The sequence below is a fragment of the Streptomyces sp. SLBN-8D4 genome, assembly GCF_049739545.1.
Taxonomy (GTDB): Bacteria; Actinomycetota; Actinomycetes; order Streptomycetales; family Streptomycetaceae; genus Streptomyces; species Streptomyces canus_C.
Genome location: NZ_JBMGQC010000001.1, coordinates 6,896,899 through 6,954,569, shown reverse-complemented (window position 1 = coordinate 6,954,569; position 57,671 = coordinate 6,896,899). Strand labels below are relative to the sequence as shown.

At 70.9% G+C, this 57,671-nt stretch carries 49 protein-coding genes and 1 pseudogene (1 of these 50 running past the window's edge); 25 read left to right on the top strand and 25 right to left on the bottom strand.

Going from position 1 to position 57,671, the window contains the following annotated elements:
• Positions 1–127, top strand: the final stretch of a protein-coding gene (locus RKD20_RS31570) for a MarR family winged helix-turn-helix transcriptional regulator (RefSeq protein WP_424880670.1). Its footprint begins 362 nt before the window's first position; the window shows 127 of its 489 coding nt (coding positions 363–489); its start codon lies beyond the left edge, outside the window; the stop codon is at positions 125–127.
• 60 nt (positions 128–187) lie between these two features.
• Here RKD20_RS31570 and RKD20_RS31565 read toward each other — a convergent pair whose 3' ends face one another.
• From RKD20_RS31565 to RKD20_RS31535, 7 genes and pseudogenes are all read right to left on the bottom strand, one after another.
• The gene (locus tag RKD20_RS31565) at positions 188–1,312 is read right to left on the bottom strand and encodes an alpha/beta hydrolase family protein (protein ID WP_424880669.1); all 1,125 of its coding nucleotides are present in this window, start codon (positions 1,310–1,312) and stop codon (positions 188–190) included.
• A gap of 22 nt (positions 1,313–1,334) precedes the next feature.
• Complete coding sequence (locus tag RKD20_RS31560) at positions 1,335–2,882, bottom strand: class I adenylate-forming enzyme family protein (RefSeq protein ID WP_424880668.1); 1,548 nt, start codon at positions 2,880–2,882, stop codon at positions 1,335–1,337.
• The gene (locus tag RKD20_RS31555) at positions 2,879–3,832 is read right to left on the bottom strand and encodes an aromatase/cyclase (protein WP_424880667.1); all 954 of its coding nucleotides are present in this window, start codon (positions 3,830–3,832) and stop codon (positions 2,879–2,881) included. Before RKD20_RS31555 ends, RKD20_RS31560 begins: the two co-directional genes overlap by 4 nt.
• Positions 3,829–4,086, bottom strand: a complete 258-nt coding sequence (locus RKD20_RS31550; RefSeq protein ID WP_020115976.1) for an acyl carrier protein — start codon at positions 4,084–4,086, stop codon at positions 3,829–3,831. The genes RKD20_RS31555 and RKD20_RS31550 overlap by 4 nt, the downstream gene beginning before the upstream one ends.
• A 10-nt stretch (positions 4,087–4,096) precedes the next feature.
• On the bottom strand, positions 4,097–5,338 hold the full coding sequence (locus RKD20_RS31545) for a ketosynthase chain-length factor (protein WP_424880666.1): 1,242 nt from the start codon (positions 5,336–5,338) through the stop codon (positions 4,097–4,099).
• Positions 5,335–6,607, bottom strand: a pseudogene (locus RKD20_RS31540) (beta-ketoacyl-[acyl-carrier-protein] synthase family protein). The gene RKD20_RS31545 and the pseudogene RKD20_RS31540 overlap by 4 nt, the downstream one beginning before the upstream one ends.
• A gap of 16 nt (positions 6,608–6,623) precedes the next feature.
• Positions 6,624–7,094: a nuclear transport factor 2 family protein gene (locus RKD20_RS31535; RefSeq protein WP_424880665.1), complete on the bottom strand. Its 471-nt coding sequence runs from the start codon at positions 7,092–7,094 to the stop codon at positions 6,624–6,626.
• Positions 7,095–7,864: 770 nt separating this feature from the next.
• On the opposite strand from RKD20_RS31535, the gene fabG reads away from it, so the two are divergent.
• On the top strand, positions 7,865–8,665 hold the full coding sequence (gene fabG / locus RKD20_RS31530; protein WP_359432976.1) for a 3-oxoacyl-ACP reductase FabG: 801 nt from the start codon (positions 7,865–7,867) through the stop codon (positions 8,663–8,665).
• Positions 8,666–8,746: 81 nt separating this feature from the next.
• On the opposite strand, the gene RKD20_RS31525 is transcribed toward fabG, so the two are convergent.
• The 11 genes from RKD20_RS31525 to RKD20_RS31475 form a co-directional block, all read right to left on the bottom strand.
• The gene (locus RKD20_RS31525) at positions 8,747–9,946 is read right to left on the bottom strand and encodes a hydrolase (protein ID WP_424880664.1); all 1,200 of its coding nucleotides are present in this window, start codon (positions 9,944–9,946) and stop codon (positions 8,747–8,749) included.
• 25 nt (positions 9,947–9,971) lie between these two features.
• Positions 9,972–10,496 carry a flavin reductase family protein gene (locus RKD20_RS31520; RefSeq protein WP_424880663.1) on the bottom strand — a complete coding sequence of 175 codons (525 nt, stop codon included), beginning with the start codon at positions 10,494–10,496 and terminating at the stop codon, positions 9,972–9,974.
• The gene (locus RKD20_RS31515) at positions 10,493–12,202 is read right to left on the bottom strand and encodes an NAD(P)/FAD-dependent oxidoreductase (protein WP_424880662.1); all 1,710 of its coding nucleotides are present in this window, start codon (positions 12,200–12,202) and stop codon (positions 10,493–10,495) included. The genes RKD20_RS31520 and RKD20_RS31515 overlap by 4 nt, the downstream gene beginning before the upstream one ends.
• Positions 12,203–12,293: 91 nt before the next feature.
• Positions 12,294–12,935, bottom strand: coding sequence for an antibiotic biosynthesis monooxygenase family protein (locus RKD20_RS31510; protein WP_424880661.1), 642 nt, complete (start codon positions 12,933–12,935; stop codon positions 12,294–12,296).
• A 64-nt stretch (positions 12,936–12,999) separates the two neighbouring features.
• Entirely contained in the window at positions 13,000–13,911 is a 912-nt protein-coding gene (locus RKD20_RS31505; RefSeq protein ID WP_424880660.1) for an MBL fold metallo-hydrolase, read from the bottom strand.
• Positions 13,912–14,284: 373 nt separating this feature from the next.
• Positions 14,285–14,476, bottom strand: a complete 192-nt coding sequence (locus RKD20_RS31500; RefSeq protein ID WP_424883371.1) for an acyl-CoA carboxylase epsilon subunit — start codon at positions 14,474–14,476, stop codon at positions 14,285–14,287.
• 41 nt (positions 14,477–14,517) lie between these two features.
• Positions 14,518–16,062, bottom strand: coding sequence for an acyl-CoA carboxylase subunit beta (locus RKD20_RS31495; RefSeq protein WP_424880659.1), 1,545 nt, complete (start codon positions 16,060–16,062; stop codon positions 14,518–14,520).
• Between the two features lie 91 nt (positions 16,063–16,153).
• Positions 16,154–17,647 carry a cation:proton antiporter gene (locus RKD20_RS31490; RefSeq protein ID WP_424880658.1) on the bottom strand — a complete coding sequence of 498 codons (1,494 nt, stop codon included), beginning with the start codon at positions 17,645–17,647 and terminating at the stop codon, positions 16,154–16,156.
• Between the two features lie 185 nt (positions 17,648–17,832).
• On the bottom strand, positions 17,833–18,615 hold the full coding sequence (locus tag RKD20_RS31485) for an AfsR/SARP family transcriptional regulator (RefSeq protein ID WP_028807432.1): 783 nt from the start codon (positions 18,613–18,615) through the stop codon (positions 17,833–17,835).
• A gap of 1,156 nt (positions 18,616–19,771) precedes the next feature.
• Positions 19,772–20,359 (bottom strand): hypothetical protein, encoded by a 588-nt coding sequence (locus tag RKD20_RS31480; protein ID WP_424880657.1) that lies wholly within the window; start codon positions 20,357–20,359, stop codon positions 19,772–19,774.
• Positions 20,360–20,361: 2 nt separating this feature from the next.
• Positions 20,362–20,988 (bottom strand): hypothetical protein, encoded by a 627-nt coding sequence (locus RKD20_RS31475; protein WP_424880656.1) that lies wholly within the window; start codon positions 20,986–20,988, stop codon positions 20,362–20,364.
• A gap of 400 nt (positions 20,989–21,388) precedes the next feature.
• Here RKD20_RS31475 and RKD20_RS31470 point away from each other — a divergent pair, with 400 nt between their 5' ends.
• The 13 genes from RKD20_RS31470 to RKD20_RS31410 all read left to right on the top strand — a co-directional run bounded on the left by RKD20_RS31470 (position 21,389) and on the right by RKD20_RS31410 (position 35,748).
• Positions 21,389–25,033, top strand: a complete 3,645-nt coding sequence (locus RKD20_RS31470; protein WP_424880655.1) for a SpoIIE family protein phosphatase — start codon at positions 21,389–21,391, stop codon at positions 25,031–25,033.
• Between the two features lie 9 nt (positions 25,034–25,042).
• Positions 25,043–25,381, top strand: a complete 339-nt coding sequence (locus RKD20_RS31465) for a GmrSD restriction endonuclease domain-containing protein (protein WP_424880654.1) — start codon at positions 25,043–25,045, stop codon at positions 25,379–25,381.
• Positions 25,369–25,515 carry a hypothetical protein gene (locus tag RKD20_RS31460; RefSeq protein WP_424880653.1) on the top strand — a complete coding sequence of 49 codons (147 nt, stop codon included), beginning with the start codon at positions 25,369–25,371 and terminating at the stop codon, positions 25,513–25,515. Before RKD20_RS31465 ends, RKD20_RS31460 begins: the two co-directional genes overlap by 13 nt.
• Before the next feature lie 226 nt (positions 25,516–25,741).
• On the top strand, positions 25,742–26,725 hold the full coding sequence (locus tag RKD20_RS31455) for a 4-(cytidine 5'-diphospho)-2-C-methyl-D-erythritol kinase (RefSeq protein ID WP_424880652.1): 984 nt from the start codon (positions 25,742–25,744) through the stop codon (positions 26,723–26,725).
• On the top strand, positions 26,722–27,900 hold the full coding sequence (locus RKD20_RS31450) for a sensor histidine kinase (RefSeq protein ID WP_424880651.1): 1,179 nt from the start codon (positions 26,722–26,724) through the stop codon (positions 27,898–27,900). The genes RKD20_RS31455 and RKD20_RS31450 overlap by 4 nt, the downstream gene beginning before the upstream one ends.
• Entirely contained in the window at positions 27,897–28,583 is a 687-nt protein-coding gene (locus tag RKD20_RS31445) for a response regulator (RefSeq protein ID WP_424880650.1), read from the top strand. Before RKD20_RS31450 ends, RKD20_RS31445 begins: the two co-directional genes overlap by 4 nt.
• Before the next feature lie 183 nt (positions 28,584–28,766).
• A complete protein-coding gene (locus tag RKD20_RS31440) occupies positions 28,767–29,312 on the top strand; it encodes a hypothetical protein (RefSeq protein WP_424880649.1) in 546 nt (181 codons plus the stop codon).
• A gap of 155 nt (positions 29,313–29,467) precedes the next feature.
• On the top strand, positions 29,468–31,147 hold the full coding sequence (locus RKD20_RS31435; protein WP_424880648.1) for a prenyltransferase/squalene oxidase repeat-containing protein: 1,680 nt from the start codon (positions 29,468–29,470) through the stop codon (positions 31,145–31,147).
• Complete coding sequence (locus RKD20_RS31430; protein ID WP_424880647.1) at positions 31,144–32,370, top strand: cytochrome P450; 1,227 nt, start codon at positions 31,144–31,146, stop codon at positions 32,368–32,370. The genes RKD20_RS31435 and RKD20_RS31430 overlap by 4 nt, the downstream gene beginning before the upstream one ends.
• A gap of 40 nt (positions 32,371–32,410) precedes the next feature.
• The gene (locus tag RKD20_RS31425) at positions 32,411–33,709 is read left to right on the top strand and encodes a cytochrome P450 (RefSeq protein ID WP_424880646.1); all 1,299 of its coding nucleotides are present in this window, start codon (positions 32,411–32,413) and stop codon (positions 33,707–33,709) included.
• 30 nt (positions 33,710–33,739) lie between these two features.
• The gene (locus RKD20_RS31420; RefSeq protein WP_424880645.1) at positions 33,740–33,934 is read left to right on the top strand and encodes a ferredoxin; all 195 of its coding nucleotides are present in this window, start codon (positions 33,740–33,742) and stop codon (positions 33,932–33,934) included.
• 57 nt (positions 33,935–33,991) lie between these two features.
• On the top strand, positions 33,992–34,798 hold the full coding sequence (locus RKD20_RS31415) for an SDR family oxidoreductase (RefSeq protein WP_424880644.1): 807 nt from the start codon (positions 33,992–33,994) through the stop codon (positions 34,796–34,798).
• A 443-nt stretch (positions 34,799–35,241) separates the two neighbouring features.
• Complete coding sequence (locus RKD20_RS31410) at positions 35,242–35,748, top strand: response regulator transcription factor (protein ID WP_424880643.1); 507 nt, start codon at positions 35,242–35,244, stop codon at positions 35,746–35,748.
• Positions 35,749–36,060: 312 nt separating this feature from the next.
• Here RKD20_RS31410 and RKD20_RS31405 read toward each other — a convergent pair whose 3' ends face one another.
• The 5 genes from RKD20_RS31405 to RKD20_RS31385 form a co-directional block, all read right to left on the bottom strand.
• Positions 36,061–37,056, bottom strand: a complete 996-nt coding sequence (locus RKD20_RS31405; RefSeq protein WP_424880642.1) for a 4-hydroxy-3-methylbut-2-enyl diphosphate reductase — start codon at positions 37,054–37,056, stop codon at positions 36,061–36,063.
• A complete protein-coding gene (gene ispG / locus RKD20_RS31400; protein ID WP_424880641.1) occupies positions 37,053–38,189 on the bottom strand; it encodes a flavodoxin-dependent (E)-4-hydroxy-3-methylbut-2-enyl-diphosphate synthase in 1,137 nt (378 codons plus the stop codon). Before ispG ends, RKD20_RS31405 begins: the two co-directional genes overlap by 4 nt.
• Entirely contained in the window at positions 38,186–40,033 is a 1,848-nt protein-coding gene (locus RKD20_RS31395) for a 1-deoxy-D-xylulose-5-phosphate synthase (RefSeq protein WP_424880640.1), read from the bottom strand. Before RKD20_RS31395 ends, ispG begins: the two co-directional genes overlap by 4 nt.
• 23 nt (positions 40,034–40,056) lie before the next feature.
• Positions 40,057–41,376, bottom strand: a complete 1,320-nt coding sequence (locus tag RKD20_RS31390; protein WP_424880639.1) for an FAD-dependent oxidoreductase — start codon at positions 41,374–41,376, stop codon at positions 40,057–40,059.
• 84 nt (positions 41,377–41,460) lie between these two features.
• Complete coding sequence (locus RKD20_RS31385; RefSeq protein ID WP_424880638.1) at positions 41,461–42,507, bottom strand: polyprenyl synthetase family protein; 1,047 nt, start codon at positions 42,505–42,507, stop codon at positions 41,461–41,463.
• A gap of 292 nt (positions 42,508–42,799) precedes the next feature.
• Here RKD20_RS31385 and RKD20_RS31380 point away from each other — a divergent pair, with 292 nt between their 5' ends.
• From RKD20_RS31380 to dxr, 10 genes are read left to right on the top strand one after another with little or no spacing between them, the layout of a single operon-like run.
• A complete protein-coding gene (locus RKD20_RS31380; RefSeq protein ID WP_424880637.1) occupies positions 42,800–43,816 on the top strand; it encodes a UbiA family prenyltransferase in 1,017 nt (338 codons plus the stop codon).
• Positions 43,813–44,838, top strand: a complete 1,026-nt coding sequence (locus tag RKD20_RS31375) for a sulfotransferase (RefSeq protein ID WP_424880636.1) — start codon at positions 43,813–43,815, stop codon at positions 44,836–44,838. Before RKD20_RS31380 ends, RKD20_RS31375 begins: the two co-directional genes overlap by 4 nt.
• Positions 44,839–44,866: 28 nt before the next feature.
• Positions 44,867–45,478 (top strand): adenylyl-sulfate kinase, encoded by a 612-nt coding sequence (cysC, locus tag RKD20_RS31370; protein ID WP_424880635.1) that lies wholly within the window; start codon positions 44,867–44,869, stop codon positions 45,476–45,478.
• Complete coding sequence (cysD, locus tag RKD20_RS31365) at positions 45,475–46,395, top strand: sulfate adenylyltransferase subunit CysD (RefSeq protein ID WP_424880634.1); 921 nt, start codon at positions 45,475–45,477, stop codon at positions 46,393–46,395. The genes cysC and cysD overlap by 4 nt, the downstream gene beginning before the upstream one ends.
• Complete coding sequence (locus RKD20_RS31360) at positions 46,395–47,666, top strand: sulfate adenylyltransferase subunit 1 (RefSeq protein WP_424880633.1); 1,272 nt, start codon at positions 46,395–46,397, stop codon at positions 47,664–47,666. Before cysD ends, RKD20_RS31360 begins: the two co-directional genes overlap by 1 nt.
• Positions 47,663–50,359 (top strand): FAD/NAD(P)-binding protein, encoded by a 2,697-nt coding sequence (locus tag RKD20_RS31355; RefSeq protein WP_424880632.1) that lies wholly within the window; start codon positions 47,663–47,665, stop codon positions 50,357–50,359. Before RKD20_RS31360 ends, RKD20_RS31355 begins: the two co-directional genes overlap by 4 nt.
• Positions 50,346–52,265 carry a 2-oxoacid:acceptor oxidoreductase subunit alpha gene (locus tag RKD20_RS31350; RefSeq protein ID WP_424880631.1) on the top strand — a complete coding sequence of 640 codons (1,920 nt, stop codon included), beginning with the start codon at positions 50,346–50,348 and terminating at the stop codon, positions 52,263–52,265. The genes RKD20_RS31355 and RKD20_RS31350 overlap by 14 nt, the downstream gene beginning before the upstream one ends.
• Positions 52,255–53,337: a 2-oxoacid:ferredoxin oxidoreductase subunit beta gene (locus RKD20_RS31345; RefSeq protein WP_424880630.1), complete on the top strand. Its 1,083-nt coding sequence runs from the start codon at positions 52,255–52,257 to the stop codon at positions 53,335–53,337. The genes RKD20_RS31350 and RKD20_RS31345 overlap by 11 nt, the downstream gene beginning before the upstream one ends.
• Positions 53,334–53,654, top strand: a complete 321-nt coding sequence (fdxA, locus tag RKD20_RS31340; RefSeq protein WP_381332315.1) for a ferredoxin — start codon at positions 53,334–53,336, stop codon at positions 53,652–53,654. Before RKD20_RS31345 ends, fdxA begins: the two co-directional genes overlap by 4 nt.
• Positions 53,651–54,913 carry a 1-deoxy-D-xylulose-5-phosphate reductoisomerase gene (gene dxr, locus RKD20_RS31335; protein WP_424880629.1) on the top strand — a complete coding sequence of 421 codons (1,263 nt, stop codon included), beginning with the start codon at positions 53,651–53,653 and terminating at the stop codon, positions 54,911–54,913. Before fdxA ends, dxr begins: the two co-directional genes overlap by 4 nt.
• A gap of 30 nt (positions 54,914–54,943) precedes the next feature.
• Here dxr and RKD20_RS31330 read toward each other — a convergent pair whose 3' ends face one another.
• Positions 54,944–56,149 carry a cytochrome P450 gene (locus tag RKD20_RS31330; RefSeq protein WP_424880628.1) on the bottom strand — a complete coding sequence of 402 codons (1,206 nt, stop codon included), beginning with the start codon at positions 56,147–56,149 and terminating at the stop codon, positions 54,944–54,946.
• A 786-nt stretch (positions 56,150–56,935) separates the two neighbouring features.
• The gene (locus RKD20_RS31325; protein ID WP_424880627.1) at positions 56,936–57,595 is read right to left on the bottom strand and encodes a hypothetical protein; all 660 of its coding nucleotides are present in this window, start codon (positions 57,593–57,595) and stop codon (positions 56,936–56,938) included.
• Positions 57,596–57,671 lie beyond the last annotated feature (76 nt).

Here is a 57,671-nt window from a genome sequence, read left to right as displayed (position 1 = left end):
GCTGGAGCCGGAGGAGGCGCGGCTCTTCGTCACCCTGCTCAAGCGGGTCTTCGCACACGCCGGACTCGCCGGGGATCTGCACCCCGGGCTCCTCACGTCCGAGGGTGCGCTCGCGGAGAGCCGCTGACCGACGCCGAGGGCCCGTCCGCCGGTGCCTCCGGCGGACGGGCCCCTGGTGAGCGGCCGGTCAGGCGCGGTCGGCCAGCCGCTCGGTGACCAGGTCCGCGGTGCGCAGGGTGTAGGAGTTGATCAGGTTGAGGCTGGTGTGCGCCTCCCTGGGGTGCACCTCGAGCGAGTGCCGGCCCGACCACGCCCGGTCGAGGTCGTACAGCCCCTCGATCGGGAAGATGTCGTCCAGCGCGCCGCAGATGCTCAGCACCTCGGTGGCCGGCGCCTGGCCGGGCTCGATCGCCAGCTCGTCGAAGCGCGGTTGCAGGTCGGCGCCCGGCCCGGCACCGAAGGCGAACCGGAAGTTGTCCTTGAGCCGGCGCGGCAGGCCGTCGAACTTGGCGATCACCGGCCCGCCGCCGAAGTTGACGACGCATCGGAAGTGCTCCCCGAGCCCCCGGGCCACCCGCAGCGCCAGGTAGCCGCCGAAGCTGATGCCCGCGAAGGCCAGCCGGTCGGCGTCGATGCCCGGCTCGGTGCGCAGCGCGTCCAGCAGCTCGGCGACCACGGGCTCCATCTCCGCCAGTACCGGGGTGCGGCCCAGCCGCAGCCCCTGGCCCGGTCCCTCGAAGAGCACCGCGGCGATCCCACGCTCCAGGTAGGCCTCGGCCAGCGCCACCACCTCGACCTCGGTGGCGGAGTCCAAGCCGTTGGAGAGCACCACCGCGGGCAGCGGCTCGCCCGACGAGCGCATCGCCTGGGTGCGCAGCACCCAGTAGCCCGCACCGGTGCCGGGCAGCGATCCCTCGGTGACGTCGAGGTCGGTGCCCGCCAGACTGCCCAGGAAGCAGTCCCGGATGCGCTGCCGCAGCCGCTGTTTGACGGTCCGGTCGTCGAAGTACTGGAACTCCGCCCAGTGGTAGGCCGCCGCGGCACCGCGCAGCGCGCGGCTGCGCCCGGCCACCGTGCCGGACGCCTCGGCGAGGGCGGTGTAGCTCTCCGCCCGGTCGGTCCAGCGCTCGCGCCAGTGGTTCCAGAACCCGGCGGAGGCGAGGTCCAGGTCGTCGGTGGGGAAGCCGTCCAGGGCCGCCGCGATGTCGCCCCAGTGCACCTGCGGGGCGTAGCGCGCGTTGAGGAACATCAGCCGCGGGAAGAGGTAGCCGAGCGCGCGGTACATGTGCTCGGGGACCCGAAGGCGTTCCATGGGCTCACTCATCTCCGTGTGTTCATTCATCGGAGCCGCCCTTCAGCAGTACGACCCGGGCCGGGTCGACGGCCGCGGCCACCTCGCCGCGCATGATCTTCCCGTTGGCGCTGCGGGCGAACGGCTGCGGGGTGGCCCAGGTCCGGTCGGGCCACTTCTCCGGAGCCAGCGCGCGGCGCAGTTCGGCGGTGACGAGCTCGCGCAGCTCCTCCTCGCCGCGCTCGCCGACCGGGCCGCACAGGCAGGCGACCGGCAGTTCGTGCGGGCCGTCGGGGTTCGGGAGGCCGACGAGCACCACCTCGTCCGCGCCCGGGGTGTCCGCGAGCACCGCCTCGATCTCCTCGGGGTAGATGCGGTGGCCGTTCTCACTGAGCAGCACCCCGGCGAGCCGCCCCTTGAGGACCAGGTCGCCGTCGGGGCTCCACTCGGCGAGATCGCCGGTGCGCAGCCACTCGCCGACCGGCTGGAGCACACCGGTGCCGACGTCCACGTAACCCTCCATCACCGAGTCGCCCCGGACGCAGATCTCGCCGACGCCGTCCGGGTGGCCGGGCACCGGCTCCAGGCGCACCTTCAGGGAGTCGTCCGGCCGGCCGATGCAGTAGACGTGCTTGAGGTAGCGGGCCTCGGCGTGGCCCTGCTCGACCAGGAAGCAGAACGGGCCGTAGGTCTCGGTCAGCCCGTAACCCTGGATCCAGTCGCAGCGCAGCAGTGCGCGGCCCTGCTCCAGCACCGCCCGGGGGACGGCGGCGCCGCCGTAGGAGACCACCCGCAGGCAGGACAGGTCGTCCTCGCCGGTGGCCGCGGCGGTCACGAACTGCTTGAGCGCCACCGGGCGAAGCGCCAGGTGGGTGGCCCGGTGGCGGGCCACCTGGGCCGGCCACTGCGCGGGGTCCGGGGTCTCCGGGAAGACCACGGTGGCGTCGTGCAGCAGCGCGCCGAAGGAGTTGATCACACCGGTGGTGTTGTTCATCAGGCCGGTCATGAAGATCCGGGCGGTCGGGCCGTAGCCCATGGTCCGGGTGACCCAGCCCACCCTGGTGACGATGTGCGCCTCGTTGATGCTGATCGCCTTCGGCTTGCCGGTGGTGCCGCTGGTGAACAGCATCAGGAAGTGCTCCACCGGCTCGGGGTGAAGCACCTCCACCTCCGCCTCGGGTGCCTCGCCGGTGGGGAACGGCAGCTCCACCACGGTGGCGCAGCGCTCGCGCAGTACGTCCAGACCGGCCCGGTCGCGCTTGAAGTGCAGCACCACGTCGGGTTCGGCGGCGTCCGCGATGGCCAGCCACTCGGGCAGCGCCGCCGCCTGCAGGCCGTAGGGCATCAGCAGCCGCAGGCCGAGCGAGCTGGCCGCGGCGAGGAAGAACACCGCCTCCGGGCCGTGGTCGAGCAGTGCCAGCACCCGCCGGCCCGGGGTCAGGCCAAGGTCGAGGAGGGCCGCCTGGGTGCGGGCCACCTCGTTGCGGACCTGGCGCCGGGTCAGCGAGCGTTCGCCCGCGACCATGCACACCCGGTCGGCCCCGTCGTCCGGTGACAGCGCGAGTCCGACCAGCTTCGGCGTCGAGGTCATGGGCGCCGCACCACCGATGCCGCGTACGCGCAGGCCGCCCCCATGGTGGCGCGGCTGTTGGCACCCAGGGTGTCGCGGACGTGGGCGCACGCCTGGTCGAGGGTGGTGCCCGCGCCGAGCACCCGCTCCACGGCGGCCGGGTCGACCGCCACGGTGTGGTGCGAGACGATCGAGGTGCCGCCCGCCGACTTCTCGAACTCCCACAGGCCGCTGTGCCCGGACAACAGGGCGGGCAGCACGGTCTGCTTGTAGGAGATCCGCTCGCCCGGCACGCACAGCCGGACCGAGGCGGTGGTGTGGGTGTGGCCGTCGGAGGTGACGGTGTCCATCTCCATCCGCTGCACTCCCGCCGGGTCCTCGGTGAGGTCGACCCGGCCGACATGCGGCAGCCGCTCGGGCCACAGGTCCGACCGGTGCACGAAGTCGTAGACGTCGGCCGGGTCCACCCCCGGCTCCTCCATCCGGTCGCTGAAGGACAGGACCAACCGCTCCGGCGGGTACGGGCGTTCGGCGAACTCGCCGATGGCGGCCAGCTCCTCGACGCTGTTGCGGTCCACCGCCTGCGCGATCCACTCCAGCGCCTGGGGGTTGTCGTCGACGGCGGTGAAGGTGTGGGTCAGCACGATCCGGGTCCGGCCGTCGTCGGCCGGGTGGAAGGACCAGTCGCCGGACATCGAGGCGACGGGCGCGGTGGAGCCGTCCTGCCGGAAGGAGATGCGCAGGGTCCGCGGGTCCAGGGTGCGGCGGGAGGTCCAGGTCGCCACCTTGCCGTTGGTCTGCGCCCACAGCTCGATCCGCTCGTCGGCGCCCTGCTGCTCGATCTGCCGGGCCCGGATGCACGGCCCGAGCAGCACCGGCCAGCGGCTCACGTCCGCGACCAGCGCGTACAGCCGGTCGGCGGGGGCGCGCACCACCCGGCTGTGCTCCATCTCTCGGGTGAGCGGACTCATGCGGCCGCGGCCTCCTTCGCGGAGCGGACCAGCTCGGCCAGATCGCGCGGCGTGCGGGCTTCGAAGAGCAGCTCGTCCGGCACCGACACACCGAACTCGCGCTCGATCGCGGAGGCGGTCTCCATCAGGGCCAGCGACTCGTAGCCGAGCTCGTCGAAGGAGGTGTCGGCGAAGTCGGCCTCGGCGGAGGCGGACTCGGGGGCGCCCGCGCTGGCGATGATGATACGGCGGATCTCGTCCACGGTGATGTTCACAACTGTCTCCTCAGGAAAGGTCGTTGGTGGCGTCGGCGTCCCAGGCACGGATGACGACGGCCGAGTTGAAGCCCCACAGACCGCGGGCGACCACGAGCGCGGTGCGCACGTTCGCCTCCCGGGCCCGGTCGCGGACCAGGTCGATGCCGTACTCGGCGGGTACCTCGCGGGTGCCGGCGGTCGGCGGGATCACGCCGTCGCGGATCGAAAGCAGCGCGGTGGCGACGTCCAGCGAGCCGCCGCCCGCGTAGGTGCGGCCGGAAGCGGCCTTCGGTGCGGTCACCGGCACCGCGCCCGGGCCGAACACCTCGCCCAGCGCGGCCGCCTCCGCCCGGTCGAGTTCGGGCACCCCGACCGCGTCGGCGAAGACGACGTCGACCTGGCCTGCCGTCACCCCGGCGTCGGCGAGTGCCGCCTCGATGGTGCGGCGCAGCGCCGGGGGCCGGCCGGAGCCCGGCGCGGGGTCGAAGCCGCTGGCGTAGCCGGCGATCTCGCCGAGGATGTCCGGGGCGCCGCGGCGCAGTGCCGCCTCGGCGTCCTCCAGGACCAGCAGCGCGCCGCCCTCGCCGGGGACGTAACCGCCGGCGTCCCGGTCGAAGGGCAGGTAGGCGCGGTCCGGGTCGGTGCCTGTGGCCAGCCGGCCGCCCGCGATCTGCGAGGCCCAGCCCCACGGGTCCAGCGCGGAGTCCACGCCTCCCGCGACCACCAGAGGGGTGCCGCGGCGCACGGTGCGCCGGGCGTGGCCGAGGGCGTCCAGGCCGCCGGCCTGCTCGGTGACCAGGGCGCTGGAGGGGCCGCGCATGCCGTGCCGGATGGAGATCTGACCGGCGTTCACCGCGTAGAACCAGGCGAAGGACTCGTAGACGCTGACCGTCTGCGGGCCTTCGGTCCACAGTTTGTGGAACTCCCGGTGGGTGAACTCGAAGCCGCCGAGCGCGTTGGCGGTGACCACGCCCATGTCGTAGTCGACCAGACTGGCCGGGTCTACCTTGGCGTCCTCCAGCGCCCAGCCGGCCGCGACCAGCGCGTACCGGGTGGAGACGTCGGTCTGCGGGAGCAGCCGGTCCGGCAGGTGGTCGGCGGCCTCGAAGCCGCGGATCTCGCCCGCCAGTGTGGCCGGGTACTTCGCCACGTCGAAGCGGGTGAGCTCCCCGAGCCCGTGCCGGCCCTCGCGGGTGGCGGCCCAGTACGCCTGGGTGCCGAGACCGTTGGCGGCGAGCGCCCCGATCCCGGTGACTACGGTCCTGGTCATTCCCTCTCCCCCGTCGGGCGCTGCAACACCATCGCGGTCTGGAAGCCGCCGAAGCCGCTGCCGACCGTCAGCACGGTCCGTACGTCCCGTTCGCGCGCGGTCAGCGGTACGTAGTCGAGGTCGCACTCGGGGTCGGCCTCGTGCAGGTTGGCGGTGGGCGGCACCACGCCGTTCTTGATGGCGAGCGCGCAGGCGGCGATCTCCACCGAGCCGATGGCGCCCAGCGAGTGGCCGACCATGGACTTGATCGAGCTGACCGGGGTGCGGTACGCGTGGTCGCCGAGGGCGCGCTTGACCGCGGCGGTCTCGTGCCGGTCGTTCTGCTTGGTGCCGGAGCCGTGGGCGTTGATGTAGTCCACGGCGGTCGGGTCGATACGGGCCTGGTCCATGGCGACCCGGATCGCCTCGGCCATCTCCCGGCCGTCCTGCTTGAGGCCGGTCATGTGGTACGCGTTGCAGCGGGTGCCGTAGCCGGTGACCTCCGCGTAGACCGGAGCGCCGCGGCGCCGGGCCGACTCCAGCGTCTCCAGGACGAACACCGCGGCGCCCTCGGCGAGCACGAACCCGGTGCGGGACCGGTCGAACGGGCGGGAGGCGGTCTCCGGCTCGTCGTTGCGGGCGGTGGTCGCCTTGATCGCGTCGAAGCAGGCCACCACGATCGGGGTGATCGGGGTGTCGGTGGCGCCCGCCACGATGACGTCGGCGGAGCCCTCCTGGATCAGCTGCAGGGCGTGCCCCACGGCGTCCAGGCCGGAGGTGCAGCCGTTGGAGACCAGCGACACCGGCCCCTCCGCGCCCACCTTCCACGCCACCTCGGCCGGCATCACGCTCGGCGCCAGGTAGTCGAACATGTGCGGCGACAGCCACTCCTCGCTGTCCACCAGCCAGTTGCGGCCGGAGTCGGACAGCACCAGGTACTCGCGCTCCAGGCTGGTCGCGGCGGCCACCGCGCTGCCCAGGGTGACGCCGATGCGTGCCGGGTCGATGCCCGCGAAGTCCAGGCCGCTGTCCTGCACGGCCTCCTGGGCGCAGACCACGGCGAACTGGGTCGCCCGGTCCATGCGGCGGATCTCCCGCTGGCTCAGCCCCTCCCACACCGGGTCGAAGTCCGCCTCGCCGGCGATCTGCGACCGGTAGGGCGACGGATCGAAGAAGCTGATCCGCCGGGTCGCGGTGCGGCCCGCGGTGAGCAGATCCCAGAACTCCTTGGTGCCCCCGGCCGCCCGGGGCGCGTACGCCGATACCGGTGATGACCACTCGTCGGCTCATCACAACCCCCTCTCTCTCAGAAACCGTCGTGGTCGACGAGCCGCTCCTGGTTGCGCAGCCGCCCGTCCTCGCGGACCAGGACATCGCGCACCACACAGCTGCGGACCATCTCGGGACCGTCGCCGGGGCGGGTGGTCAGCACCAGCGCGTAGCAGGTGCTGCGGAGCCGGCCGTCGGCCGGCTGCTCGACGTCGACCATCGTGAACAGGTGGCGCCGCTGCTGCGCGTCCGCGGCCAACCGCTCGCGCACCTCGTAGAGGTCGGACAGGATGCCGGCCCGGGTGCGGGCGGGCTCCCGGCCGGGCGTGTGGCCGAAGACCGCGTCGTCGGTGAACGTGTCGGCGTACTCCTCCACCTTGCCCGCGTCCAGCGCCTGCATCTGGCGCGCGTAGTACTGAAGAACCTCTGCGTACAACTCGGCGCTGACGCCGGTCGACTCCATCTCCTCGAACCCCTTCACCCGGCCGTTGTTGCGCTCAGTCTTCAATCGCGCCCAAGAGCCCCGGTCGAGACCGGCTCAACGCCCCCGCGATCATCACGGGGCCTCGAAGGGGCTGGGGTGGGCACTCGGCTGGAGAGCCGCCCGCGCGAGGGTCGAGGCGGATACCTCGTGCGCGACGCGCGGACGAACGCCCCCGCGATCACCACGGTCGCCTCGCAGCGACTGAGGCGGGCGCTCGCCGAGGCACCGCCCGCGCGAGGCCGGGACCTCGGGCCCGACGCCAGGACGAACACCCCCCACCATCACCCCGCTCGCCTCGCAGCGACCGGCGGCGGGCGCACACCGAGGCACCGCCCGCGCGAGGCCAGGACCTCGAACCCGACGCCAGGACGAACACCCCCCACCATCACCCCGCTCGCCCCGAAGAGACCGGCGGCGGGCGCACACCGAGGCACCGCCCGCGCGAGGCCGGGACCTCGGGCCCGACGCCAGGACGAACACCCCCCACCATCACCCCGCTCGCCCCGAAGAGACCGGTGCAGGCACACGCCGAGACGCCACCCGCGCGAGGGGCGAGGCTGGTACCTCGTGCGCGACGCCAGGATGCCCTCCACGACCGCCGCCGTCGCCCCGAAAGGACCGGTGCAGGCACACGCCGAGACGCCGCCCGCGCGAGGCCGGGACCTCGGGCGCGACGCGAGGGCGGCGGAGGTCCTGAAGGAGACGCGGCAGCCGCGCTCGCCGGGCACGGGGCCGTCCCGGGGCTGGAGCAGGGCTCGACCGGGGCGCGAGTCGCGACGGCGACCGTGGGGGGCATGGACACATCGACTTCCACCGCCACCGAGCGCCGGGTCGCGCTGGTCACCGGTGCCACCAGCGGCATCGGCCACGAGATCGCCCGCACCCTGGCCCGCCAGGGCCACGCCGTCTACCTGTGCGCCCGTACCGACAAGACCCTCGAGGACACCCTCGCCGAGCTGCGCGCCGAAGGCCTCGACGTCGACGGCAGCACCTGTGACGTCACCTCGCCCGAGCAGGTGCGGGCGCTGGTCGCCGCCGTCGTCGAGCGGTACGGGCGACTCGACGTGCTGGTCAACAACGCCGGCCGGCCGGGCGGCGGCGCCACCGCCGAGGTGCCCGACGAGCTGTGGTTCGACGTCATCGACACCAACCTGAACAGCGTCTTCCTCGTCACCAAGGCCGCACTGACCGGCGGCGGCATGCTGGAGCGCGGCACCGGACGCATCATCAACATCGCCTCCACCGGCGGCAAGCAGGGCGTGGTGCACGCCGCGCCGTACACCGCCTCCAAGCACGGCGTGGTCGGTTTCTCCAAGTCGCTGGGCCTGGAGCTGGCCAGGACGGGCATCACCGTCAACGCGGTCTGCCCGGGCTTCGTGGAGACGCCGATGGCCGAGCGGGTGCGCGAGCACTACGCCGGGATCTGGGGCGTGGACGAGCAGGAGGCGCACAGCCGGATCACCACCCGGGTGCCGCTCGGCCGCTATGTGGAGCCGAGCGAGGTGGCCGCGATGGTCTCCTACCTGATCTCCCCGGGCGCCGCGGCGGTCACCGCGCAGGCGCTGAACGTCTGCGGCGGCCTCGGCAACTACTGATCGGCCCCTTTCACCTGTAATGCCCGGGTGCCGGGACCTCGGTCGAGGTCCCGGCACCCGGGCATTACAGGCTTGCGGCAATCAGACCTTGAGCACCTGGTCGACCCAGCCGCGGGCGGCCGGCTCGAACTGCAGCGCCACATGCGTGGAGATGGCGGTGACATCCCGCCACAGCCGCTGCATCGGGCCGGAGACCGCCTGCCCCCGGGTGCCGGACTGACGGAACAGCCGGTCCACCGCGGTCACCGAAAGGTCGACCGCGAGGGCGCAGTCCCGCAGATTGCGGGTGGCTTCCAACGGGCCGGCGACGGCGCCCTCGTCGGCCAGCCGGGCAGCCCGCCCCAGCAGCAGCCGGGCCGCGTCCACCTCACCGGCCGAGCGGGCCAGCGCCTGCTCGGCGGAGGCTCGTACGCCCTGCACCCCGGTGGTGCCGGGCAGACGGGGGGCGTTGCCGACCTTCTCCGCGAAGTACGCCGAGAAGGTGCGGACCATGCCGAGCGCGGCGCCGACCGCCGGTGCGGCGAACATCAGGCCGTTGACCGCCTGGAGCGGGGCCCGGTGGCAGGCCGCCGCCACCCCGCCCCAGGCCGCGCTGGTGCGCCCGGCGAACAGGTCGGCCCGGTCGAAGGAGAGGTGCTCGGGCACGAACACCTCGTCGAGGACCAGGGTGTTGCTGCCGGTGGCGGCCATGCCAACGCTGTGCCAGGTGTCCTCGACGCGGTAGGCGGAGCGCGGCAGCGCGAACAGCCGCGCCTCGCTGCCCGTCCCGGTCTCCACCAGGCCGCACATCAGCGCCCAGTCCGAGTGGGAGACTCCGCTGATGTACGGCCAGCGGCCGCTCACCAGCCAGCCGCCGGGGGCCGGCGCGGCGGTGCCGAACGGCGTCACCGACCCCACCAGCACCGCGTCCGGGCCGGCCGCCCACACCTCGGCCTGGCCCTGCTCGGGCAGGAACGCCCCCGCCATCCGGGCGATCGAGGCGATCAGCGAGGCGCACCAGGAACTGGCCGGGCACTCCTCGGCGATCACCTCGACCGCCTCCACCAGTTCGGTGAAGGAACCGGCGGTGCCGCCGACGGCCGCGGGGGCGAAGTGCCGGGCGAATCCCGCCCGGACGATCTCCCGCAGTACGGCGGGATCGACGTCGCGGGCCCGTTCGGCGGCCTCGGCACGGCGGCCGGCGACGGGGGCGAGGTCGGCCGCGGCGGTGAGCAACCCGGTGCTGGGTGCACCGGTGGTCATCCCGGTGGTGGGTCTGACGGCGGCTGCGGCGGTGGGCATTTGTCTTCTCCTCACTAATCGGTGCTCAGGAGGCGGCCGGCAGCCGGTGGAAGGTGTTGCGGAAGAAGGTCAACGGCCCCTCCTCGCGCTGCACGGCCAGGTCGATCACCTCGCCGATGACGATCACGTGGTCGCCGCCGTCCACCTCTCGGTCGATCCGGCACTCCAGATAGGCGAGCGCGTCGGAGAGCACCGGCACACCGCTGATCCCCGGCCGGGTGTCGGCCTCGACGGTGTGCCGGGTGTGCCGGCTCGCGAAGGACCGGCACAGCTCCTCCTGGTCGGCGGCCAGGATGTTCACCGCGAAGGCGCCGGTCCGCCGGAAGAGCGGCAGTTCGCCCGAGTCGTTGTGGATGCAGACCAGGATCAGGGCCGGGTCGAGCGAGACCGAGGTGAAGGAGTTCACCGTCAGTCCCACCGTCCGCTCGGCACTGCCGGTGGTGATCACGGTGACGCCGGTGGCCCAGTGGGCGCACACGCTGCGGAACGCCTGCGGGTCCACCAGGGCCGGGTCCTGCTGCAAAACACTCGCCGCGCGGTGCTCGCTCATGCCGCACCGTCGAGCAGCGGGTCCACGAACAGGCCCTGGCTGCCCTCGGAGATCTCCTCCGCCTGGGCCAGGGTCAGCAGCACCGGCCCGGTGTACAGACCGTCGCGCTGCCAGTCGCCGGGACGCAGGCTGATCGCGTACGGGTTGACCGGCACCTCCGGGTCCAGGCCGGCGTCGAGCTTGCGGGCGGCCCGGTGCAGGACGGCGACCGCCAGGGCCTCGGCGACCCGGACGTCCCGGGCGAGCTCGGCGGCCAGTTCGTCGTCGGTGTAGTCGACGACCAGGGTGGCGTGGCTGTCCTTGATCGCCTTGGCCGGCACATAGGCGGCCGCGGGGCCGTCGGTGACGACCTTCTCCAGCTCGTTCCACTCGCGGAAGACCTGCTGGACACGGTCGTTGAGCGTGAACAGCTTCTCGAGGTCGCCGCGTACGCGCCGCATGAACCCGTAGTCCAGGAAGCGGTCCTTGACGAAGGTCAGCACCACACCGACGTGGTTGAGCATGGCGTCCCAGCACAGCTTCGGCACCATCACGGCGGGGTTGCCGAAGGCCGGGTAGTGGTCCTCGACCTTGGAGAGCACGAACTGGAAGGTGCGCAGGTGGAGTTCGTTGTAGAACTCCAGCCGCTCGGTGATGTCCTCGCCCGCGAAGTCCCGGGTGACCAGGTCGGTGGTGACGCTGTTGCCGTAGCCGATCATGTCCGAGCCGGGAGAGTAGAAGGCGTCCGCGAAGGCGCCGGCCTCGCCGACCAGCATCCAGCGGTCCGGCGAGTACACCCGCTCGGTGCCGAAGGCGAAGTCCCTCAGGCTGATGAAGTCCGCGACGTCGCCGGTGCGGCCGTCGACCACCTCGGCCAGCTGCGGCTCGTTGACGCGCAGCCACTCCTGGACCTTCTCGAAGGTCTGGATCCCCTCGTACGGGTGGACCCGCGGGTCCGCGCAGACGCCGACCGAGATGTGGTCCGAACCCAGCGGGATCAGCCACACCCAGTAGCCCTCGCCCATCAGGTGGTTGGTGGAGAACTTGCGGATGCCGGGGCGGTTCATCCGCTCCATCCACCCCGGGTTGTCCCTGCCCCACTCCTCCAGGTCGATGCCGCCGGTGAGGCGGAACCAGGAGGCGTTGATGGTGTGCGCCACCTCGCGGGCGAGGTTCAGCTTCCGCTGGACGAAGTGCGCGCGGCCGGCCGCGTCGACCAGCCAGCGGGCGGTGATCGTCCGCTGCTCGCCGCCCTGGGTGTACGTCACCGTGTGGTCCTGGTCGCCCTCGCGCAGTTCCACGTCGGTGATGGCGGCGCCCTGACGCAGGTCCGCGCCGGCGTCGAGCGCCATCCGGGTCAGCTCGTTCTCGAACCGGCCGCGGTCGATCTGGTAGTTGTCGTGGGCGGGGAAATCCCGCGGGCCGAGCTCGATCCGCCGGGTGAGGTCCTGGTTGCCGCCCGCGGGCTGGAAGAACCGCAGCCCGTTCTTCTTCAGGTGGAACTTCTCCAGGTGCTCCTTCATCCCGACGGTCTGTGCGAAGTAGTGCGCGCCCGCCGGCACCGTCGACTCGCCGACCTTGAACGCCGCCTCCGGCGCCAGGCCCTGCCGTTTGTCGAGGATCACCACGTCCGTCTCCGGCCGGGCGTTCTTGAGCTGGACCGCGAGCGTGAGACCCGCGAGCCCGCCGCCGAGGATCACCACATCGGTCGTAGCCTGATCCACCATCGCTCCTCCTGCTGATAACAAGTCGTCAAGAAGTCTGTGCGGGCGCTCTCGCGGCCCGCTCAAGCCCGCGTGGAAGCAGTGGTCCGCCGGTTCACACCGGTTCGGCGGCCACCTCGGCGACCACCTCGAACAGGCCCGGATTGGCGGTGGCGTACGGCGGGTTGACGGCCTTGCGGGCCTGGAACTCCGGGTCGGCCTGCAGCGCCTTCCACGCCTCGACGCTCGCGTAGTGGGCGACGTTCACCAGGGGCAGCGAGGCCTCGCCGACCGCCTGGTGCATCCGGAAGTCGACGAAGCCCGGTGACTCGCTGGCCCGCTCGGCCCGAGGCCGCCAGGCGTCCAGGAACTCCTCGACCCGCTCGTCCGGCAGCTCGAAGGCGTTGACCATGGTCACGCCCGCGCCGTCCGCCCGCTGCCCGGAGGCGACCTCGCCGATCACCCGGTAGACCCCGCGGTGGACGGTCCTGGCGTACTTCTCCGCGCCCGGGCCGCCCCGCTCGCCGGCCGCCGCGGCGGCCAGGTCCGCGGTGCTCGCCCAGTCGGCGACGGCGACCAGCGGGAAGCGGTGGTCGGTGCGCAGGGCCTTGTGCAGGCGGGCACCGCGGAAGCCGGGTGCGGTGCGCAGCAGTTCCAGGTGGGCGCGCCAACCCGTGATGAATTCCTCGGTGTTGTCGACCGGCGCTTCGAGCACCGCGATCAGGGTGACCGGGCCGCTCTCGTCCTTCGTGCTCATTGGTGAGTCCTCTCCCCGTGGGAAACGTCGTGTCGTCAGGCGTAATGAGGTGGAAGTCGTGGCGTCAGGCGTGGCAGGCGGGGAAGCCGCCGTGCAGCTCGGCCATGCCGCGGACCATCTCGTCGATGCCGGCGAAGTCCTCCGGGCGTCCGCCGCGGAGTTCGCCGTAGGCGCGGTACAGGTTGGGCACCAGCCGTTCGGTGTCCAGGTAGTCGGCGAACTCGCCGAGGTCGGCGGCGCGGGCCGCCTCCAGCGGGTCCAGTCCCTCGGCCAGGCCGGCCTTGGCGAGGTCCAGCAGCCAGGCGAGGTAGCGCTCGGTGGTGTCCAGCAACTCCGGGCCGCCGACCGGGCCGTGGCCGGGTACCACGGTGGCCGCGTCGAGCGCCCGCAGCCGGGCCACCGCGTCGCGCAGACCGCTGACCGAGCCGGTCAGGACGAACGGGGTGACGGCGTTCATCACCAGGTCGCCGGCGAACAGCACCCGGCGCTGCGGCAGCCACGCCACCGTGTCGCAGGAGCTGTGCGCGGGGCCGAAGGCGCGCAGCAGGACCTCCTGCTCACCGATGTGGAGCGTGAGCTCACCGGCGAACGTGACCTGGGGCGCGGCCGGTTCGACCGCGCCCCAGTCCACGTCGGGCCACAGGCTGGTCAGGTGCAGTCCGGTACGGATCGCCTCCTGCCGGGTCCGTTCGGCGGCCACCACGACCGCTTCCGGGAAGAGGTGGTTGCCGAAGCTGTGGTCGCCGTGCGAGTGGGTGTTGACGAGCAGCCGCGGGAGCTGCGGCGCGGTGCCCGCGACCAGCTCGCGCAACCGTCTGGCCCGGGCCTCGGTGGCGGCGGTGTCGATCAGCAGCGCGGTGCCGCCGTCGACCACCAGCCCCGCGTTGTTGAGGCACCAGCCGCCGTCGGGCTGCAGGAAGGCGTGGACCCCGTCGGCGATCTCTTCGAGTCTCGGTGCACCGGTGAAAGCTGCCATACGGCCACTGTCGTCCGGCACACTCGACGGCCACTCGAAGCGCCTCTGATCACCAGGCCAGCCGCCGGCTGTGCCCGGGCCGGAACACAGCGGTGCGCTCCCGGCGGCACCGGCGGGCAGCACCTAGCCCGGACGGCCCCGACCCTCAACACAGGCCGCCCCACGGTCACCGGGCCAGATGCCAACTGTGCCTGGGCCGGAACCCGGCGGAGCGCTACCAGCGATATGAGCGAGCCGTGCCGGGCCCGGACGGACTCGACCGCCCCTCAGCAGCGCGGGCCACCACGACCGCCGGCAACGCCACCGTCTCCCCGGACGCCAGCCGCCCACGCACGACCCGCAACTCAGTCAGCCCCAGGGCGGCGACCCCGGGTCACCGAGCCAGACGCCAGCTGTGCCCCGGCCGGAACCCGGCCGTACGCTCCCAGCGATACCAGCGCGCGGCACCGGGCCCGGACGGCCCCGACCGCTCCCCGGCAGCATTTCGGGCCGCGGCCACCGCCACCAGCGCCGCAGTCACCGCCGCCACCTCCTCCGGCGTCGGCCGCCCACGCACGATCCGCACCACGGGCCGCACCACGGGCCGCTCCTCGGCGGCGGGCCCGGTCACTGGGGCGGGTTGCCGTGCTTGCGCATCGGCAGGTCGGCGTGCTTGGTGGCGAGCATCTCCAGGCCGCGGACGAGTACGGCCCGGGTTTCGGCCGGGTCGATGACGTCGTCCACCAGGCCGCGCTCTGCGGCGTAATACGGGTGCATCAGCTCGGCCCGGTACTCCTCGGTGCGTGCCCTGCGTACCGCCTCCGGGTCCTCGGCGGCGGCGATCTCCCGCCGGAAGATCACGCCCGCGGCACCGTCGGCGCCCATCACGGCGATCTCGTTGGTCGGCCAGGCCAGCGCCAGGTCCGCGCCGATGGAACGCGAGTCCAGCACGATGTAGGCACCGCCGTACGCCTTGCGCAGCACCACGGAGATCCGTGGCACCGTCGCGTTGCAGTAGGCGTACAGCAGCTTGGCGCCGTGCCGGATGATGCCGTCGTGCTCCTGGTCGACGCCCGGCAGGAAGCCCGGCACGTCGACCAGGGTGACGATCGGGATGTTGAAGGAGTCGCAGGTCTGCACGAACCCGGCGGCCTTCTGCGAACTGTCGATGTCCAGCACCCCGGCCAGTGAGCGCGGCTGGTTGGCGACGATGCCCACCGCCCGCCCGCCGAGCCGTGCCAGGGTGCAGATCACGTTGGTCGCCCAGCGCTCGTGCACTTCGAGGTGCACCCCGTCGTCGACCAGTTCCTCGATCACCGCCCGCATGTCGTAGGGACGGTTCCCGTCGCTGGGCACCAGCTCGTACAGCGCCTCGCCGCGCCGGTCGGCCGGGTCCTCGGTGAACACCCCCGGCGGTTGCTCCCGGTTGTTCTGCGGCAGCAGGGACAGCAGATAGCGCACCTCCTCCAGGCACGTCTGCTCGTCGTCGTAGACGAAGTGCGCCACGCCCGACAGCTCCGCGTGCACATCGGCGCCGCCGAGGCCGTTCTGGGTGATCTTCTCGCCGGTGACGGCCTGGACGACGTCCGGCCCGGTGATGAACATCTGGGAGCTCTCGCGGACCATGAAGACGAAGTCGGTCAGCGCCGGCGAGTAGGCCGCGCCGCCGGCGCACGGGCCGAGCATCACCGAGATCTGCGGGATCACCCCGGAGGCGCGGGTGTTGCGCTGGAAGATCCCGCCGTAGCCGGCCAGCGCGGAGACACCCTCCTGGATCCGTGCGCCGGCACCGTCGTTCAGCGACACCAGCGGGGCGCCCGCGGCGATCGCCAGGTCCATGATCTTGTGGATCTTCTGGGCGTGCGCCTCGCCCAGCGCACCGCCGAACAGCCGGAAGTCGTGGGCGTACACGAACACCGTGCGGCCCTCCACGCTCCCCCACCCGGTGATCACACCATCGGTGTGCGGACGGTTGCCCTCCAGCCCGAATCCGGTGGCCCGGTGGCGTCGTAGCGCCTCGACCTCCTGGAAGGAGCCCTTGTCGAGGAGTACGGCGATCCGCTCACGCGCCGTCAGTTTCCCCTTGGCGTGCTGCCGTTCGGTGGCCGCGGGACTGGGCCCGTCCAGGACGAGCTGCTTGAGGTCGTGCAGTGTGTCGACGCTCCGGCGCATCGGACTCGCCTGACTCGTCGGACTGGTTATGTCGTGATCACTCATCAGATCCCCCGTCTTCCTTGCTCGTTCCTCATGGCTCTCGTGGCTCTCATGGCTGACGTGTCCCGGCCGTTCCCTGAGCCTGGGTGGGGACTTCGACCGGGAGCAAGCCGCCTCCAGGGGTGTGCGAGAGCCGGTCGAGCCGCAGCAGACGCAGCATCGGGTCGGTCGCCACGGTGGTCACCAGGGTCATCACCACCAGCACCGCGAACAGCCGGGAGTCGATCACCCTCAGCGACAGACCGACGTTGAGCACCACAAGCTCCGTCAGGCCGCGGCAGTTCATCATCACGCCGAGCCCCAACGACTCCCGGTTGCCCTCACCGGCCAGCCGGGCCGCCGCGAACGTCCCGCCGATCTTGCCGGCCACCGCCACCAGCAGTACCAGGGCCAGCACGCCGAGCGCCGAGAGCGAGAACACCGACTGGAGCCGGGTCTGCAGACCCACCGCGGCGAAGAAGAACGGCAGCAGCAGCCACAGCGCCAGGCCCTCGGTCCGGTGCGCGAAGTCCCGTACGGTCCGGGAGGAGCGCGGCATCACCACACCCGCCAGGAAGGCGCCGAAGATCGCGTGCACCCCGAGCACATTGGTGGTCACCGCGCAGATCAGCACGAAGAAGGTGATCAGGGTGCCGACCGGCAGCGCCCCGCTGTGCCGGCTCTCCAGCACCCGCAGCACCTGCGCCAGCGCCGGGCGCACCGCGAACCACAGCACCAGGGTGAAGGCCAGCACCTCGGCCACGGCGACCAGCACGCCCAGCGGCGAGTCGCTGCGCACCTCGGCGACCACCACGCCCAGCGCACACCAGGCGGTGACGTCGCCGACACCGGCCATGGCCAGGCCCATCGCGCCGAGCCGGGTGCCTATCAGGCCGCGGTCGGCGAGGATCCGGGCCAGCACCGGGAACGCGGTGACCGACACCGACAGCGCCACGAACAGCAGGAACGGCCCGGTGTGCACTCCGTCGGGCTGGTACTCGTCGCGCAGTCGCAACGCGGCCAACATGCCCAGCAGGAACGGCACCGCGAGCGCCGCGTGCCCCGCGGAGAGCACCTTGCCGCCGAGCCTGCGCAGCATGGTCAGCGGCATCTCGAGCCCGATCAGGAACATGAAGAAGACGACGCCGACCTGCGCCAGGTTGTTCATGATCGGCGTCACCGCCGCGGGGAACACCTCCTTGGAGAGGCCGGGGGCCAACTCCCCGAACACCGAAGGCCCGAGCAGCAGGCCGGCCAGGATCTCCCCGACGACCGGCGACTGCCCGACCGCGCGAGCCGCCAGCCCCAGCACCCCCGCGGCCGCGACCACGACGGCCCCGGCCACCAGCACCTGCCCGACCAGATCGGCCGGCTCGCTCACCTTCGTCGCGCCGGTGATCTCCTTCACCGGATGATCGACGCCGTACCTCAACAGCAGCAGCGCCAGCGCCAGCGGTACGAGGACCAGCAGCCCGTAGGTGATCACGGCACGGGCGGCGCTGCGGGAGTGGGGTGGATCGTCTTGCGGTTCGCCCGAGAAGTTCAAGGATGGATCACGAGTCATGGCCAGGGTTCTCCTCACAGAACGATGGCTAAGTCACCACTCCGGAGCAGCCGGAACGGCATGGCGCGACCGCCCCGGGCAGCCGCGTACCGGCCAGGGACGGAGCAAGGCTCCGTCCCTGGTTGTCGGTTGTCGGTTGTCGGTTGTGGGGTGTTGAGGTCGGGTGTCGGGTAGGTGTCGCCGGTTCAGCCGGTGCGCAGCAGGGTGGTCACGGAGCCGCCGTGCGCCCCTTTGAGCACCTCGGCCTGAAGCCGCTGCACGTCCGGGGCCGGTTCCAGACCGAGCTCGGACTTGAGCACCCTGCGCAGGTCCTGGTACGCCCGCAACGCCTCGGCGCGGTAGCCCGCGGCGCGTAGTGAGTCGATCAGCTGGGCGTGCAGCCGCTCGTTGAGCCGGTGCTCCGCGACCAACGACCGCAGTTCGGGGATGAGTTCCTGGTGCCGGCCGAGCCGGGCGTCCGCCTGGATGCGCAACTCAAGCACGCGCAGCCGCAGTTCGCACAGGTGCGCCCGGTGGATCGTCAGTTCCGGCCCCAGGTTGATGTCGGCCAGCGCATGCCCGCGCCACAGACCGAGTGCCTGCCGCAACCGCTCGGCCGCCTCCGCGACATGCCCCTGCCGCCACAGACAGCGGCCCTGCTCGGCCACGGTCAGGAAGCGTTCGGCGTCGGTCCCCCCGGTGCGCAGGACGTAGCCCGGCGCCTTGGTGACGATGTCGCAGCGCCGGTCACCCTGCGGTATGGAGTCCAGGATCCGGCGCAACTGGTAGACGTAGGTCTGCAGCGTGGTGGCCGCACTCCGCGGCGGCCGGTCGTCCCACAGCTCGGCGAACAGGGTGTCGGTGCTGACCACCCGGTTCGCGTTGAGCGCCAGCAGTGCCAGCACCGCCTTGACCCGCGGCGCGGTCGGCGCCAGGTCGCGCCCACCCGCGATGACCTCCAATTGTCCTAGCACATTGATCGTGACCACGATCTTTTCCCCCGTCCACAGTTGTCTTGTTCCCCGTCGATGCGGAATCGATTCGATTTCAACCAATTACTCCGTCGATCCCGCAGAGGCAACAATGCCTTTTTACCCGACCGGACGCCAGGACCTCTCAAGCCCACCTCGAGACATGCTTGAGCGCTGAAGATTATCTAAGTGCGACGCGGGCACTCCTTTAGATAGTGCCGTCACGGAACTCCACCAGCACTTAGTAAAATCGGGTACGTCGATTGTGAATTTCCGGTTGCCGGTAGGAGCACTTGCCCAGGAGCCGCAACACTGGCACGTATCAGGTGATATGCCATCATTTCGATGCTCCCGCTTCCGCTTCTGTGCAGGTGGGCGCACCTGCCGAGGCCCCGCAGTGCCAGCCCCGAAGCCGCCCACCCTCAAGGACACCGGGATCGAAGCCTCGAGTGTGTGAAATGGCACACTCGGTCCGCACACTCCAATAAGCGGAAAGAAGAATTCCACGTCTCGGCATGATTGCCCGCTCCGCCGAGGATTTCCGGATCACCCCGACTTCCCGATTGCGGGGTAGATACAGATGGCAAGCGCTTGAGCCTCGCCGCGCCGAGTGGACAGACGAGTCGGGCTGTATGCCGGGCCTGTAGAGATCTCCTCCGACAGCGGCGAAAGGTACGAGATCGGGACTCCTGGCTGGACGAAAACGCGACGACCCCGGGGGCCCGCCCGAGCTCGCTGAGCGGACCGCCCGTCTCCCGCCGATCCGCTCACGGCGCGGCCGACAACGCCGCAGGGCGGACAAGCTTCATGGCGCCGAGGGCTACGACTGCGACCACGCGCGGCGCTGGTTACGCTCGCGTGGAATGACGCCGCGGATCACCCGCAAGGGCAAAGACTCCAGCCAACAGCCGGCCCGGCACGTCTGGGCGTCGGAGACGTCGGAGACGTCGGAGACGTCGGAGACGATGTGCGCCGAAGGTTTGAAGTAGCCGTACTGGCCTGGCGGCTGGCGCCGACTTATTGGACAGCCGTGATCTTGGTGCCCTGGTGTGGCGTTGCCGCCTGCCGTGGCGCTCAGACTGTGGATGCCGACCTTGCCGGTGTCCCAGTCGGCCGCACCCGGGACGGTGGCGGTCTGACCTTGCGCGATCCCGATCCCGATCCCTGTATCGCCTCAGCCCTGCTGGACGTTGGTGATCTCCACGGAGAGCTCCGTGCTCGCCGAAGCGGTGCTGACCAGTGACGGCGTGTAGCTGAGCCTGGTCCGGTTCGTCAGCTCGGCGGTCTGGATCACCGGTCCGGACTGGTCGCCGTGGATCTCGTAGGTGATCTCGTAGACGGCGTCCGGGTCGAGATCCCCACTGCTGCCCAGGTAGGTGAGTTCCGGTTCCACGGTCACGTTGCAGCCCGCTGATCCGAAGCACTGCCGCGCGGTGGTGCGCAGGTCGATCGAGAAACTGTCAGCGTCGACCTGGACGTAAGTCGGTTCCGGGTCAGGCTCCATGACGGGGCTGACGGCGTCCGCGTCCGGGACGCTCGGTGCCGCGACGCCGGCCGGTTTGCCGTCGTCGCTCGTGGACCGCACGGCGACCACGCCTGTGGTGACGATCGCGGCGATCACGGCGGCGGCCGAGCCGATGACGATCGCCCTGCTGCGGTGTCTCCTCGGCGAAGTCAGTATCTGGGGCGGCGGGAAGGCGGGTGGTGGCGGAGTGGTGGGCGGTGGCGGAGTGGCGGGCGGTTGCGGAGTGCTGTCGACCATCCTCAGTTCCACCCTCCCAGCAGACCCGAACTGAGCTGGGCCATACAGATGTTGTAGTCGCCGGCCGCGTGGGCCTTCCTCGTCTTCCCGCCGACCGTGACGGAGCAGTGGATGTCCCCGGACCCCTGGAGCTGTGCCGTGACGCTGAAGTACATTGCGTCGTCGTCAAGAGGCAGGGTGGCCTCGAACTTGCCGTTCTCGAAGGCGCCGTCGCGGTTGTCGGAGTCGGACCCGTAGGTGATGTTGAGCGGCCCGAGGGCGCCTGCGGGCGCGGTGCCCCACACCTTGAAGATCACGGCCTTCTTGCCGGCCTTCTTTTCGGCCTTGTCATCACTGCCTTCGGCGGCGTCAGCCGCCTCGTGGCCCTTCGACGGGGAGCCACCGGCCGTGGAACCACCGGTCTTCTTGTCGTCGACCCTCGTGGAGTCGTTCGAGCTGGAGCCGCCACTCGCGACAGCACCGATGAGAGCGATCAGAACGAAGAGACCGACGAGACCGAGACAGCCCAGCCCGATGACCTTCCCCGTGCCGGCCTTCTTCTTCGGCGGCGGCCCGAACGGCGCCTGTCCGTAGGGCTGTTGGGGGCCGCCCCATCCGGGCTGCTGCGGCGGGTACTGCTGCTGGCTCATGGTCCCCCCTGGGGCATATGTGGTGCAGTGCAAGGTGTGTGACTTGCACAGGCATCGAACGGGTTCCTCAAACCGGACCGATTCACCTGATCGTGGTGAACTCCAGGCAAATCGAACACCTCGACCATCTCTTCGCGCGGCCCCGGCCTTGCCCGTCGACGCCGACCGCGTCGGCCGGCCCCAGGGACCGCTGGTCGACGAGCACCGCCGTCGGCGTGCGGTTACAGGCGTACACTGCTGAGCAAATGGGGTTTTAATAGTTTCAAATGGCCAATTCGGGTAACAGTGGCGTCAGAGCTGTCGGATCCGGCGTCCGATCTGCCCGGGAGGTCCGCAGCGAGTGGCCGTCGGCAGCCTTGGGAGGCGCGGGCGGATCACACAGGCGCCAGGAGGAAGATCGATGACCCGGCGCGATGACCCGCGCACCGCGGCGGCCCGGGTGTTCGCCGACGGCGGTGCGTTCGGCGAGCTTCTGTCAGGGATCGACTGGGCGGCGACGCCGCTCGGGCCCCCCGTCTCCTGGCCCGGGCCACTGGTGGAAACCCTGAGCCTCATGCTCACCTCTGAGCATGGGATGGCTCTTTACTGGGGGTCCGAATTCGCCACGCTGTACAACCTGGGCTCCACACCGATCGTCGGCTCCAAACACCCCTGGGCGCTCGGCAGGCCCTACAAGGAGATATTCCCCGAGGTCTGGGCCCACCCCGTGAGCTCCCACTTCCACTACGTGACCGACTCCCGCAAGCCCCTGCTGGTCCCGGATGAGCTGCTCATCATGGAGCGCCACGGCTTTTTGGAGCAGTGCTACTTCGACTCCGCCTTCCAGCCCGTGCTGCTGGATGACGGCACCGCCGGCGGCGTACTGCAGATCCTCACCGAGACCACCGGCCGGGTACTGGGCGAGCGCCGGCTGCGCCTGCTGAGCGAGACCGGCACGCGCACGGCCGGGCTGCCCACTCCGGGCGAGGTCGCCCGCGTGGTCGCCGAGGTGGCGGCCTCCTACCCCGACGAGATCCCGTTTCTGGGCCTGTACCTGGTCTCCGAGCCGGGGATGCAGCGGCCGGCGGCCTCCACCGGGCTCCGGCCGGCGCCCGAGACCGGCTCGCTGAGTGCGGCCGACGGGCCGGAGGCGGCGGCCCGGCTGGCGCAGGTGGTCGCCGACGGTACCCCGGCCACGCTGCCGGCCGCCGCGTTCATCGGCGGCAGCATGGCCGGGCAGCACGCCGCGGCCTCCCGGCTCCCGGTCGAGCAGGCGCTGGCCCTTCCGCTGCACGCCGCGGGCCAGGTGGAGGGCGTGCTGGTGGTGGGCGTCAACCCCTGCTTCCCCCCGGCCGGGGCCTACCACGACTTCCTGGAGGTGCTCGCCTCAGCTGTGGCCGGGGCGCTGTCGGCCGCGCTCGCGCACGAAGAGCAGCGCAGGCGGGCGGAGGCGCTGGCCGAGCTCGACCGGGCCAAGACCGCCTTCTTCGCCAACGTCAGCCACGAGTTCCGCACCCCGCTCACCCTGCTCCTGGGCCCGCTCCAGCAGGCCCTGGCCGACGAGGACCGGCCCGAGCGGCACGAGCAGCTGGAGCTGGCCGAGCGCGGCGCCCTGCGTCTGCTGAAGCAGGTCAACACCCTCCTGGACGTCGCCCGGGCCGAGGCCGGGCAGACCCGCCCCACCCTTGAGCCGGTCGACCTCGCCAGTGCCACGGCCGAGCTGGCCGGGGTGTTCCGGTCCGCCTTCGAGACGGCAGGGCTGACGCTGGCGGTGGACTGCCCGCCGCTGCCCGAGCCGGTGCCCCTGGACCGGGAGATGTGGGAGAAGATCATCCTCAACCTGCTCAGCAACGCCCTGAAGTTCACCTTCACCGGCGGCGCCCTGGTGCGGGTGGCCACGGCAGGCGACCGGGCCAGGCTGACCGTGACCGACACCGGCACCGGCATCTCCGCGGACGAGCTGCCGCGCCTGTTCGAGCGCTTCCACAGGGTCCGCGGCGCCCGCTCCCGCTCCCACGAGGGCAGTGGCCTCGGCCTGGTGCTGGTGAAGGATCTGGTGGAGGCGCACGGCGGCACCGTCGGCGTGGACAGCCACCTCGGCCAGGGCACCACCCTCACCGTGGACCTCCCCTTCGCCACCGCCCAGCCGCCCCGCCCGCCCCCACCCGCGGCCGGCGCCGGACCCCCCGTGGACCTCCCCGGGGAAAGCGGAGGGGGCCACCCCAGCCGTACCGCGGCCTATGTGGACGAGGCACTGGGCTGGCTGTCGGCCGACCCCGTCCCCGCCGCGAACACCTCGGCGGCGCGCGCCCCGCACGCCCCCGCGACCCTCGACGCACCCGACGCCCTCGACGGCCCCAGCCCGCACGAAACCGACCGCCCCCACCGGGCCCGCCTGCTGGTCGTCGACGACAACGCCGACATGCGCGCCTACCTCACCCAGCTCCTGCGGCCCGACTACGACGTGCTGCTCGCCGCCGACGGCCGGGCCGCCCTGGAGATGGCCCTGGCGCAGCCTGTGGAGCTGGTGCTCAGCGACGTGATGATGCCCCACATGGACGGCTTCGAGCTGGTCCGGGCACTGCGCGCCGACCCGCGCACCGCCCGCCTGCCGATCGTCCTGCTCACCGCCCGCGCCGGCGAGGAGGAATCCGTTCAGGGCCGGCACGCCGGCGCCGACGACTACCTGGCCAAACCCTTCTCCGCGCGCCAGCTGCTGGCGCGTGTCCGCACCGGGTTGGAACTGTCCCGGCTGCGCGAACAGGCCCTGACCGAGACCCGCAACCAGCTGGCCGTGCTGGGTTCCCTGGCCGAAGCGGGCCTGCGGCTGGCCGCCACCCTCGACCCGGACCAGATACTGCGGACCACCGGTGAGATCCTGCTGCCCGACTTCGCCGACCAGATCAGCGTCCACCTCACCCCTGCGGCACCCGCCCCGGCGCAGTCGCCCCCGCCATACATCGCCGGCACCCCCCTTCTCGCCGACGAGGCCCTGACCACCGCCGCCACCCGCGCGATCAACGGCACCGCCCCGGCCCCGGTCGGCCCGCACCCGGCGCCCGCCGCCGTGCTGGCCCTGCCGCTGCACGCCCATGACCAGACGCTGGGGGCCCTGGTACTGGTCCGGCACACCGGCGGCTATTCCGCGGTCGAACACAAGTATCTGGAGAACCTCGCCCACCGCCTGGCCCTGGCCTACGACAACGCCATCCGCTACCACAACGAGCGCCGCCTCGCCCTGACCCTGCAGCGCGCCCTGCTGCCCCACCGCCTGCCCCAGGTGCCCGGAATGCGCCTGGCCACCCACTATCGGGCCAGCAACCGCGGCGCCGAGGTCGGCGGCGACTGGTACGACGTTCTCGCCCTGCCCGACGGCTCCGTGGGGCTGGCCATCGGCGACGTCATGGGCCACGACGTGGAAGCCGCCACGCTGATGGGCCAACTCCGCTCCGCCCTGCACAGCCTCGCCCTGGAAGGCGCCGGCCCGGCCCAGGTGCTGACCAGGCTGGACGCCTACCTGCAGTCGCTCACCACCGAACGCTTCGCCACCTGCCTCTACACGGTCTACGACCCACACCGCCACCGCCTGTGCTACGCCGCCAGCGGGCACCTGCCGCCCCTGCTGCTAGCCGCCGACACCTCCTACCTGGAGCTGCCCCCAGAACTGCCGCTGGGACTGGGCAGCACCCCGGTCGACCACGAGGTGGAGTTCCCACCCGGCACCGGCCTGCTCCTCTACACCGACGGCCTGGTGGAGAACCGCTCCCTGTCCCTGGACGACGGCCTGACTGCCCTGCGCCAGACCTGCGACGCCCTGCCCGCCGCCGCCCGCTCCGACCCCCAGCGGATCACCGAACGGGCCCTGGAACTCCTGAACACCCCCGACCGGGTCGACGACGACGCCGCCCTGCTCGCAGCCACCGCCGAACCACCGCGCCGAACCGGCGACCCGTACGACAGGCACGACCGCGCCGTCAGCACCACGTCAACGGTGAACTCACCCAGGGATCTTCCCCTGCCGGTGCATGATCGGCGGGGATCACATCGAGGGCCCGGACGCGGTTGACCGCACCAGTTGCTCTCCGCCGACAACCGGTTCTGGCCCGCCGACGACGAGCTCCGCGACAAGATCCGGAAGGCGCCCTTCTACCAGTTCGGACGCCCACAGCAGCGCAAGATGGTGCTGCAGCGGCTGGAGGAAAGCTACGAGCATCCGGAGCCTGTGGACTTCGCCGCCGCGCAGCTCACCATCGAGCACGTCATGCCACAGTCGCCCGGCGACGAGTGGCTCCGGATGCTGGGCGAGGAGGTGGCCGACGGAGAGCGGGCGGAAGACCTGCATTCCGGGCTGCAGCACACCCTCGCGCACTGCGCGCCGAACTCCTCACCCGCCTCAACGAATTGGAGGGGGTAGACATCCGGGAGGGCAAACTGGAGCTGCGCCCCAACTTCCGTCTGTCAGTGCTGGAGAAGGACCGCAACCGCGAACTGCTCGCCGAGACACTGGCGTGGTTCCGGGGCCGCTGGGAGGAGCGGGGCACAGCCTGAGCGCACGGTGAAGCCGCGGTCGCTTGTTCAGCAAGCGGTGTGGTGACGGCGTACGAGTCGGAGCTGGTCGTGCCGCGTGCGGGGGACTGAGGGGTACGCAAGGCAGTCGGTGGCCTTGGGCCCAGGGGAACAGCCCCCGCACATCGGGGTCGGCCAGTACGCTGCCCCGGAACACCAGCGCGAACGCGAATCGGTCCGCCGCCCCCGCAGAAGGGAACGCCCACCCGTGATTCCTGGCGTCACCATCCAGGTACCCGCCAAGATCAACGTCCAGTTGTCGGCCGGTGGTCCCGAGCCGGCCGGCTTCCATGAACTGGCCACCGTCTTCCTCACCGTCGGTCTCTACGACGAGGTGACGGTCACCCCGGCGGACACCTTGCGGATCACCGTCTCCGGCCCGGACTCGGGCCTGGTGCCGACGGACGGCGGCAATCTGGCGGCGCGGGCGGCCACGGCGCTGGCCGAACGGCTCGGCGTCCGACCCTCGGTGGCCGTGCACATCGCCAAGGGCATCCCTGTGGCCGGTGGCATGGCGGGCGGCAGCGCCGACGCGGCGGCAGCGCTGCTCGGCTGTGCCCGACTGTGGGAGGCCGACCTCGCCCTTCCCGAACTTCTCCGCATCGGCGCAGACTTGGGCAGCGACGTACCGTTCTGTCTGACGGGTGGGGCCGCGCTGGGGCTGGGTCGCGGCGAGCGGCTCACCGCGCTGCCGCTCGGCGGCCCCCTGCACTGGGTGGTGGCGGTCGCGGCGGGCGGCCTCTCGACCCCGGCGGTGTACCGGGAGTGCGACCGGCTGCGGGGCGCGGCCCGAATACCCGATCCGCTTCCTTTCCCGCCCGTACTCAAGGCCTTGGCGGCGGGGGATGCGCCGGCACTCGCCCGGGCCCTCGACGAGTACGCGTCCGCGCCACCTGGCGAGGGCCACGCGAACGACCTTCAGCCGGCGGCTCTTTCACTGCGGCCGAAGCTCCGTGACACGCTGCGGGTCGGCCGCACGCTGGGCGCCCTGACCGGGTTCGTCTCCGGCTCGGGCCCCACCTGTGTCTTCCTGGTGCCGGACGCCCGGAGCGCCGCCCTGGTGGCGGAGGGCCTGTCGGCCTCCGGCACCTGCGCCTCGGCAACAGCAGCGACCTCCTCCGGAGAGGGGCCGCTCGTGCGGTACGTACCGAAGACGGCAACCGCACCCGGATCGGAGGCCGACCGGGCGTGATCATTCTGGGCGCGCCCTTCCAACAGCAGCTCAGCTGGCCGCTGCGTACCGTCCGGTTGCTCGGACTCATCGTGCTCATCGTCAACATCGCCCGGGTCGACCCCCGGCCGGGCTGGCAGGGCCAGGGCCTCGCGGTCGCCATCACGCTGTCCCTGGCCACCGCCGGCTGGCCGCTCTGGCTCGCCTCCGACTGGCTCCCCCGGTACGCCCTCACCATCGCCTGGGTGCTCATCGGAGTCCCCGGCGGAGTCCTCGCCGGCCTCAGCCCGCACAGCGGCGCCATCGCCTTCCCCGCCGTCGCCCTCACCGACGCCGGCGCACGGCTCGCGCACCGTCGCATGTTCGCCCTGGGCGTCGCCTGCACGGCAGGCGTTTTGGCGGGGCATCTGGCCGCCGGTTGGGGGTTCGCCGTACCGCATCTGCTGCTGCTGTTCGCCTGCGCACTGCTCGGCACCCTCCGCTGGCAGTACGTGCAGCGTGCCGAGCAGTCCGAACTCCTGCTCAGCAATGCCGAGTACGCCGCCCAGGAGCACGCCAGGGCCGCCACCCTCGCGGAGCGCACCCGGATAGCGCGGGAGATCCACGACATCCTGGCCCATTCACTCGCCGCGCTCTCCGTCCAGTTGAAGGCGATCGACGCCCTGGTGGAGGACGACGCGGGCGCCGACCGGATCCGGCCCTGGGTCAGCCGCGCCGAACAGCTCGCCAACGAGGGCATCGTGGAGACCCGGCGCGCCATCCTCGCGCTGCGCGGCGAGACCCTGCCGCTGGAGCAGCTGCTGGTCGGCATCATCGGCGTCTACCGCGAACAGGACGGTGCGGCGGCCGAGTTCCGTGCCGTCGGCGACCCCGTGGAGCTGCCGGCCGACATCACGATGACGCTCTACCGCACCGCCCAGGAAGCGCTCACCAATGTCCGCAAGCACGCTCCGGGCAGCCGGGTGGAGACCGAACTGCGATACCGGCCGGGCGAGGTGGAGCTGACGGTCGTCAATCGGGTGCCGGAGCCCGTCGGCGCCCCGGCGGGCGGCGACCAGGGCGTCGCCGGGTTGGCGGAGCGCGGCACGGGGTACGGTCTGGCGGGGATGCGTGAACGGGCCGAGGTGGTCGGTGGCCTGCTCGACGCGGGTCCGCACAAAGACAGTTGGCGCGTACACCTGAGGATTCCGCTATGACCACGACCGACCCGTCCCGCAGGCGCAGATCGCCCGTTCGCGTGGTCGTCGCGGACGACCATCCCGTGGTGCGTGACGGCCTTGCCGTCCTGCTCGGACTTCAGCCCGACATCGTCGTCGTGGGGCAGGCCGCCGACGGCGAGGAGGCGGTGTCCGTGGTTCTGGACGCCCGGCCCGACGTGGTCCTCATCGATCTGCGGATGCCGCTGCTGTCGGGGGTCGGCGCGATTCGCCGGATCAGGGCCGTGGACCCGGGCATCCGGTTCGTGGTGCTGACCACCTATGTCGACGACGCTGAGGTCACCGAGGCCTTCCGGGCCGGAGCGCTGGGCTTTCTCACCAAGGACGCGGGCCGGCAGGAGATCTGCGAGGCGCTGGTGGCGGCCGCCGAAGGCCGTGGCCTGGTGTCCCGGGGCGCACAGCACGCGCTCGACACCGGCGAGGCGGAACCGGCAACCGCCGAGCAGGGCGTACCGGACGGGCTGACGCCTCGTGAGTGCGATGTGCTGCGCCTGATCGCAGCCGGCCGATCCAACCGGGAGATGGTGGAGCTGCTGCAGGTCAGCGAGGCGACCGTGAAGACGCACATCAACCGAATCTTCGCCAAGGCCCAGGTGCGCGACCGTGCGCAGGCGGTGCGCTACGCCTACCGCAACGGGCTGGCCTCCATCGGCGACTCATGACCCGTCGGGCGTCATGTGCCGCGCCCGCCACTCTGCTCCGCCCGAGGGCCCTCCCCCCTGGTCCACCCCAGGGTTGAATCGTCACAACCATGCCTGCGGCAGAGATCAACCCGGGGTTCGATTACATCTGTTGGTGCCGTCCCTAGCCTGAAATCGGAATTGTTTCCGTTGGCCGGAGGACCAGTGAACAGTGCGTATTGGCTCAATCTCATCGTCTTTGCCATTGCCTTGGAAAGCGATATCGGGCGGCGCAGAGTCGGTGCGTTCAGAATCCTCCGTCCCCTGGTCAGTGCCCTCGTGCTGGTCCCTGTGTTCTTCCGCGGAATGGACACCTCCGAGAACGGATTGCTACTCGAAGGAGGTGCGGTCCTGCTCGGCGCGCTTCTCGGACTCGCCGCCTCCTCGTTCATGCGATTCGAGTACGACGCAGGAAGGCAACAGGCTTTCTCCCGTACCGGAGTGGCTTTCGTTGCCGCCTGGGTGGCCATCACCTTGGCCAAGCTGTCGTTCTCGTACGGATCCACGCACTGGTTCGGCCGGGCGCTCGGCACCTGGATGCACGAGAACGCCATCAGCCCGGACGCTCTGCGGGCCGCGTTCATCTTCCTGAACATCGCCACGATGCTGGCCCGGGTCGGCGTCATCTACTTCGGCGGCAGACGGGTGGCGCGTGAGGCCGGCGCCGCGCACGGTGTCCTCCAGAAGGCACCCAGTCGTCTGGTGGGGTAGCCGATCGGGGCACCCCGACCGGACTGTCCGAACGCTGTCGACGCCACCGTCACCGCCCTGCGATCGTCGGGGGACCCTGCCCGTCCCTCCCCTTCCCGGTCCTCGAAGAGTCCCGTCCTTGCAGGCCTTTCCCTGCCCCCGTATCCGGAGTGAACGTGATCGCATCAGGAGCACGGCCGCCTGCCCAGGTGCGGAGGGCCATCGACTCGGCCGCTCGGCAGCTGTTCGCCGTGCGCCGCCCGGACGGCTCCTGGCAGGACCACCTGCCCTCCGCCGCCATCTCCACCGCCACCTCCGCGGTCGCCCTGCACTTCGCCGACCCGGAGGGCTCGGCCGAGCTGATCCGCAGCGCGCTCGACTGGCTCCGCGCGAACCAACTCCCCACCGGTGGCTGGGGCGACGGCCCCGGCACTCCGGCCACACTGCCGGCCTCCGCGTTCGCGGTGGCCGCGCTGCGGCTGCTCGCCGCCGAGGAATCACGGCAGGATGTGCGGCGCGGGCTCGACTGGATCGAGAGCCGCGGTGGGATGGCCGCGGTCGCCGACCCCGACCGCTGCGCCCTGCACGTGCTCTGCCTGCAGTTCCTGGCCCTGGCCGGCCTGTACGACGAGCGGCGGATCCGCCGGATGCCGGCCGCGGTGGCGCTGCTCCCCCGGAAGCTGCGCCAGAAGGTGTCGTTCGTCGTGCCGGTCACCCTGTCCTGGGCGGTGATGCAGCGGCACACCTGGCCGCAGGGGCGGATCCTGCGGGCGGTGTCCCGGCTCGCCGAGCCGCGCGCGTACGCGTACTTCGACGAGCTGCTGCTCAGCCAGGGCAAGGAAGGCGGCATGCAGGAGTCGCCGCTGCTCGTCTCCATGGTGTGCTTCGCCTTCGCCCGCGCGGGGGTGCGGCCCGATCTGGTCGAGCGGATGGCGGGCTATCTGCGGCTGACGGCGCGGCCGGACGGCTCCTGGGCGGTCAATCGGGACCTGGAGTTCTCGGTCACCACCTTCCTCGCGGCCGGTCTGCAGGAGTGCGGATTCGCCGACGATCCGCGGCTGAGTTCGACGATCGACTGGATTCGGAACTGCCAGTGGGACGCCGGCTTCATGGCGACCGGCTGCCCGCCGGGCGGCTGGGCCTGGTCGGTGGAGTCGGGCTGGCCGAACTGCGACGACACGGCCGATGCGCTGCTGGCGCTGGCCGGCGCGGGCTGCGGGCCCACCGATCCACGGGTCAGGGCGGGCCTCGACTGGCTGCTGGCCATGCAGAACAGGGACGGCTCCTGGAGCTGCTTCTGCCGCGACAACCATGTCGCCCTCGACGCCCCCTGCGCGGTGATCACCTCCCACGCGGTGGCGGCGCTGCGGCTGGCCGGCGGACTCGGCGCGGACGCCCCTCCGCTGGCGAAGGCGGTGCGCTGGTTCGCCAGGACCCAGCGTCCGGACGGCTCGCTGCCCTGCCTCTGGTATCGCGGCAGCACCGCCGGCACCGGTCAAGTCCTGGACGCGCTGGGCGGTTTGGGGCTGGGCGGCAGTGACACGGCGCGCCGGGCCCGCACCTGGCTGTTGCGCAACCAGCGGCCGGACGGTGGTTGGGGTGACGGCGAGGGCGCGCCCTCCTCGGTGGAGGAGACCGCCTGGGCCCTGATGGGTCTGCTCGGCGCGGGCGCCGACCCGCGGGAGGAGGCCGTCCAGGGCGGGGTGCGCCGGCTGCTGCACGAGCAGACCTCCGAAGCGCTGTGGGAGCCGACGCTGCTCGGCGTGTACTTCCTCGATCTGTGGTATTCCGACGATCTCCTCGCCAGCGGGTACGCCCTGCAGGCACTGGGCCGGTACTGGAAGGCATTGACATGATCAACGAAACGGAAGTGGTCGGCTCGGACACGGAGGAGCCGCCGGTCTGCCCCTTCGCCCAGGATGTACGCCTCGAACACGACCCGCGCTACGCCAAGTTGCGGGTGGACGAGCCGGTGAGCAAGGTCCGGATGCCGCACGGCGGCGACGCCTGGCTGGTAACGCGGTACGAGGACATCAAGTCCGTACTGACCGATTCCCGATTCCGGCGGGCTCCGATGGAAGGGCGTGCGGTCACAGCCGCCACCAAGGACATCGGCAAGGCCCGCTCGGCGATCCTGCCGATGACCGACCCACCGGAGCACACCCAGATCCGACGGCTGGTCACCAAGGCCTTCACGGTGCGCCGGATCGAGGAGCTGCGGCCCCGGGTGCAGGCCACCGCCGATGAGCTGCTGGATGCGATGGAGGCAAGCGGCGGCCCCGCGGACCTGGTCGCCGCGCTGTGTCTGCCGATGCCGATCACCATCATCGCCCAGCTGCTCGGCGTGCCCACACCGGACCAGCGCAAGGTGCACTCCTGGGTGCGCGCGATGCTCTCGATCAGCGACCACACGCCCGAGGAGGTCGCGCACGCCACCGCGGAGTTCAAGGCCTATATGGCCGAGGTACTCGAGGAGCGCAGGCGCACCCCCGACGACGACCTCATCAGCCAGCTGATCCAGGTGCAGGAGGAGGGCGACCGGCTCAGCATGGACGAGCTGCACTCCATAGTGATGCTGCTGTTCGTGGCCGGCCACGAGTCCACCCAGAACCAGATCACCAACTTCACCTACACGCTGCTCACCCGGCCCGACCTGTGGCAGGAGCTGCTTGCGCACCCGGAGCGGCTGCCCGAGGCGATCGAGGAGCTGCTGCGCTATCTGCCGCTGGGTTTCGCCGGACTGCCGCTGTGGACGGCCGAGGACGTGCCGCTGGCGAACGTGCTGATCCGCAAGGGCGACTCGGTGCTCCTCGCCAAGACCTCGGCCAACCGGGACGCCGCGGTGTTCGACCGCGCCGACGAGATCGACTTCCAGCGGGCCGCCGTCCCGCACCTGGCCTTCGGACACGGGCCGCACTACTGCATCGGGGCGCAGCTGGCCCGGATGGAACTCCAGGTGGCCCTTGGCACCCTGCTGAGGCGCTTCCCGGGGCTGCGACTCGCCGTCCCCGACGAGGAACTGCGGTGGCGCGAGGGTGCGTTCATGCGCGGCCTGATCGACCTTCCGGTCACCTGGTGAGGCCGACCCCATCCATGATCACCGACAAGGGAGCCCTCGCATGACCACGACCGAACCGCCGCTGACCGAAGCGGCGCCGGGCCCGGCGCAGACGTGCCCGGTGATGCACGGGACCCAGCCTGACGCGACAGGGCGGGACCTGCTCGACTACCCGTTCACCGGCGCCGTACCGCTGGATCCGCCGGTGGAGTGGGAGCAGGTGCGGGAGCAGTGCCCGGTGGTCGCCGTGCGGCTGCCCAGCGGCGACGAGGCGCATCTGGTCACCCGCTACGAGGAGGCCAGGGCGCTGCTCGCGGATCCGCGCTTCACCCGGCAGATACCGGTCGACGCCGAGTCCCGGATCGGGGCGAGCGAGGACGGCGGGGTGTTCAGCCGGCAGGCGACCAGCGGGCTGAAGATCTTCGAGGGCGAAGGGCATCTGCGCTGGCGCCGCTTGATGGCGAAGGCCTTCACCATCAAGCGGGTGGAGAGCATGCGGCCGCGGATCCAGGCGCTCGCGGACGAACTGGTCGACAAGATGGTCGCGGCCGGCCCCCGGGCGGACATCGCCCGGGACATCGGCGCGATCCTGCCGGTCCGGGTGATCGGCGATCTGCTGGGAGTGCCGACCGAGGATCTGCACCGGTTCGCTGCCTGGTCGGACGCGATCCTGACGCTCACCCGGCACAGCAAGGCCGAAGTGGACGCGGCCCGGCAGGACTTCGGTATCTATCTGGCCAAGCTGATCGAGGCGAAACGGGCCGAGCCCGGGGACGATCTGCTCAGCGAGCTGATCAACATCACCGACAGCGAGGACGGCCGGCTCGACATGGTGGAGCTGATCGTCACGGCCATGGCGATCCTGGTGGCAGGACACGAGACCACCGCCAACATGATCGGGAAGATGACGGCGATGCTGCTCGCCGACCGCAGCCGCTTCGAGGCGGTGGTGGCCGATCCGTCGATCGTGCCGAGCGCCGTCGACGAGGTGCTGCGCTTCGACACCAATCCCAGCATCGGGGTGCCGCGCTATGTGAGCGAGGACATCGCGGTGGGTGGCGCGGAGATCGGAGCGGGCTCCACGGTCATCGTCAGTCCCGCGATCGCCAACCGCGATCCGCGGCGCTTCCCCGAGCCGGAGCGGATGGATCTGCGCCGCACCAACAACCAGCACCTTTCGTTCGGCGCCGGCCCCCATTTCTGCCTCGGGCAACCGCTGGCCAGGGCCGAACTGCAAGTGGTGCTCGGCACCTTGGCGCGTCGGCTGCCCACGCTGCGGCTGGCGATCGACCGCCGGGAGCTCCGGGTCAAGCAGGGGCTGATCGTCGTCGGATTCGAGGAAGTCCCGGTGGAGTGGTGACCATCGGGCCCGGCTCAGCGAAGGAGCGTCATGCGTATCGAGGTTGACCGAGAGCTGTGCTGCGGCAGCGGCATGTGTGTGCTGACCGATCCCGAGACCTTCGACCAGAGCGAGGAGGACGGCGTGGTCCAAGTGCTCCGCGCCCAGCCGTCCGCCGAGCGGCAAGCGGTCGTCCGGAGCGCCGTCTCGGGCTGCCCGACGTCGGCGATCCGGCTGGTCGAGTAGGCCTTGTCGCGCGGCCTTGTCACGCCGAGGAGCCGGAAGCCGGAAGAGGGAGTGGGCATGCGCAAGAACATCCTGATCACGGGCGCGAGTGGCGGTCTCGGTCGCGGTATGGCCTGGGAGTTCGCCCGGCGCGGCCGCCATCTCGCGCTGTGTGCGCGGCGCGGCGACCGGCTGAAGGACCTGCGAGAGGAGCTGCTCGCGGCGCATCCCTCGATCACCGTGGCCGTGCGCGAGCTCGATGTGACCGACCACGCAGCGGTGTTCGAGGTGTTCCGCTCCTTCCGCGCGGAGCTCGGCTCGCTGGACCGGGTGGTCGTCAACGCCGGTACGGGCGAGGGAAGTCCGGTGGGCACGGGTGGCTTCGAGCGAAACCTTCGCGCGGTGAACACCAATTTCACCGCCGCCCTCGCCCAGTGCGAGGCGGCCATGGAGGTGTTCCGGGAGCAGCATTCGGGCCATCTGGTGGTGATCTCCTCCATGAGTGCGCTGAAGGGCTTCCCCGGCGCGCTCACCGCGTACGCGGCGGGCAAGGCCGGGGTGCTGACGCTGGCCGAGGGCATCCGCGCGGAGGTGATGGGAACCCAGGTGAAGGTCAGCACCATGCTGCCCGGATACATCCGATCTGAGTCCAACACCCATGAGGGCCAGCGGAGGTTGGTGGTCGACACGGAGACCGGTTGCCGCCGGCTGGCCGCCGCCATCGAGCGCGAGCCGGCCAGGGCCTGTGTGCCGGCCTGGCCCTGGAGTGTGCTCGGCGTGGGGCTGCGGCTTCTGCCGCTGCGGGTGACCAGCCGGATGGGAGCGGTGGCTCGCCGCGCCGAGGGCCCCAGGCCCCGTACGGCCGCCGCCGACCACGCCGGATAAGAGTAATCCCAAGCAACGACAAAGAGCCCCCTATGATTCCCTAAATTCGGGAATCGGGGGGCTCTTGTGCGCCCGGGGCAAATCAAGCGGCAACGAGAGGACAATGCCCGGCAGTCAAATAAAAACACTTTTCCTGGCCGGATCGGTGCACGAAGTGCCATAATCGGCCATGCGATGGGAGCCCGCATCACTGACGGACAACGGGGAGAATGTCAGGTATGCCCAATATTGCCGAAGCCGAGCAGCCTTCCATCGGGGATTACTGTCCCGGCGGCAACTCAGTACTACTCATAGAGCCGAATGAAGTCATACGGCTCGGACTCGTGGCTGTGTTCCGCTCCATCGAAACGGTGGCAAGTGTCACCGGCTGCGAAACCACCCCCAGTCTCGACACCGCCCTCGAGGAGCGACGCCGGCGACCCGGGCGCGCCGGCATCCTGGTCATGTCCTCCACCATCGGAATCGACGAGATCAGATCCCTCGAAGTCCGGGCCGCCCAGGACCACCTGCGCACACTACTGATCCTGCACAGCCTCGACGACCCCTCCTTCGTCGAGTACTCGCAGCGCTTCGCGCACGGTCTGGTCCTGCTCGACGACATCACCACAGAGCACATGAGTGGCGCCCTGGAACGGCTGGAGCGCCGTGAGGAGGTCATGCTCCCGGTCCGCGTCGCAGGCCAACTGCTGCAGCGCCCCAGGGCCCTGCGCAACGGCCCGCACCAGAGCCGGCAGCTGCTCACCCAGCGCGAGCTGGACGTGCTGACCCTGCTCTCCCAGGGGTACAGCAACAAACAGATCGCGCCACGGATCGGCATCTCCGAGCACGGAGTCAAGCGCCATGTGGCCAACGTGCTGGCCAAGCTCAACTGCTCGAACCGCACCCAGGCCGTGTCGCTCGCCCTCCAGCGGGGCCTGCTGGCGGAGTCACAGCTGACCCCCGCGATGTAGCCGCTTCCCGCCCGCCGCCCGGCCCCCGGCTCGCCGCCTTTCGGCCCACCGATTTCAGCCACTTCATTTCCGGCCACGGCGCATCGAACCCCGGGTTGACGGATCCGCCGACCCGGCAGCCCCCGCACTTCGGGGCGTCAACCCTCGGGTTGACGCCCCGAACAGGCCCCGTCTGCTTCAATTGAAGCCTCATACCGGACGGCAGATGTGCCGAAATCCGCAACCACGCCAGGGAGGTTTGCACAACTCGCGAGTAACCCATTCCATTGCGCCGCTCCCATCGCATTGATCGGCTCGAACTTACCTTTCGGGTTACTCGGGTGCCGTTCTCATCCGTTCCGCCCGCACTTCTCTGGGCAATGCGAATTGCATCCGCTCCGGTACGGACTCGATTTCCAGCAGGTCGTCGAAACCATGGTCGGCCAGTGTCTCCAGCAGATCCTGTACGAGCACCTCGGGCACCGAGGCACCACTGGTAACCCCGACGGTGTGCACGTTCTCCAGCCAGTCGGGGTCCAGCTCTGCCGCGTAGTCCACCAGGTGGGCCGCCCGGGCGCCGGCTTCCAGCGCCACCTCCACCAGCCGCTTGGAATTGGAGGAGTTGGCCGAACCCACCACGATGACCAGTTCCGCCTCGGCGGCGATCTGCCGTACCGAGGTCTGCCGGTTCTGGGTCGCGTAGCAGATGTCGTCCGAGGGCGGCCCGGCCAGCGCCGGGAACCTGTCGCGCAGCGCCGCCACCGTCTCCTGGGTCTCGGAGACCGAAAGAGTGGTCTGGGACAGCCAGGCGACCCGCTCCGGGTCCCGCACCGAGATTCGTCCGATGTCTTCGGGACCGTCGACGAGCTGGATATGCTCGGGTGCCTCGCCCGCGGTCCCGATGACCTCCTCGTGCCCCTCGTGCCCGATCAGCAGAATGTCGTAGTCCTCCGCGGCGAACCGCCGGGCCTCGTTGTGCACCTTGGTCACCAGCGGGCAGGTCGCGTCGATGGCGTGCAGCCCGCGGGCCGCGGCGCCCTCGTGCACCGAGGGCGCGACACCGTGCGCGGAGAACACCACCACGGCGCCCTCGGGCACCTCGCCGGTCTCCTCCACGAACACGGCCCCGCGCCGCTCCAGGGTCCTGACCACATGGATGTTGTGCACGATCTGCTTGCGTACGTACACAGGGGCGCCGTGCTGCTCCAGGGCCAGCTCGACCGTGCGCACCGCGCGGTCCACACCCGCGCAGTAGCCGCGCGGCTTCGCCAGCAGGACGCGCCGCCCGCTGCCCGGACCACTCTGCTGTCCGCTCTGCCGGCCGGTCACGACTGCTCCTCCGTGCCCGCGCCGGCGCCGGACTCCTCGGCCAGCCGCAGTGCCTCCTCGATGAGGGTCTCCACGATCAGCCGCTCCGGCACCGTTTTCACGACCTCGCCGCGGACGAAGATCTGGCCCTTCCCATTGCCCGAGGCCACCCCGAGGTCCGCCTCCCGCGCCTCGCCCGGCCCGTTCACCACGCAGCCCATGACCGCGACCCGCAGCGGGATCTCCATGCCTTCGAGCGCCGCGGTGACCTGGTCCGCCAGCTTGTAGACGTCGACCTGGGCGCGGCCGCAGGACGGACAGGAGACGATCTCCAGCTTGCGCGGCCGCAGCCCGAGCGACTGCAGGATCTGCAGCCCGACCTTGACCTCCTCCACCGGAGGGGCGGAGAGCGAGACCCGGATGGTGTCGCCGATCCCCTGGCGCAGCAGTGCGCCGAACGCGACGGCGGACTTGACCGTGCCCTGGAAGGCGGGTCCGGCCTCGGTGACCCCGAGGTGCAGCGGGTAGTCGCACTGCTCAGCGAGGATCTCGTACGCCCTGATCATGACGACCGGGTCGTTGTGCTTGACGGAGATCTTCAGATCGTGGAAGCCGTGCTCGGCGAAGAGCCCGGCCTCCCACAGCGCGGATTCGGCCAGCGCCTCCGGGGTGGCCTTGCCGTACTTCTTGAGCAGCCTCGCATCCAGGGAACCGGCGTTGACCCCGATCCGGATCGGGGTACCCCGGTCGCGGGCCGCCTCGGCGATCTCCTTGACCTGGTCGTCGAACTTGCGGATGTTGCCCGGGTTCACCCGGACCGCCGCGCAGCCCGCGTCGATCGCCGCGAAGACGTACTTCGGCTGGAAGTGGATGTCGGCGATCACCGGGATCTGCGACTTTCCGGCGATGGCGGGCAACGCCTCCGCGTCGTCCGCGCTCGGGCAGGCCACCCGCACGATGTCGCAGCCCGCCGCGGTGAGTTGGGCGATCTGCTGCAAGGTCGCGTTGACATCGGCGGTGAGTGTGGTGGTCATGGACTGCACGGAGATCGGATGGGCGCTCCCCACCCCGACGGGCCCCACCTTCAACTGGCGGGTGGACCGACGGGCCGCCAGTGCGGGCGGCGGGAAGGCGGGCATGGCGAGGTCGGTCATGAGGCGGTCTCCCTGGTGGCCGGCGTGGAGCTCAACGGATGCGGGCCACCCAGCGAGATGGGCAGCGGCCAGCGCATCGGGCTGCGCCTGGCCAGGAACTCCGTGGCACAGCGCGCCATATGACGTGAGGTCAGCCCGATCTGATCGAGGATCTGGGCGCGGCCCGCGTGCTCCAGGAAGGCAGCGGGGATCCCGAAGGTGCGGACCGGAGTGTCCACATCGGCGTCCCGCAGCAGGCGGGCCACCGCGTCTCCGACGCCGCCACTGCGGCAGCTGTCCTCGGCGACCACCACCAGCCGGTGCCGCCGTGCCACCGCGGCCAGCGCCGGGTCCAGCGGCTTGACCCAGCGCGGATCCACCACGGTGGCGCCCAAGCCCTGCGCCCTGAGCAGCGCGGCGGTCTCGACGCCGGTCCGGGCCAGCGGGCCCACGGCGACGACGAGGACGTCCTGCGCGCCGGTGGCGCTGAGTACGTCCAGCTCGCCGATCCGGCCGATCGCCGGGAGGTCCTCGGGCACCGCGCCCTTGGGAAAGCGCACCACGGTCGGACCGTCCGGGATGTCGACTGCGGCCCTGAGCAGCGAGCGCAACCGGGTCGCGTCGCGCGGTGCGGCGATCCGCAAACCCGGCACCACCTGCAGGATCGACAGGTCCCACATGCCGTTGTGGCTCGGCCCGTCGTCGCCGGTGACACCGGCCCGGTCGAGTACGACGGTGAGGCCGAGCCGATGCAGCGCGGCGTCCATCAGCAGTTGGTCGAAGGCCCGGTTGAGGAAGGTTGCGTACACCGCGAGGACCGGTCGCAGCCCGCCGAGCGCGAGTCCCGCGGCCGAGCCCATCGCGTGCTGCTCCGCGATGCCGACGTCGAAGGTGCGCTCGGGGTACGCGTCGCAGAATCCGGCGAGGCCGGTGGGGCCCATCATGGCCGCGGTCAGGGCCACCACGTCCGGCCGCTCGGCGCCGATGCGCACCATCTCCTTGCCGAACACCCCGGTCCAGGAGGTGCCGGCGGAAGGCAGCTTGCGGCCGGTGGCCGGGTCGAAGAGGCCCGGGGCGTGGAACTTCTCGTCGTCGTCCGCCTCGGCCGGCGGATAGCCGAAGCCCTTGCGGGTCACCACGTGCACCACGGTGGGGCCGAGCGTCCTGGCCTCGGTGAGAGCGGCTTCGAGCGCGGTGATGTCGTGTCCGTCGACCGGTCCGAGATAGCCGAGGCCGAGCGAGCGGAAGAGCTCACCGGGCGGCTGCTCGCCGGTGCCCTCGCGGCTTGCCGCCAGGTGCTCGGCGATGCCGCCGATGGTCGGGGAGTAGGAGCGGCCGTTGTCGTTGAGCACGACGGTCACCCGGCGGTCCTTGGCGGCCGCGATGTTGTTGAGCGCCTCCCAGGCCATACCGCCGGTGAGCGCGCCGTCCCCGATGACCGCGACCACCTGGCGGTCGTCCTGCCCGGTCAGCCGGTAGGCCTTGGCCAGCCCGTCGGCGTACGACAGCACGGTGGAGGCGTGCGAGTTCTCGATCACGTCGTGCTCGGACTCGGCCTGGCTGGCATAGCCGGAGAGGCCACCGCTCTTGCGGAGCTCCGCGAATCGGTTCCAGCGGCCGGTGAGCAGTTTGTGCGGGTAGACCTGGTGGCCGGTGTCGAACAGCAGCCGGTCGTACGGTGAGGTGTAGACGCGGTGCAGTGCGATGGTGAGCTCCACCACCCCGAGGTTGGAGCCCAGATGGCCACCGGTGCGCGCCACCACGTCCAGCATCAGGTCCCGCATCTCCTGGGCGAGTGCGGCGAGTTGCGGTGCTGTCATGGCGCGCAGGGCGCGGGGTTCGGAGGCGGTTCTCAGGAGGTTCACTGCGCTGAGTGTGGTGGGTGGGGTCATGGGCGGATCTCCTCGGCTCGAGCAGGAAGCGGCCTGCCGGAGGGACGGGGCAGCAGACCGGATGCACTGATCCAGTCCCGGGCGCGGAACGGCTGCGCCGTCAGTCCCGCGACGTTCTGGGTGATGTGCCGACGGAGCCGGACATTGGACTGGTTGCGGCGCAGCAGGGAGGGCCGCAACAGGCGCCCCGTCCGCGAGGTGGTGGTGAGCAGGGTGGCCAGGTTGTGGCTGAGCCGGGAGACGAACTCGAGCCGGGGGCGCCGTACGGCCTCGTAGCGCCGCAGGGCGTCATCGACCTCGGCGGGCCCGAGGGGGCGCCCCCCGGCCGGCTCCTCGGCCAGCTCGCTCCCCAGCGACCAGGCATCTCCGATCGCGGAGTTCATGCCCTGCCCGACCATGGGGTGGACGCAGTGCGCCGCGTCCCCGAGCAGTGCGAAGCCCGGCCGTGACCAACGGGGGGCGACGAACCGCCAGGCGGACAGCACCTGGACGGTTTCCAGGCAGTCCTTCAGCGGTTCGGCGATCGCGTCGAAGGCCGGCATCGTACGGAGGATGCCTTCGGTCCACCCGGCCACTCCCGCCCGGCCCACCTCGCGGAAGGAGCCGACCGGGATCTGCACGTACAACCGGGCCCGGTCGCCGGGGAGTTCGAAGAGCGCCCGTAGTCCGTGTCGGGTGAGGTGGGCGTTCATGTCGGGGCCGAGCGGCGGGGCCTTCTCTATCTCGAAACCGACCAGTTGGTGGTCGTAGCGGTGCATGGCCACCTGGATGCCGGCAGCGTCCCGGAGCCTGGAGGCCTGGCCGTCGCAGGCGACGGTCAGCGCGGCCGCCACCCGGCAGGGGGTGCCCTCGCGGTTCAGCGACACCCCGGTGATCCGTCCGGTGTCGTCCCGGATCAGATCCTCGACGCGGGTGCCCCGCCAGAAGGTGACGGTCGGGCCGAGCCGGTCCGCGAGGGTGTCGAGCATGTCCTTGTAGCTCTGCACCAGGCCGTGCCGGTACGCACCGGTGATCAGCCCGTAGTCGAGGGTGACCAGGTCGGCGCCGTCCGCGGTGCGGCAGGCCAGGGCGTTGACCTTGAGCGCGCCGGCCGCGTACAGATGCGGCAGCAGCCCCAGTTCGTCGAGGACGGTGAGGGAGCCGGGCTGGATGAGCTCGCCCTTGTGCATCATGCGGAACCGGCGCTGCTTCTCGACCAGCAGGACCCGGCGGCCCTGTCGGCCGAGCACCGCGGCCAGGGTCAGACCGCCCACGCCGGCACCGCAGATCACCACATCGTAGGCGGTGTCCTCGGCAGGTTCGCAGTGCTGTGCCACCGGACGTACTCCCCTCTCTGACTGACGCTTGCGGCTGGTGACGGACGTCTGTCCAATGGCTGCCGGCGGGCCGGGCAGTGAGGGCTAGCTGAGGCGGCTCACCGCCATCCGGGCGTGGTGCGCCATCCGGTGTCTGCTGGGCGTCGGAGCCAGTGCGTCCAGGGCCCGCTCGGCGGCGCTCGCGTGGCGCAGGGCCATGGCCCGGGAGGCCTCCACCGCGCCGGTCCGGCGGATGACCGTGCCCACCATGGCGAGAGCCTCGGCCGGGTCGAGCTCGGGGTCGAAGGCCGCGTCGAGCAGCCTCTCGCCATCGCGGTCGGCCTGCTGGTAGGCGAGCAGCACCGGCAGCGTCATCCGCTTGTTGCGGATGTCGCTGAGCAGCGACTTGCCGATGGCCGTGTCGTCGTCACCGGTGTACGCGAAGAGGTCGTCGCACATCTGGAAGGCGATGCCGAGCTCGTCGCCGTACATCCCGAGCGCCTCGATCTCCTGCCGGCCACCGCCGCCGAGCAGCGCGCCGGCCTGGCAGGCGCCGCGGAACAGCGCCCCGGTCTTCAGCTTGATCATCAGGATGTAGCGGTTCACATCGCGGCTGGAGCCCTGAGTGATCTCGTACTCCAGGCTCTGGCCGCGACACAGTTCGAGGCCTGCCTTGGCGACCACCTCGAGGGCGCTGACGATCCGGCTGTCCTGCGCGCCGGCCTGCCGGCACTCGGCGAGGCAGCGGAACAGGTCGAACAGCATGGCGTCGCCGGCCACGATGGCGTTGTCCGCGCCGAACTTGGCGTGCACGGCCGGTCTGCCGCGGCGCATCAGATCGTTGTCGATGATGTCGTCGTGCACAAGGCTGGCGACATGGCCGCTCTCGGTGCCGACCGCCGCGGGCAGCACATGGGCGATGTCACCTCCGACGGCCAGCGCCGACTCCAGGAGCAGTACGGGGCGGAACAGCTTGCCCATGGGGACCTGGGCGTGCCGGCACATGTCGCCGAGCAGGCTGTCCTCGGCGTCCCACCGGGTGCTGAGCCGGTCGTACAGCTCCCGCATAACGGGTTCCTCGTCGGCCCGCTCCGCGGAGAAGGCGGAATCCGCGGGGAAATCTGCTACATGGGTCTGAATTCCTGCGCTCATGGCTCACCATCCAGATCGACAAGGAAACCGGCTAGACATCACGCCAGAAATGCTGGGGTAGGGATTGAGTGGGTGTCAATTCCGTTCGGGGTAGCCGATCGGGCAGCCCGACGGTCTGTCATCTTCCCTCTTCAGAGCGTGCGCCGATCGGGCACTCCCCGTTCGGCGCACCCGCTCGGGCTACCCGAATCCACTCCCCCATAAGCCTTTCCGGATCCCACCGGAAACCCCAGGATGGCGGTCAGCGTGACACCCAAGCGGATATTCCGGAATTCCAAAGGACCCGAGGTTCATGACCGGTTTGATGCGCAGCCTTTCCGCTCATGTGGAAACCTGGCGGCCGTACACCAGCTGCTATGTCGGCCTGGTCGGCCTGGCCGGTGCCGCCCTGGCCGCCGACTCCACCAGTGGCGCCCGGCTCCTCGCGGCCTGGGCGATCCCGACCCTCGGCTGGCTGGCCGGCCTGTACGGCGGCGACTACTTCGACCGTGAGCTGGACGCGATCGCCAAGCCGCAGCGGCCGATCCCCTCGGGCCGGCTGCGCGCCTCCACCGCCCTCGCCGCGATGATCGGCCTGATCGCCGCAGGCGCCGCGTGGACGCTGCTGCTCAACTGGCATGCGGTGGCCCTGGTGGGCCTGGCGACCGTGGTGGGGGTGTCGTACAACGCGTTCTTCAAGGCCCGCGGCCTCAGCGGCAATCTGGTGCGCGGCTCGCTCACCTCCTTCGCCTTCCTGTTCGGGGTCCTGCTCGGAGGCGGACACATCGGTCCTGAGCTGATCGCCGTGTCCGCCGTGTTCTGCTTCCACGACAGCGCCTCCAACCTGGTCGGCACCCTGCGGGACATGGACGGCGACAAAGAGGGCGGCTATCTGACGCTGCCGGTGCGCAAGGGTGTCCGTACCACGGTGCGGGTGATCGCCGGACTGGCGGCGGTGTGGACCGCACTGGCCGCGACCGCCCCGCTGTTCCTGCACCGGCCGGTGAACCTCGGCTGGGTGATGCTGCTGATCGCGGCGGTCGGCGCCTTCTGGACGGTGGTGGTGCTGCTGCTCCGGGCCGGGGTTCCCTCCCGCCGGTACGCCCTGCGCATGCACGAGGTGATCTGCCTGGAACGGGTGGTGCTGGCGGGCGCCCTGATCGCCTGGGGTGCCGGTGTTCCGGCGGCCGCGGCCACCGTGCTGCCTGCCCTGCTGATCACCTGGACCGCCCAGCGGATCTTGCGTGTCCGCCATGAGTTCGGCCTCCACGGACAAGCCGCCGACGCCGGTCCCAGCGTCGTACCGATGAATCTCAGGGAGTACTCGTGAGCCAGTTGCCCCCCGTCTTCGTGGTGTCGACCGGACGCTGCGGATCGACCCTGCTGTCCGAGATGCTCCGGCTCAACCCGGAGGTACTCAGCCTGTCGGAGTTCTTCGGGCTGCTCCTCACCGGTCCCTTCCCCGCCGGTGAGCTGACGGCCGCCGAGTACTGGAGTCTGCTCAGCACTCCGCACCCGTTCGTCACCTCCGCGTACCGGGTGGGCGCGCCCGTCGAGGAGTTCCTGTACGAGGCCTCGCCCAGCCGCCCGTTCAATGCCTCGACCGGCATTCCGCCGATCCTGGTGACCTCGCTGCCGCATCTCACCGACCGGCCCGAGGCCCTGTACGCGGAGATCGAGGAGTTCGTACGGAGCCTCGGTACGGCCGAGGTCGCCGAGCAGCACCGGCGGCTCTTCGGCTGGCTGCGGGACCGATTCGGCGCGAAGGTGTGGGCGGAGCGGTCCGGATTCTCCCTGCGCCATGTGCCGGAGCTCGTCAGGCTGTTCCCCGACGCGCGGTTCGTGCATCTTTACCGCGACGGCCGCGAGTGCGCGTACTCGATGAGCCGTAGCGGCGCGTTCCGGCTCGGCGCGGTGTCGATGCGGCTCCAGCAGGAGCTGGGCGTCAACCCGTACGTCGAGGACGTACCGCCGGGGGTGTCGATCCCCGCGGACCTGGTGCCGCTGATGCCGGACACCTTCGAGCTGTCCGCCTTCGAGTCGGTCGAGCTGCCGGTGGAGGACTTCGGGCACGCCTGGTCGGACCAGATCACCACCGGGCTCGAAGGACTGCGCGAGGTGGAGCCCGGGCGGCTGCTGCAGTTCAGCTATGACCGGCTGGTCGAGGACACCGCGGGCACTCTCACCGAACTGGCCGCTTTCATCGGCCCGGTGGACGCCTCCGAGTCCTGGCTGCGGAAGGCCGCCGGGCTGGTCTCCGACCGGCCCTCGGGGTGGCGTTCGCTCCCGGACGAGCAGCGTCAGCGACTCGAGGCCGCCTGCCAGGACGCCATGTCCCGGCTGGCCGGTTGACCGGCGCCTTGTCCGAGTGGGGGGTTGCGTGAAGAGCATTGCGTTCGCCGCCGGGTGGGACGGACCGCCGGCGGCCGCGGGGGCCACCGTCTGGCTGACGGGGCTGCCCAGCTCCGGCAAGACCACCATCGCGCTTGAGCTGGCGGGCCGGCTGCGGGCTGACGGCCATCGGGTGGAGGTGCTCGACGGCGACGAGATCCGCCGCTTCCTCTCGGCCGGCCTCGGTTTCAGCCGGGAGGACCGGCACACCAATGTGCAGCGGATCGGCATGGTGGCGGAGGTCCTGGCCCGCAACGGCGTCATCACGCTGGTCCCGGTGATCGCGCCATACGCGGACAGCCGCGATCTGGTGCGGCTGCGGCACGAGCTGAGCGCCGTCCCCTATGTGGAGGTGCATGTCGCCACGCCGGTGGAGGTCTGCTCCGTACGCGATGTGAAGGGGCTGTACGCCAAGCAGGCGGCCGGCGAGATATCGGGGCTGACCGGCGTCGACGACCCGTACGAGGCACCGGACAAGCCGGATCTGCGGCTGGAGACGCAGGGTCGCACGGTTCAGGAGAGCGCGGCGGCCGTACGCCGACTGCTTGTGGCGCGGGGGCTGTTGGGCTGGGACGCGGACAGTGAGGGGTGGTCGGTATGACGACGGCTCTGCCGGTCCCGGCGGCGGCGCTCACGCATCTGGACGTGCTGGAGTCCGAGGCGGTGCACATCTTCCGTGAGGTGGCGGGCGAGTTCGAGAAGCCGGTGATCCTCTTCTCCGGCGGCAAGGACTCCATCGTCATGCTGCGCCTGGCGCTGAAGGCGTTCGCGCCGGCACCGGTGCCGTTCACGCTGCTGCATGTGGACACCGGACACAATTTCCCCGAGGTCATCGCCTACCGCGACCGCATAGTGGCCGCACATGGGCTGCGCCTCCATGTGGCGTCCGTACAGGACTACATCGACAGCGGAAAGCTGCGCGAGCGCCCGGACGGCACCCGCAACCCCCTGCAGACCCTGCCCCTGACCGAGAAGATCGCTTCGGAGAAGTTCGATGCCGTCTTCGGTGGCGGGCGCCGCGACGAGGAGAAGGCCCGCGCCAAGGAACGCGTCTTCTCACTGCGTGACGAGTTCTCCCAGTGGGATCCGCGCCGCCAGCGCCCCGAGCTGTGGCAGCTCTACAACGGCCGTCACGCTCCCGGCGAGCACGTCCGCGTCTTCCCGCTGTCCAACTGGACCGAGCTGGACGTGTGGCAGTACATCGCCCGCGAACACATCCAACTCCCGCAGATCTACTTCGCACACCAGCGGCCGGTGTTCAAGCGGTCCGGGATGTGGCTGACCGCCGGCGACTGGGGCGGACCCAAGGACGACGAGACGGTCGAGATGCGCCAGGTCCGCTACCGCACCGTGGGCGACATGTCCTGCACCGGCGCCGTCGACTCCACCGCCACCACCCTGGACGCCGTGATCGCCGAGATCGCCGCCTCCCGGCTCACCGAACGCGGCGCAACCCGCGCCGACGACAAGCTCTCCGAGGCAGCGATGGAAGACCGCAAGCGCGAGGGGTACTTCTGATGACGACTGCCGCAGCGCACCGGTCGGCCACCACCCTGCTGCGCTTCGCCACCGCCGGCTCCGTCGACGACGGCAAATCCACCCTCGTCGGCCGGCTGCTCCACGACTCGAAGTCGATCCTCAGCGACCAGCTCGACGCGGTGCGGCGCGCATCGACGGGGGACGCCCCCGATCTGGCGCTGCTCACCGACGGCCTGCGCGCCGAGCGCGAACAGGGCATCACCATCGACGTGGCCTACCGCTACTTCGCCACCCCGAAGCGCCGGTTCATCCTCGCCGACACCCCCGGCCACGTGCAGTACACCCGCAACATGGTCACCGGCGCCTCCACCGCCGACCTCGCCCTCGTCCTGGTCGACGCCCGCAAAGGCGTCGTCGAACAAACCCGCCGCCACGCCGCCGTCGCCGCGCTCCTACGCGTCCCCCACGTCACCCTCGCCGTCAACAAGATGGACCTGGTGGGGTACAAGGAGCAGTTCTTCGCCGCCATCGCAGAGGAATTCACCGCATACGCCGGCGAGTTGGGCATCACCGGGATCACCACGATCCCGATCTCGGCGCTCGCCGGCGACAACGTCGTGGAGCCCTCCCCCCACATGAACTGGTACGGCGGCCCCACCATCCTCGAGCACCTTGAAGCGGTCTCCGCCGACGAGGATCTCGGCGCGGCCCCGGCCCGTCTCCCCGTCCAGTACGTCATCCGGCACGAGGGCGTCCGCCGCTACGCGGGCCGGATCGCCGCCGGCATCCTGCGAGTCGGCGAACAGGTCACCGTGCTGCCCTCGGGGCACACCACCACAATCGCCGCCATCGACGTGCTCGGTCAGGACGTGCCCGCGGCCCGCGCCCCGCAGTCGGTCGCGCTCCGCCTGGCCGATGAACTCGACGTCTCCCGAGGCGACTTGATCGCCCCCACCTCCCGGCTCCCCCACCTCACCCAGGACATCACCGCCACCGTCTGCCATCTGCACGAGCGACCGCTCACGCCCGGCAGCCGGGTGCTGATCAAGCACACCACCCGCACCGTCAAGGCGATCGTCAAGGACATCTTGTACGCGATCGACCCTGGTCGCGGACCCGGCGGCGGTCCGGTCCGCGCACCCGGGGCGCTGCACGTCAACGACCTCGGCGCGGTGGTGCTGCGCAGCGCGCAGCCGCTGCCCCTCGACCCCTATGCCGCTTCCCGGCACACGGGTTCCTTCCTGCTCATCGCCCCGGCCGACGGGGCCACTCTCACGGCCTGTACGACGACCGAAGGGACCGAGCCATGAGCCGCCCAGCCCGTCCGCGCGCGACCGCCCAGGTCGCCGTCGTCGGTGCCGGTGCCGCCGGCGCCCTCACCGCGGCTCGTCTCCTTCAGCACGCCCGGCGGTGCCGGCTCGCGCTGGACGTGTGGTGCGTCGACCCTGCCGAGGACACCGGCCGCGGCGTCGCCTATGCCACGAGTGACCCCCGGCATGTGCTCAATGTGCCGGCGGCCCGGATGAGCGCCTTCGTCGAGGACCCCGAGCACTTCGTCCGCTGGGTCACCCGGCGGCTGCCCGCCGCGACGCCGGCCGCGTTCGTGCCCCGTGCGCTGTACGGGGAGTATCTGTCCGAGGTGCTGGACGAGTTGGCGGCGCCGGGCGGCCCTGCCCGGCTGCACCGCTTGCACGAACGGGTCACCGCTGCCGAACACGGCTGCGGCCGACTCCTGTTGAAGCTCTCCTCCGGGCAGACCCTCAAGGCCGACTCCGCCGTTCTCGCGCTCGGCAGCCTCCCCCCGGACTGCTCCTGGGCCCCGGCTTCGATCGTCGGCTCCCACCGTTTCATCGTCTCCCCCTGGGGCCCGGGCGCGCTCGACTCCGTACCCGACGAGCAGGACGTGCTGCTCGTCGGGACCGGACTGACCATGGTCGATGTGGCGATCGGTCTGGAGCGGCCGGGCCGGGTGGTGCACGCGGTGTCGCGGCACGGCCTGGTGCCGCAGCCGCACACCACCGCCTCGGCCGCCGCCTGCCCGGCGCCCAGGATCCCCGGTGCCATCGGGCTGCCGGAGCTGCGCCGTACGGTCCTCGCCCATCTCGCTCGCGGCCGACGCCAGTCCGGGGACTGGCGGCCGGCCTTCGACAGCATTCGGCAGGTCACCGCCGCCCTGTGGCAGCAGCTGTCCACCGCCGACCGCAGCCGCTTCCTGGCCGAGGACCTGCGGCTGTGGGAGGTGCACCGGCACCGCATCCCACCGGCCTCGGCGAGCACCCTGCACGCCGCCCGGGAGGCCGGGCGGGTGCGCGTCCGGGCAGCCGAGCTGACCGACGCGGAGATCACCGCGGAGGGGATACGGGTCGGGCTCAGCGACGGCACCCGGCTCCAGGTCGGCGCCGTGGTCAACTGCACGGGCCCGCGGGCCGATTGGACGGCGATCGACGACCCGTTCATCCGCGGCCTGCTCGACTCGGGGCTGGCCCGGGTCCATCCCACCGGGCTCGGCCTCGACACCGGCGAGGACGGTCTGCTCCGGACCGCGGCCGGACCGGCCGGCACTCCGGCGATGTGGGCCATCGGGGCACTGCGGCGCGGTGAGCTCCTCGAATCCACCGCCATCCCGGAGATCCGGGTCCAGGCGGACCGCACCGCCGAGGCCGTGGTCTCCCTCCTCGCCGGCCCTGGGCCGGCGGACCGCCGCCCGTCCAGGGACAGGTTCGGTCTCCGGTTGACCACGAATCCGGAGGCGGCCGCCCGCTATGGGGAAGCGCTGGACCGGATCCTGAAGGGACAGCACGGCTCTGTTCCACTGCTCTGCGAGGCACTGACCGCGGATCCCGGTTTCGCGCTCGGCCATGCGGTGCTGGCGCTTCTCGGGCATGAGCACGGCGGGCGGGTCGAGGTGGGCGCCGCACTGGACCGCGCGGGGCGGGCCGCGACCCGGGCCACGGAACGCGAGCGCCGCTTCGTCGCGGCGGTCACCGAACGGATCCGGGACGGCGGACCGGCGGGCGCCGCTGCGCTGCTCAGCCATGTCGCGGCCCATCCGCGGGATGCGCTGGCCGTCTCCCTCGCCGTGCCCACCATCTCCTTCGACGGGGTGACCAGCGGCCGCCAGGCGTGGCAGCTGGTCGAGGGTCTGTCCGGGAGTTACGGCGAGGACTGGTGGTATCTCGGCCAACTCGCCTTCGTACGCCAGGAGCAGGAGCGCTGGGAGGAGGCCGAGACGCTGGCCTGCCGGGCGCTCGCCGCGGAACCGGCGGCCGGGCACGCGGTGCATGCCAGGACCCATGTGTTCTACGAGACCGGGCAGCACCGGGGTGGCCTGACCTGGCTGGACCGCTGGCTGGGCGAGCAAGGCGCCGGCTCGGACCATCGGGCGCACTTCGCCTGGCATGCCGCCCTGCACGAGCTGATGCTGGCCGACGGCGACGCGGTGTTCCGCCGCTACCAGCAGCAGCTGGCGCCTCCGGCGGTGACCGGGGTCCGGGCCGTGGTGGACTCGGCCTCGCTGCTGTGGCGGTGCCGGATGGCGGACCGCTGGCCGGGGCCGCTGCCCGTGGACGCGCTGTTCGACGTGGTGCCGGCCGGCTGGTTGGAGGCTCCGCCCACCGCCTTCGCCGCCCTGCACTGTGCGGTGGCGCTGGCGGCCGCCTCTGATGTACGGCGTCTGCGGGCGCTGCACCGGCATGCGCACGGGCACGACTCCCCCGTCTTCCGGGAGGTGATCGCACCGCTGTGCGAGGCGCTGACCGCGGTGGTCGAGGAGCGCTGGCCGGCGGCCGTCGCCGCACTGCGCCGACTGCGGCCCCGGCTCTCGTCGGTCGGCGGGAGTGCCGCTCAGCACGAGGTCGTGGAGGAGACCCTGTTGTACGCCTTGATATCGGACGGCCGGCAGCATGAGGCGGCCGACATCCTCAGTGCCCGGCTGGACCGGCGGCCCGGCCCGCTGGACGATCGCCGGCGTTCCGTCCTGGAGGTGTCCCATGCAGGTCCGTGAGACCGGGCCCCAGCAGCCCCTTGAGACCACCCCCGCGCAGATCCCCGAGGCCAAGCGGGTGCGGCAGCTGGATCGGGTGATCATCCGGTTCGCGGGTGACTCGGGCGACGGAATGCAGCTGACGGGTGACCGGTTCACCTCGGAGACCGCCTCGTTCGGCAACGACCTGTCCACGCTGCCGAACTTCCCGGCCGAGATCCGGGCGCCCGCCGGCACCCTGCCCGGTGTGTCCAGCTTCCAGCTGCACTTCGCCGACCACGACATCCTCACCCCGGGCGATGCGCCCGATGTGCTGGTGGCGATGAACCCGGCCGCCTTGAAGGCGAACATCGCGGACGTGCCGCGCGGCGCGGAGATCATCGTCAACACCGACGAGTTCACCAAGCGGGCGATGGCCAAGGTCGGCTACGACGTCTCTCCTCTGGAGGACGGCTCGCTGGCGGCCTATCACGTACATCCAGTGCCGCTGACGACGTTGACGGTGGAGGCGCTGAAGGACTTCGAGCTGTCCCGCAAGGAGGCTGAGCGGTCGAAGAACATGTTCGCGCTGGGCCTGCTGTCGTGGATGTACCACCGGCCCACCGAGGGCACCGAGCGGTTCTTGAAGGCGAAGTTCGGCAGGAAGCCCGAGATCATGCGGGCGAATCTGGCGGCCCTCCATGCGGGCTGGAACTTCGGGGAGACCACCGAGGACTTCGCGGTCTCCTACCAGGTCGCCCCCGCCGGCGCCGCCTTCCCCACCGGCACCTACCGCAACATCTCCGGGAACCTGGCCCTGTCCTACGGTTTGATCGCCGCCGCCCACCAGGCCGACCTGCCGCTGTATCTGGGCTCCTACCCCATCACCCCGGCCTCCGACATCCTCCACGAACTCTCCCGGCACAAGAACTTCGGAGTGCGCACCTTCCAGGCCGAGGACGAGATCGCCGGCATCGGCGCCGCGCTGGGTGCGGCCTTCGGCGGCTCGCTGGCGGTGACCACCACCTCCGGGCCCGGTGTGGCACTGAAGTCGGAAACCATCGGGCTGGCCGTCTCGCTGGAACTGCCGCTGTTGATCGTGGACATTCAGCGCGGCGGTCCCTCGACGGGGCTGCCCACCAAGACCGAGCAGGCCGACCTGTTGCAGGCGATGTACGGCCGCAACGGCGAGGCGCCGGTGCCCGTCGTCGCCCCCCGGACCCCCGCGGACTGCTTCGATGCGGCCCTGGAGGCGGCAAGGATCGCACTGACGTATCGCACCCCGGTCTTCCTGCTCTCCGACGGCTATCTCGCCAACGGCTCCGAGCCCTGGCGGATCCCGGCCGTGCACGGCTTGCCCGACCTGCGGGTCCGGTTCGCCACCGCACCGAACCACCAACAGGCCGACGGCACCGAGGTGTTCTGGCCCTACAAGCGCGACCCGGAAACTCTCGCCCGGCCGTGGGCGATCCCCGGCACGCCGGGTCTTGAGCACCGCATCGGCGGCATCGAGAAGCAGGACGGCACCGGGAACATCTCCTACGACCCGGCCAACCACGATTTCATGGTCCGCACCCGCCAGGCCAAGATCGACAACATCGCCGTGCCCGACCTCACCGTCGACGACCCGGACGGTGCCCGCACCCTGGTGCTGGGCTGGGGCTCCACCTACGGCCCGATCACCGCCGCGGTGCGCCGGCTGCGCGCCGAGAGCCACCCCGTCGCCCAGGCCCACCTGCGCCACCTCAACCCCTTCCCGAGCAATCTCGGCGACGTTCTGAGCGCCTATGAGCGCGTCCTCGTTCCCGAGATGAACCTGGGCCAACTGGCCACCCTCCTCAGGGCGAAGTACCTGGTGGACGTGGAAAGTTGCTCCCAGGTCGATGGAATGCCGTTCAAGGCCGAGCAGCTCGCGCTGCGCATTCAGGAGGCCATCGATGCCCGCTGAGGCAGTCTCCCTCGTACCCCGGACCGAACTCCCCCTGGCCGCCAAGGACTTCAAGTCCGATCAGGAAGTGCGCTGGTGCCCCGGCTGCGGCGACTACGCGGTCCTGGCCGCCGTCCAAGGCTTCATGCCCGAACTCGGCCTGCCCAAGGAGAACATCGTCTTCGTCTCCGGCATCGGCTGCTCCTCCCGCTTCCCGTACTACATGAACACCTACGGGATGCACTCCATCCACGGCCGCGCCCCGGCGATCGCGACCGGGCTGGCGTCCTCCCGCCGCGACCTGAGCGTGTGGGTGGTCACCGGGGACGGCGACGCCCTGTCCATCGGCGGCAACCACCTCATCCACGCCCTGCGCCGCAACGTCAACCTCAAGATCCTGCTGTTCAACAACCGGATCTACGGCCTGACCAAGGGCCAGTACAGCCCCACGTCCGAGATCGGCAAGATCACCAAGTCCACGCCGATGGGTTCACTGGACGCGCCGTTCAACCCGGTGTCGCTGGCGCTCGGCGCGGAGGCCTCCTTCGTCGCCCGCACCATCGACTCCGACCGCAAGCACCTCACCGAGGTGCTGCGCGCGGCCGCCGGCCACCCCGGCACGGCCCTGATCGAGATCTACCAGAACTGCAACATCTTCAACGACGGCGCCTTCGAACCCCTCAAGGACAAGCAGCAGGCCGCCGAGGCGGTCATCCGCCTCGAACACGGCCGGCCGATCCGCTTCGGCACCGAAGGCGCCAAGGGTGTCGTGCGGGACGCGACCACCGGTGACCTGAAGGTCGTCCGTGTCACGCCGGAGAACGAGGGTCGGATCCTCGTCCACAACGCGCACACGGCATCACCCACCACCGCGTTCGCTCTGTCCCGGCTCGCCGACCCGGACACCCTGCACCACACCCCCATCGGGGTCTTCCGCAACATCGACCGGCCCGTCTACGACACCCTCATGGCCGACCAACTCGACACCGCCATCGAGAACAACGGCAAGGGCGACCTCACCACCCTCCTCACCGGCAACGACACCTGGACCGTCCCCTCGCACCGCGCACCTCACTCAAGGAGACCGCAGTGACCTATGTGATCGCCCAGCCCTGCATCGACGTCAAGGACAAGGCGTGCATCGAGGAGTGCCCGGTCGACTGCATCTACGAGGGCTCCCGGTCCTTGTACATCCACCCGGACGAATGCGTCGACTGCGGTGCCTGTGAGCCGGTCTGCCCGGTCGAGGCGATCTTCTACGAGGACGACACTCCGGACGAGTGGAAGGACTACTACAAGGCGAACGTCGAGTTCTTCGACGAGCTCGGTTCGCCCGGCGGCGCCGGCAAGCTGGGTCTGATCGAGCGGGACCACCCGATCGTCGCGGCGCTGCCCGCCGGGACACCGTGAGGGGCGCCGCCGGGGTCGCGGCCCCTCTCGCCGATCCGCATCTGGTCTTCGACGCGGCCCAAGGGCGCCGGGATGTCGTGATTCTCGGCTGCACCGGTTCGATCGGCACCCAGGCCATCGACCTGATCCAGCGCAACCCCGATCGGTTCCGGGTCACGGGCCTCGCCGCCGGCACCCGGGTCGCCCTGCTCGCCGAGCAGGCCAGGCGGCTGCGCGTCGACACCGTCGCCATCGCCCGCACCGACGCCGTCCCCGCACTGCGCGAGGCGCTCGCCGCCCACTACGGCAGCCGGCCGATCCCTGAGATCCTGGCCGGCCCGGACGCCGCCACCGAGCTCGCCGCCGCCCCCTGCCACACCGTGCTGAACGGCATCACCGGCTCCATCGGCCTGGCCCCCACGCTCGCCGCCCTCAAGGCCGGCCGCACCCTCGCCCTGGCCAACAAGGAATCACTGATCGTCGGCGGCCCCCTGGTCAAGGCCCTCGCCCACCCCGGGCAGATCATCCCCGTCGACTCCGAGCACGCCGCCCTCTTCCAGGCCCTGGCCGCCGGCAGCCGAGCCGATGTCCGCAAACTGGTCCTCACCGCCTCCGGCGGCCCCTTCCGCGGCCGCACACGGGCCGACCTGACACAGGTCACCCCCGCCGACGCGCTGAACCATCCCACCTGGGCGATGGGCCCGGTGATCACCGTCAATTCGGCCACCCTGGTGAACAAGGGCCTGGAAGTGATCGAGGCCCACCTGCTCTACGACATCCCGTTCGACCGGATCGAGGTCGTGGTCCACCCCCAGTCCTACGTCCACTCCATGGTCGAGTTCACCGACGGCTCCACCCTGGTCCAGGCCACCCCGCCCGACATGCGCGGCCCCGTCGCCATCGGCCTGGGCTGGCCCGAGCGGGTCCCGGACGCCGCCCCCGCCTTCGACTGGACCAAGGCCTCCAGCTGGGAGTTCCTACCGCTGGACAACGAGGCCTTCCCGGCTGTGCAACTCGCCCGCCACGTCGGCACCCTCGGCTCCACCGCCCCGGCCGTGTTCAACGCCGCCAACGAGGAATGCGTCGACGCCTTCCTCGCCGGCACCCTCCCCTTCAACGCCATCGTCGACACCGTCGCCGAGGTCGTGGCCGAAAACGGGCGGCCCACCCCGGGAACCCAGCCGACCTTCCCGGACGTCCTGCAAGCGGAGACCTGGGCCCGCACCCGCGCCCGGGAACTGGCCGCCGCCACACGGAAGGCCGCCGCCGTGATCTCCTGACGGCGGCGGCCTCGTAGCGAGCAATCGGCCTCACCAGGTGACGGGCAGCTCCGTGATCCCGCCGTGCAGCGAGCCGCTGTTGACCCCCAACGCTCCGATGGGCTTGGTCAGTCGCAGCCCCGGGAGCTTGTCGAAGATGCGGGAGAAGACGGCGGCGAGCTCCATGCGGACCAGGGGCGCGCCCAGGCAGTAGTGGCGCCCGAAGCCGAGAGTGAGGTTCGGCTTCGGCGAGCGCAGTACATCGAAGGACTCGGGATCGGCGAATGCGCGTGTGTCGCGGTTCCCGGCCGCGCTGTAGAGCACGAGGAGTTCACCGGCCTTGATCCTGACGCCGTCGAACTCGGCGTCCTCCCGGGCGTACCGGAAGGTCTCCTTGGCGCCGCCGTGCACCACCACCCGCAGGATCTCCTCGACGGCACTGCCGATCCGGTCCGGGTTCCTTTCGAGGATCTCCCGCTGCTCGGGGTGGGCGAGCAGCAGCAGGACCCCGAGGTCGAGGCGGGCGACGGTGGTCTCGTGGCCGGCGAAGAGCAGCATCGCGGCCAGGAAGGCGACATGGCGGTCGTCCAGGCCACCGCCGTCGGCGGCGCAGAGGCTGGACAGGACGTCGTCGCCGGGGTTGCGGCGCTTCTCCGCGACCAGGTCCCCGGTGTAGCTCATCAGCTTGGCCATGCAGTCGCGGGACAGCGCCTCGTCCCGTACACCGGCGATGCCCTGCGTCCATTCACGGAACGGGAGACGGCCCTCGCGCGGCACACCCAGCAGCTCGCAGATGACATTGACGGGCAGCCGGACGGCGAGCTCGCTGTGCAGGTCGGCGGGCGGGCCCTGCGCGACGATGTCGTCCAGGACCTCCTCCACGAGAGCGTCCATACGGGGCCGGAAGGCCTCCATGCTCTTGGGTGAGAAGAAGGGCGAGAGCCGCGCACGAAGCCGCATGCGGTCTTCGGGCTCCGTGTCGAAGTTTCCGCCCGGTCCGCCGATGAGGGTGGAGGCGCCGAGCCGGGGAGCGTGCTCGGGATCGCGGTGCGAGACACCGAAGCGGTCGTCGGAGTAGACCTGTTTGATGGCTTCGTACCCGGTGACCAGCCAGGCCTCGTCGCCGGCGGGCGTGCGTACCTTGGCGAACGGGCACTTCTCGCGCAACTCCCCGGCCAGCGGAGGAGCTTGCAGGAGGTCCGGCTGCGGCAACGGTATGGCGGGAAGGTCGACGACGGGTGCAGCGGCTGGTTCCAAGACAGGTTCCCCTCTATGGACCCGACATCAGACCGGCACCGACACCCGTGCACCTCTGATCATCGGCTGGACGACGGATGCAGCCTAGGTCCGGCCGCACACGCCGTCATCGAGCCCAGGGTTGACGCCGCAGCCCTCCGCACCTCTTCCTCTCCACCCGCGGTTTGAGCGCCCGGGGAGTGTCCTGGGTGTTCTGTCCGGGAAGTCCGGGAGCGCGGCACCGGCGGTCGCCTGCACCGCCTCTCGGGGGCGGTGCGGTGCCGTGGGGCGTGCCCGCACGATCAGCGAGCAGGCCAGGATGAAAAGCCGCAGGCCGCGGCTCGGCTCCCCTACACGAGACGGCTTCTCGCCCGACTGTCGTTTGAGCAGCGGCGGGTTGACTCCCGCATCCGCGAGCACAGGCTTCCGCGCCTTGGTGTCCCAGGCGGTGCGGTTGATCGAGCCGCGCGGCCCCGCGTCGCCCTACGTGTTCCAGGACCATGAGCGTTCGTGCTGCATAGTGCCTCATCGTGCCGCCCGGCGACCTTTTGACTGGTCAGAACACCTGCGAGCGAACCGCCGTCTCGATTGCACCAGTTCGCCGCCTCCTCGTCCCCTTGCAGCGACCGCACAAGACGGGTAGTTCGGTCCTCCGCCTCGGACGGCGGCCGTGTCGCGGCCCTTTCCAGTGCTCGGGGAGGCGTTTCCGTCGCGACACAGACCCTGTACGCGCACGGCACACTGTGGCCGCCGAGTCCGCCATCCGCGCCGGCCGATCTGTCTGCCTCCATGCCCGGGAACACCCGGTCATTCGCTCTCGGGAAGCTCGTTTCTCATCATTGGTTCGATCTCCGGTGGTGGCCGGACGCCGCTGGTGAGCTGGCTCCGTTCGGTGAGCGTGCGGTCGAGTTGGCGCGCGAGGCGGGGGACGGTCGTCGCCGGCAGATACGCCTCCGCGCCCGCGTCGAGCAGTCGACGGACAGGTCCGTGGTAGCTGACTCCGAGCTCGTCGTCCTCGATTTCGGCAACGATGACCCGGGCCTCGGGGAAGGCCCTGCGCAGGCCGGCGATCAGCTGCGGGCTGACCGGCGGCACGAGCAGCACGTCAGCGGTCGCGGGCGCCGCCTGGATGTCGAGCACGATGTAGTCGGCGCCGAGTTGGTCGGACAGGGACACTCGGGCCGACTCCGACAGCTTCATCGCGGTCACGACGACCGTCAGGTTCCCGGAAGCGGTGCGCGGCTCTTCGGCGGCCACGTCCGGCATGCCCCGGGCGATGACCGTGCCCAGGGTGCTGGAAATCCTTGCGATCGGCTCACCGTCCCTCATGACGACCAGGTTCTCGCCGGGTTCAAGGGCGCCGACGAGTGCCGCGACGTCAGAGGGAAGGCGGCTCACATCGATCGCCCGCGGGACGCGCTCGCCGGTCACCAGCTCGGGAAGGAACAGGAAGCGGGGACCGGACACGCTCGGTCGCGGGCTGTCGGGTTGACGGTCCGGGCCGGCGGGGCGCTCAGCACCGGACGGTCCGGCTCGATGACTG

Bases quoted from the DNA above. Each gene is read 5' to 3' on its own strand.
- RKD20_RS31415 (WP_424880644.1), top strand. From the start codon at position 33,992: ATGCGCAAGAACATCCTGATCACGGGCGCGAGTGGCGGTCTCGGTCGC.
- RKD20_RS31385 (WP_424880638.1), bottom strand. From the start codon at position 42,507: ATGAGCGCAGGAATTCAGACCCATGTAGCAGATTTCCCCGCGGATTCC.
- RKD20_RS31515 (WP_424880662.1), bottom strand. From the start codon at position 12,202: ATGGTGGATCAGGCTACGACCGATGTGGTGATCCTCGGCGGCGGGCTC.
- RKD20_RS31510 (WP_424880661.1), bottom strand. From the start codon at position 12,935: ATGAGCACGAAGGACGAGAGCGGCCCGGTCACCCTGATCGCGGTGCTC.
- RKD20_RS31360 (WP_424880633.1), top strand. From the start codon at position 46,395: ATGACGACTGCCGCAGCGCACCGGTCGGCCACCACCCTGCTGCGCTTC.
- RKD20_RS31425 (WP_424880646.1), top strand. From the start codon at position 32,411: ATGACCACGACCGAACCGCCGCTGACCGAAGCGGCGCCGGGCCCGGCG.
- RKD20_RS31470 (WP_424880655.1), top strand. From the start codon at position 21,389: ATGACCCGGCGCGATGACCCGCGCACCGCGGCGGCCCGGGTGTTCGCC.
- RKD20_RS31520 (WP_424880663.1), bottom strand. From the start codon at position 10,496: ATGAGCGAGCACCGCGCGGCGAGTGTTTTGCAGCAGGACCCGGCCCTG.
- RKD20_RS31490 (WP_424880658.1), bottom strand. From the start codon at position 17,647: ATGACTCGTGATCCATCCTTGAACTTCTCGGGCGAACCGCAAGACGAT.
- RKD20_RS31545 (WP_424880666.1), bottom strand. From the start codon at position 5,338: ATGACCAGGACCGTAGTCACCGGGATCGGGGCGCTCGCCGCCAACGGT.
- RKD20_RS31480 (WP_424880657.1), bottom strand. From the start codon at position 20,359: ATGGTCGACAGCACTCCGCAACCGCCCGCCACTCCGCCACCGCCCACC.
- RKD20_RS31380 (WP_424880637.1), top strand. From the start codon at position 42,800: ATGACCGGTTTGATGCGCAGCCTTTCCGCTCATGTGGAAACCTGGCGG.
- RKD20_RS31560 (WP_424880668.1), bottom strand. From the start codon at position 2,882: ATGACCTCGACGCCGAAGCTGGTCGGACTCGCGCTGTCACCGGACGAC.
- RKD20_RS31525 (WP_424880664.1), bottom strand. From the start codon at position 9,946: ATGCCCACCGCCGCAGCCGCCGTCAGACCCACCACCGGGATGACCACC.
- RKD20_RS31355 (WP_424880632.1), top strand. From the start codon at position 47,663: ATGAGCCGCCCAGCCCGTCCGCGCGCGACCGCCCAGGTCGCCGTCGTC.
- RKD20_RS31350 (WP_424880631.1), top strand. From the start codon at position 50,346: ATGCAGGTCCGTGAGACCGGGCCCCAGCAGCCCCTTGAGACCACCCCC.
- RKD20_RS31445 (WP_424880650.1), top strand. From the start codon at position 27,897: ATGACCACGACCGACCCGTCCCGCAGGCGCAGATCGCCCGTTCGCGTG.
- RKD20_RS31345 (WP_424880630.1), top strand. From the start codon at position 52,255: ATGCCCGCTGAGGCAGTCTCCCTCGTACCCCGGACCGAACTCCCCCTG.
- RKD20_RS31430 (WP_424880647.1), top strand. From the start codon at position 31,144: ATGATCAACGAAACGGAAGTGGTCGGCTCGGACACGGAGGAGCCGCCG.
- ispG (WP_424880641.1), bottom strand. From the start codon at position 38,189: ATGACCGACCTCGCCATGCCCGCCTTCCCGCCGCCCGCACTGGCGGCC.
- RKD20_RS31420 (WP_424880645.1), top strand. From the start codon at position 33,740: ATGCGTATCGAGGTTGACCGAGAGCTGTGCTGCGGCAGCGGCATGTGT.
- cysD (WP_424880634.1), top strand. From the start codon at position 45,475: ATGACGACGGCTCTGCCGGTCCCGGCGGCGGCGCTCACGCATCTGGAC.
- RKD20_RS31410 (WP_424880643.1), top strand. From the start codon at position 35,242: ATGTCCTCCACCATCGGAATCGACGAGATCAGATCCCTCGAAGTCCGG.
- RKD20_RS31495 (WP_424880659.1), bottom strand. From the start codon at position 16,062: ATGCGCCGGAGCGTCGACACACTGCACGACCTCAAGCAGCTCGTCCTG.
- fabG (WP_359432976.1), top strand. From the start codon at position 7,865: ATGGACACATCGACTTCCACCGCCACCGAGCGCCGGGTCGCGCTGGTC.
- RKD20_RS31555 (WP_424880667.1), bottom strand. From the start codon at position 3,832: ATGAGTCCGCTCACCCGAGAGATGGAGCACAGCCGGGTGGTGCGCGCC.
- RKD20_RS31565 (WP_424880669.1), bottom strand. From the start codon at position 1,312: ATGGAACGCCTTCGGGTCCCCGAGCACATGTACCGCGCGCTCGGCTAC.
- RKD20_RS31505 (WP_424880660.1), bottom strand. From the start codon at position 13,911: ATGGCAGCTTTCACCGGTGCACCGAGACTCGAAGAGATCGCCGACGGG.
- RKD20_RS31475 (WP_424880656.1), bottom strand. From the start codon at position 20,988: ATGAGCCAGCAGCAGTACCCGCCGCAGCAGCCCGGATGGGGCGGCCCC.